Annotated in this window: 51 protein-coding genes (1 of these 51 running past the window's edge); 17 read left to right on the top strand and 34 right to left on the bottom strand. The window is 43.2% G+C overall.

The annotated features are described in order from the left end of the window. The 5 genes from JMY08_RS06215 to epmB form a co-directional block, all read right to left on the bottom strand. Positions 1-697 carry the 5' portion of an AAA family ATPase gene (locus JMY08_RS06215; RefSeq protein WP_201592448.1) on the bottom strand. 311 nt of this gene lie to the left of the window's left edge, so the window shows 697 of its 1,008 coding nt (coding positions 1-697); its start codon is at positions 695-697; its stop codon lies off the left edge, out of view. A 66-nt stretch (positions 698-763) separates the two neighbouring features. Beyond that, positions 764-1,225: a c-type cytochrome gene (locus JMY08_RS06210; RefSeq protein ID WP_194619237.1), complete on the bottom strand. Its 462-nt coding sequence runs from the start codon at positions 1,223-1,225 to the stop codon at positions 764-766. A gap of 200 nt (positions 1,226-1,425) precedes the next feature. Beyond that, positions 1,426-3,519, bottom strand: coding sequence for an EAL domain-containing protein (locus JMY08_RS06205; RefSeq protein WP_201592295.1), 2,094 nt, complete (start codon positions 3,517-3,519; stop codon positions 1,426-1,428). A 364-nt stretch (positions 3,520-3,883) separates the two neighbouring features. Beyond that, entirely contained in the window at positions 3,884-5,578 is a 1,695-nt protein-coding gene (locus tag JMY08_RS06200; RefSeq protein ID WP_201592293.1) for a hypothetical protein, read from the bottom strand. 153 nt (positions 5,579-5,731) lie between these two features. Beyond that, positions 5,732-6,739 (bottom strand): EF-P beta-lysylation protein EpmB, encoded by a 1,008-nt coding sequence (epmB, locus tag JMY08_RS06195; protein ID WP_201592291.1) that lies wholly within the window; start codon positions 6,737-6,739, stop codon positions 5,732-5,734. Between the two features lie 165 nt (positions 6,740-6,904). Between epmB and efp the strand changes: the two genes are divergently transcribed. Next, positions 6,905-7,477, top strand: coding sequence for an elongation factor P (gene efp / locus JMY08_RS06190; RefSeq protein ID WP_189579898.1), 573 nt, complete (start codon positions 6,905-6,907; stop codon positions 7,475-7,477). A 465-nt stretch (positions 7,478-7,942) separates the two neighbouring features. Here the strand turns inward: efp and JMY08_RS06185 are convergent, their stop codons facing one another. The 13 genes from JMY08_RS06185 to JMY08_RS06125 form a co-directional block, all read right to left on the bottom strand. Next, a complete protein-coding gene (locus tag JMY08_RS06185) occupies positions 7,943-9,760 on the bottom strand; it encodes a GAF domain-containing hybrid sensor histidine kinase/response regulator (protein WP_227679611.1) in 1,818 nt (605 codons plus the stop codon). Positions 9,761-9,781: 21 nt separating this feature from the next. Then, positions 9,782-10,651: a ThiF family adenylyltransferase gene (locus JMY08_RS06180; protein WP_227679610.1), complete on the bottom strand. Its 870-nt coding sequence runs from the start codon at positions 10,649-10,651 to the stop codon at positions 9,782-9,784. 87 nt (positions 10,652-10,738) lie between these two features. Next, on the bottom strand, positions 10,739-11,764 hold the full coding sequence (locus JMY08_RS06175) for a TatD family hydrolase (protein ID WP_201592287.1): 1,026 nt from the start codon (positions 11,762-11,764) through the stop codon (positions 10,739-10,741). 754 nt (positions 11,765-12,518) lie between these two features. Beyond that, positions 12,519-14,765: a type II secretion system secretin GspD gene (gene gspD / locus JMY08_RS06170; RefSeq protein ID WP_201592285.1), complete on the bottom strand. Its 2,247-nt coding sequence runs from the start codon at positions 14,763-14,765 to the stop codon at positions 12,519-12,521. A 140-nt stretch (positions 14,766-14,905) separates the two neighbouring features. Next, positions 14,906-15,796, bottom strand: coding sequence for a type II secretion system protein N (locus JMY08_RS06165; protein ID WP_189579882.1), 891 nt, complete (start codon positions 15,794-15,796; stop codon positions 14,906-14,908). Next, on the bottom strand, positions 15,797-16,612 hold the full coding sequence (gene gspN, locus JMY08_RS06160) for a type II secretion system protein N (RefSeq protein WP_201592272.1): 816 nt from the start codon (positions 16,610-16,612) through the stop codon (positions 15,797-15,799). A 206-nt stretch (positions 16,613-16,818) separates the two neighbouring features. Beyond that, positions 16,819-17,142, bottom strand: a complete 324-nt coding sequence (locus JMY08_RS06155) for an H-NS family nucleoid-associated regulatory protein (RefSeq protein ID WP_189579877.1) — start codon at positions 17,140-17,142, stop codon at positions 16,819-16,821. 695 nt (positions 17,143-17,837) lie between these two features. Continuing rightward, positions 17,838-18,275: a BLUF domain-containing protein gene (locus JMY08_RS06150; protein ID WP_201592265.1), complete on the bottom strand. Its 438-nt coding sequence runs from the start codon at positions 18,273-18,275 to the stop codon at positions 17,838-17,840. Between the two features lie 52 nt (positions 18,276-18,327). Then, entirely contained in the window at positions 18,328-18,846 is a 519-nt protein-coding gene (locus JMY08_RS06145) for a BLUF domain-containing protein (RefSeq protein WP_201592263.1), read from the bottom strand. Between the two features lie 75 nt (positions 18,847-18,921). Beyond that, positions 18,922-19,605: a hypothetical protein gene (locus JMY08_RS06140; RefSeq protein WP_201592262.1), complete on the bottom strand. Its 684-nt coding sequence runs from the start codon at positions 19,603-19,605 to the stop codon at positions 18,922-18,924. Positions 19,606-20,179: 574 nt separating this feature from the next. Then, positions 20,180-20,803 carry a single-stranded DNA-binding protein gene (ssb, locus tag JMY08_RS06135; RefSeq protein ID WP_201592261.1) on the bottom strand — a complete coding sequence of 208 codons (624 nt, stop codon included), beginning with the start codon at positions 20,801-20,803 and terminating at the stop codon, positions 20,180-20,182. A 312-nt stretch (positions 20,804-21,115) separates the two neighbouring features. Further along, a complete protein-coding gene (locus tag JMY08_RS06130; RefSeq protein ID WP_227679609.1) occupies positions 21,116-21,718 on the bottom strand; it encodes a DUF3833 domain-containing protein in 603 nt (200 codons plus the stop codon). 132 nt (positions 21,719-21,850) lie between these two features. Then, entirely contained in the window at positions 21,851-23,215 is a 1,365-nt protein-coding gene (locus JMY08_RS06125) for an MFS transporter (RefSeq protein ID WP_201592260.1), read from the bottom strand. Between the two features lie 658 nt (positions 23,216-23,873). On the opposite strand from JMY08_RS06125, the gene uvrA reads away from it, so the two are divergent. Further along, positions 23,874-26,768 carry an excinuclease ABC subunit UvrA gene (gene uvrA, locus JMY08_RS06120; RefSeq protein ID WP_201592259.1) on the top strand — a complete coding sequence of 965 codons (2,895 nt, stop codon included), beginning with the start codon at positions 23,874-23,876 and terminating at the stop codon, positions 26,766-26,768. Between the two features lie 153 nt (positions 26,769-26,921). Continuing rightward, positions 26,922-28,646 carry a DUF4209 domain-containing protein gene (locus tag JMY08_RS06115; RefSeq protein WP_201592251.1) on the top strand — a complete coding sequence of 575 codons (1,725 nt, stop codon included), beginning with the start codon at positions 26,922-26,924 and terminating at the stop codon, positions 28,644-28,646. Between the two features lie 94 nt (positions 28,647-28,740). Here JMY08_RS06115 and JMY08_RS06110 read toward each other — a convergent pair whose 3' ends face one another. Further along, positions 28,741-29,022 carry a DUF503 domain-containing protein gene (locus JMY08_RS06110; RefSeq protein ID WP_201592249.1) on the bottom strand — a complete coding sequence of 94 codons (282 nt, stop codon included), beginning with the start codon at positions 29,020-29,022 and terminating at the stop codon, positions 28,741-28,743. 181 nt (positions 29,023-29,203) lie between these two features. On the opposite strand from JMY08_RS06110, the gene JMY08_RS06105 reads away from it, so the two are divergent. The 3 genes from JMY08_RS06105 to gorA all read left to right on the top strand — a co-directional run bounded on the left by JMY08_RS06105 (position 29,204) and on the right by gorA (position 32,022). Further along, positions 29,204-30,019, top strand: coding sequence for a threonine/serine ThrE exporter family protein (locus JMY08_RS06105; RefSeq protein ID WP_189585326.1), 816 nt, complete (start codon positions 29,204-29,206; stop codon positions 30,017-30,019). A gap of 1 nt (position 30,020) precedes the next feature. Next, entirely contained in the window at positions 30,021-30,473 is a 453-nt protein-coding gene (locus tag JMY08_RS06100; RefSeq protein WP_194619273.1) for a threonine/serine exporter family protein, read from the top strand. 193 nt (positions 30,474-30,666) lie between these two features. Next, complete coding sequence (gene gorA / locus JMY08_RS06095; protein WP_194619275.1) at positions 30,667-32,022, top strand: glutathione-disulfide reductase; 1,356 nt, start codon at positions 30,667-30,669, stop codon at positions 32,020-32,022. Between the two features lie 73 nt (positions 32,023-32,095). Here gorA and JMY08_RS06090 read toward each other — a convergent pair whose 3' ends face one another. Continuing rightward, positions 32,096-32,557 (bottom strand): DUF2846 domain-containing protein, encoded by a 462-nt coding sequence (locus tag JMY08_RS06090; protein ID WP_201592248.1) that lies wholly within the window; start codon positions 32,555-32,557, stop codon positions 32,096-32,098. Between the two features lie 450 nt (positions 32,558-33,007). On the opposite strand from JMY08_RS06090, the gene JMY08_RS06085 reads away from it, so the two are divergent. Then, positions 33,008-33,220 (top strand): hypothetical protein, encoded by a 213-nt coding sequence (locus JMY08_RS06085; RefSeq protein WP_201592246.1) that lies wholly within the window; start codon positions 33,008-33,010, stop codon positions 33,218-33,220. A 40-nt stretch (positions 33,221-33,260) separates the two neighbouring features. On the opposite strand, the gene JMY08_RS06080 is transcribed toward JMY08_RS06085, so the two are convergent. Both JMY08_RS06080 and JMY08_RS06075 read right to left on the bottom strand, forming a co-directional pair. Next, entirely contained in the window at positions 33,261-33,884 is a 624-nt protein-coding gene (locus tag JMY08_RS06080; protein WP_201592244.1) for a GNAT family N-acetyltransferase, read from the bottom strand. 238 nt (positions 33,885-34,122) lie between these two features. Beyond that, complete coding sequence (locus tag JMY08_RS06075) at positions 34,123-35,760, bottom strand: FAD-dependent oxidoreductase (protein ID WP_201592236.1); 1,638 nt, start codon at positions 35,758-35,760, stop codon at positions 34,123-34,125. Between the two features lie 266 nt (positions 35,761-36,026). Here JMY08_RS06075 and truD point away from each other — a divergent pair, with 266 nt between their 5' ends. Beyond that, positions 36,027-37,280: a tRNA pseudouridine(13) synthase TruD gene (truD, locus tag JMY08_RS06070; RefSeq protein ID WP_201592234.1), complete on the top strand. Its 1,254-nt coding sequence runs from the start codon at positions 36,027-36,029 to the stop codon at positions 37,278-37,280. Between the two features lie 32 nt (positions 37,281-37,312). On the opposite strand, the gene JMY08_RS06065 is transcribed toward truD, so the two are convergent. Together JMY08_RS06065 and JMY08_RS06060 are read right to left on the bottom strand one after the other, a co-directional pair. Then, positions 37,313-38,767: a sensor domain-containing diguanylate cyclase gene (locus tag JMY08_RS06065; RefSeq protein WP_227679608.1), complete on the bottom strand. Its 1,455-nt coding sequence runs from the start codon at positions 38,765-38,767 to the stop codon at positions 37,313-37,315. Between the two features lie 346 nt (positions 38,768-39,113). Then, entirely contained in the window at positions 39,114-39,995 is an 882-nt protein-coding gene (locus tag JMY08_RS06060) for a PHP domain-containing protein (protein WP_201592232.1), read from the bottom strand. A 172-nt stretch (positions 39,996-40,167) separates the two neighbouring features. Here JMY08_RS06060 and ispZ point away from each other — a divergent pair, with 172 nt between their 5' ends. The 6 genes from ispZ to JMY08_RS06030 all read left to right on the top strand — a co-directional run bounded on the left by ispZ (position 40,168) and on the right by JMY08_RS06030 (position 44,897). After that, positions 40,168-40,719 (top strand): septation protein IspZ, encoded by a 552-nt coding sequence (gene ispZ, locus JMY08_RS06055; RefSeq protein WP_010201375.1) that lies wholly within the window; start codon positions 40,168-40,170, stop codon positions 40,717-40,719. A 187-nt stretch (positions 40,720-40,906) separates the two neighbouring features. Next, positions 40,907-41,236 carry a YciI family protein gene (locus JMY08_RS06050; RefSeq protein WP_201592230.1) on the top strand — a complete coding sequence of 110 codons (330 nt, stop codon included), beginning with the start codon at positions 40,907-40,909 and terminating at the stop codon, positions 41,234-41,236. A gap of 14 nt (positions 41,237-41,250) precedes the next feature. After that, entirely contained in the window at positions 41,251-41,670 is a 420-nt protein-coding gene (locus JMY08_RS06045) for a hypothetical protein (RefSeq protein ID WP_227500969.1), read from the top strand. Between the two features lie 251 nt (positions 41,671-41,921). Then, positions 41,922-44,018, top strand: coding sequence for a tRNA (5-methylaminomethyl-2-thiouridine)(34)-methyltransferase MnmD (mnmD, locus tag JMY08_RS06040; protein WP_201592228.1), 2,097 nt, complete (start codon positions 41,922-41,924; stop codon positions 44,016-44,018). Between the two features lie 32 nt (positions 44,019-44,050). Beyond that, the gene (locus tag JMY08_RS14195; RefSeq protein WP_413786686.1) at positions 44,051-44,152 is read left to right on the top strand and encodes a YjbQ family protein; all 102 of its coding nucleotides are present in this window, start codon (positions 44,051-44,053) and stop codon (positions 44,150-44,152) included. A 115-nt stretch (positions 44,153-44,267) separates the two neighbouring features. Continuing rightward, on the top strand, positions 44,268-44,897 hold the full coding sequence (locus JMY08_RS06030; protein WP_201592227.1) for a hypothetical protein: 630 nt from the start codon (positions 44,268-44,270) through the stop codon (positions 44,895-44,897). Positions 44,898-45,000: 103 nt separating this feature from the next. On the opposite strand, the gene JMY08_RS06025 is transcribed toward JMY08_RS06030, so the two are convergent. The 6 genes from JMY08_RS06025 to ffh all read right to left on the bottom strand — a co-directional run bounded on the left by JMY08_RS06025 (position 45,001) and on the right by ffh (position 51,030). After that, on the bottom strand, positions 45,001-45,684 hold the full coding sequence (locus JMY08_RS06025) for a DUF4112 domain-containing protein (protein WP_201592226.1): 684 nt from the start codon (positions 45,682-45,684) through the stop codon (positions 45,001-45,003). Continuing rightward, on the bottom strand, positions 45,677-46,615 hold the full coding sequence (gene ubiA, locus JMY08_RS06020; protein ID WP_201592225.1) for a 4-hydroxybenzoate octaprenyltransferase: 939 nt from the start codon (positions 46,613-46,615) through the stop codon (positions 45,677-45,679). The genes JMY08_RS06025 and ubiA overlap by 8 nt, the downstream gene beginning before the upstream one ends. A 99-nt stretch (positions 46,616-46,714) precedes the next feature. After that, positions 46,715-47,623 carry a class I SAM-dependent methyltransferase gene (locus JMY08_RS06015; RefSeq protein WP_201592224.1) on the bottom strand — a complete coding sequence of 303 codons (909 nt, stop codon included), beginning with the start codon at positions 47,621-47,623 and terminating at the stop codon, positions 46,715-46,717. Positions 47,624-47,674: 51 nt separating this feature from the next. Beyond that, positions 47,675-48,517 (bottom strand): undecaprenyl-diphosphate phosphatase, encoded by an 843-nt coding sequence (locus tag JMY08_RS06010; protein WP_201592223.1) that lies wholly within the window; start codon positions 48,515-48,517, stop codon positions 47,675-47,677. 89 nt (positions 48,518-48,606) lie between these two features. Then, positions 48,607-49,290 carry a tRNA (adenosine(37)-N6)-threonylcarbamoyltransferase complex dimerization subunit type 1 TsaB gene (gene tsaB, locus JMY08_RS06005; RefSeq protein WP_201592222.1) on the bottom strand — a complete coding sequence of 228 codons (684 nt, stop codon included), beginning with the start codon at positions 49,288-49,290 and terminating at the stop codon, positions 48,607-48,609. A 189-nt stretch (positions 49,291-49,479) separates the two neighbouring features. Then, on the bottom strand, positions 49,480-51,030 hold the full coding sequence (ffh, locus tag JMY08_RS06000; RefSeq protein WP_189585371.1) for a signal recognition particle protein: 1,551 nt from the start codon (positions 51,028-51,030) through the stop codon (positions 49,480-49,482). A 389-nt stretch (positions 51,031-51,419) separates the two neighbouring features. Here ffh and JMY08_RS05995 point away from each other — a divergent pair, with 389 nt between their 5' ends. Beyond that, on the top strand, positions 51,420-52,211 hold the full coding sequence (locus JMY08_RS05995; protein ID WP_010201396.1) for an inner membrane protein YpjD: 792 nt from the start codon (positions 51,420-51,422) through the stop codon (positions 52,209-52,211). Positions 52,212-52,329: 118 nt separating this feature from the next. On the opposite strand, the gene purU is transcribed toward JMY08_RS05995, so the two are convergent. Continuing rightward, on the bottom strand, positions 52,330-53,253 hold the full coding sequence (purU, locus tag JMY08_RS05990; RefSeq protein WP_227679607.1) for a formyltetrahydrofolate deformylase: 924 nt from the start codon (positions 53,251-53,253) through the stop codon (positions 52,330-52,332). 197 nt (positions 53,254-53,450) lie between these two features. Beyond that, on the bottom strand, positions 53,451-55,475 hold the full coding sequence (locus tag JMY08_RS05985; RefSeq protein WP_201592220.1) for an Ig-like domain-containing protein: 2,025 nt from the start codon (positions 55,473-55,475) through the stop codon (positions 53,451-53,453). 485 nt (positions 55,476-55,960) lie between these two features. Between JMY08_RS05985 and rpmB the strand changes: the two genes are divergently transcribed. Both rpmB and rpmG read left to right on the top strand, forming a co-directional pair. Next, the gene (gene rpmB / locus JMY08_RS05980; RefSeq protein ID WP_010201401.1) at positions 55,961-56,197 is read left to right on the top strand and encodes a 50S ribosomal protein L28; all 237 of its coding nucleotides are present in this window, start codon (positions 55,961-55,963) and stop codon (positions 56,195-56,197) included. A gap of 134 nt (positions 56,198-56,331) precedes the next feature. After that, positions 56,332-56,487, top strand: coding sequence for a 50S ribosomal protein L33 (gene rpmG, locus JMY08_RS05975; RefSeq protein ID WP_010201403.1), 156 nt, complete (start codon positions 56,332-56,334; stop codon positions 56,485-56,487). Between the two features lie 166 nt (positions 56,488-56,653). Here the strand turns inward: rpmG and JMY08_RS05970 are convergent, their stop codons facing one another. Then, positions 56,654-56,965 (bottom strand): hypothetical protein, encoded by a 312-nt coding sequence (locus JMY08_RS05970; RefSeq protein WP_010201404.1) that lies wholly within the window; start codon positions 56,963-56,965, stop codon positions 56,654-56,656. 193 nt (positions 56,966-57,158) lie between these two features. Beyond that, positions 57,159-57,470 (bottom strand): hypothetical protein, encoded by a 312-nt coding sequence (locus JMY08_RS05965; RefSeq protein WP_010201409.1) that lies wholly within the window; start codon positions 57,468-57,470, stop codon positions 57,159-57,161. Positions 57,471-57,671 lie beyond the last annotated feature (201 nt).

Here is a 57,671-nt window from a genome sequence, read left to right as displayed (position 1 = left end):
GCTGGGCTAATAACACAGCGTCCGTATCTAGCACGGCATCCAACTCTTTTAATAGCTCGCGGCGATCCTGACCTTTTAAGAGCTCACGCTCTGCCGCAGGTGATGGGTAACCGAGCGACAAACATAGTAAGAATCGATCTAGCTGCGATTCAGGGAGTGGATAGACACCTGCTTGCTGCAAAGGATTTTGGGTTGCAATCACAAAAAACGGCTGCGGCAAAGGATAGGTTTTCCCATCTTGGGTGACTTGCCGCTCTTCCATCGCTTCTAATAATGCGCTTTGCGTCTTGGGGCTGGAGCGATTGATTTCATCTGCAAGTAACAGCTGAGTAAAGATAGGCCCAGAACGAAACTCAAATTGCTGTTTACTTTGGTCATAGATACTCATGCCTAAAATATCTGCTGGCAGCATGTCGTTAGTAAACTGCACACGGCTAAAGCTCAAACCCAATAACTGTGCCAACCCTTGCGCCAAGGTCGTCTTGCCCATACCCGGTATATCTTGCAGTAATAAATGACCACCTGCCAATATACCACTTAGCGCCAACTTAACGGCTTGAGGTTTATCCAACACAATTTGGTTTAACTGTGCCATAAGCTGGGCGATTTTTTGCTGGTTATGGCGATAGTCGCTAGCACTAGGCGCAGATTGACTGAGTATCTCTGACGTTGGCGGGCGTGTAGAGGAAAGGGACATGTCGATGGCTGTATGGGTCATAGTAATTATTGGCTCGTTTTTTGGATAATGAGTATAAATCAGGAATTACTTTGCCTCATCTTCCACTAGGGGCGCGGCGGCACGAAGCGTTGACAGATAAGCGATCACATCCGCACGCTCTTTAGCATCAGGCATAGGGTTTGATAGCATTTTTGAATCTAGCATGGCTTTTTCCGCATCCGCAATATAAGGATCAAGCGTTTTTGCATCCCATATCCAACCTGATGTTTTTAGCCCATCACTATAGGTGTAATCTTCTAGCTCTGCGGCGGGCGCACCATATATATTCATCAACTGCGGGCCTTTTTTATTGAGACCGGCATTAAGCTGATGACACTGACCACAAGCCTCTTTATAAATTAGAGCACCATTGACAGCGTTACCTCCAGTATATAGTGGCAGCGTGACAGGCGCGCGATGATCAGGTGGTATACTTTCCCCGCAGGCGGTGAGCAGTAGAACAGCGGTAAAAATACCGCTCAATGATGACTTACTGATAATAGACATTTTTGACAATCTTTAGTTGAGGAGCACCAGCTATATAAGACGATATCGATAATAATGCAATGCAAAATCAGACAAAATCGGTCGGCACGCATAGATAGCTGTTTAAAAATATAGCATCATTTATCGGCATCTAAACCAATAAATAACGCTTAAGAAACGTCTAGGGTTATACCTGTATGGTTACACAAGATTAGGTGCTCTTATGTACCACTAGCCACTTTTATTGTACTGCTTGGCTCTTCCAAATAATACCCTTGCAGGTAACGCGCACCCACACTCCAAGCGACAGACATGGTTGCCGCCTCTTCAATGTAAGGCATCAACACATCGATTTTAACCGCGTTGGTACGCACGATAAGAGACTTAACGGCTTCTAAATTATCCGCAGAATCGATATCTTGCACGTAACTACGAGCCAAACGTACGATATCTGGCTGGACAACGCTGGCAATCTCAACAGACTTAGTAGACGAGCCAAAGTTAGTAATACCAAGCTGACAGCCCACTTGGTCAAGTGCTTCAAATTGAGATTTGGCAACCGTTAAATGATCAGCGATATCTTGTTCATTAAATTGTAGCGTCAATGCTCCTGCAGCACCGCCAACGGCATTAATCAGCTGACTGGCAACGTTTGGCAGCTTTTTATCAACTAGCGAAGCACTGGTCAATTGTATCAATAATCGTGCTTCAGGATGGATCTTACGGACGTCATTTATCTTTTTACAGGCATTAATCAGTACCCAACGATCTATTTTTTCTAGCAATTGATGCGCTTTAGCAACCGCCATAAATTGTTGAGGTGTCAACACGGTATTGTCAGCATCTGCCAATGGCAGCCGCAGATAGACTTCAAAAAAGTCACTACGGTCATTATTGATGTCATATATCGCCTGAAACGATAGCTCAAAGCGGTTATTGGCAATGGCATCGACTAAAGACTCAGCGAGCGCATGGTCATCACTATTGGCATGCTCACTCGGATCATATAAATGATAGGTGCCACCTTTATTGGAGGTCTCAGTCATAATCTGAGCAATGGCATCCATCGCTCGCTCTAATACAATCTTAGGCTCAGCGGTATTTTTTTCGATTTTGACAATACCAATACTAACGGTGGTGCTTGTCGTACGCTTATCGACTTCAATGAGCATCTCACTAATACGTGAGCCAATGTGCTCGGCGAGCTGTTCGAGCTCTGCGGCTGTCTGATTCTCTACTAGTATCGTAAATGCTGTATCGCTAAAGCGGCTTACATAACCCTCTGGCACCAGCTCGTCTAGGGTATAAGCTACCTGCTTGACCGTCGTATCGACACCCTGCAAACCCAAGCTACTTCTAATTTTACCAATGTTATCGAGCCGAACATACATTAGCCCTGCAGTCAGTACGCCATCTATTGCTTGCTGGTGTACCGTCATCAACTGCTCTTCAAAACCGTGGCGGTTGTTGATTCCTGTCAAGCTATCCTTACGCTCAGCTTCTGCCAAGCGCTTAGCAACCTCAGCACTATTACTGTTATTTTGTTGGATAATAATTTGAGTAACTGGCTCACTATCCAAGGTGGCTGCTGCCAGCTGTAGTTTTGCCTCAAAGGTACTGCCATCCTTACGTAGGCTTTCGAATTTGAACTCAACCTCTTCACGGCTACCCTTATCAAACTGTCGCAAAAACTGCTTAAAGGCTTTGACGTTGTCGCCACCTGCGATCAAATCAATAACGGGTACACCAATGATATCGTTCATTGATTCAAAACCAAATAGCTGAAGATAAGGGTCATTGGCAAAGATATGAATACCTTGGTCAAGATAGGCAACCGCACTTTTAGAGTTTTTGATTAAAATATTAGCGCGCTGCTCTGCCTCAGACAGTACATGATGCAGAGATTTTAGCTGGCGGCGGCTACGCAAATTATCATGCTGTAAGCAAATCGCCATCACCACTGCTGTCTCTTGGTCTGCCCTAAGCGCCTTAACCATCGTGCCATTCATCACAGAAGGCAAACCGTCCTCATTATGAGCAGTCGGAGCTGTCTCTGCACTCATCAGACAGATCATCGGCAGATCAATACTCTGCTCTTGCACGATTCCCACCATGTCGGTAAAGCTCATATCATAGGCTTGGCCAAAAACTAAAACATCCCACGGCTGGCGGAGTGATTTGAGCAACTCTTCCTTGTCATCCAAAAAGCCTAGATTGATGCTGTCATAATAAGAATCTAGCAAATCCACCAGACGCTCAGCATAGAGCTGATCGGCATCGATAACTAGTAGATTTAAGACGGACTGAGTACGCATAGGAGGCCTTTTGAATCTTATGATCGTATTTATTTTTATCGCTTAATTTCGATACCTTGCTGCTTTTTCTAACATCAAAATAGCACGGCAAATAAGCAAGCACTACAAGTATTAGGCTCAGCGGGTATTGAAAATACTGGTTTATTGATGCGGTCTAGGATGACTGACTTGGTAGGTAGGTATTTCTAGACCATAAAAATGTAAGTCGCAGTATCTCTCATTATAGACAATAATTTAACCGACTGCATATTAACTTAACTTGGACATGCTGAAGTATGGCAAATAGTAGACTTAGAGAGGCTGCCACCGCCGCCGATTTATATAGGATTGACTATATCACTATCCAAATAAATACTTGCGCAGACTACAGTTGTACCACTTCATACTGGCTAAACTCATCGGTCACCAATAAGGGATGTAATAAACGTAACAATTTCTGTTTATTATGCAAGCGCATGATCACTCTATCATTGGTCTGAAAATGAAAGGTCGGCACTATTAAGCTGCAAGTCGTCTGTAGCTGATCATCGCCAGCGACAATGAAGGCTGGCACAAAATGCTGACTGCGTGACTTCCTATCCTCTAGACGCAGCCCGCAAGTGATTAACTTGTGACCAAGGACTTGCCACTCTACCTCTGGATTATGAGTATCAAGATTGAGCCAGCGTGCAACCCCAATCGACCAGTCAGCGGTGGTCGTCTCAGAACGGCATAATAAAGAGAGACTCATTATTTGTAACGGTGGCGGAGTGGTAATGGTAGGACGAACATCAACATCAACAGGATTTACCATCAGCTGCAACGTGCGAAAAGGCGAAAGGACATTTTTGCTGTCAAAAGTTTCAAAGATTGATAAGTTACTGTCCACGGGTTTTTTTGGTACGGTATCATAGCGAGGTCGCTCCCCATCCGGCAGCTCTTTGGTGCCGATCAAGCTTATCAATCCTTGCGCATGACTAGCATGATAATGAATATCATTAAATCCAATCACCATTGTGGCATCTTGCTTAGCGCTATACTTATTCGGTACGGTTAATTGCGGCTGCATATAGCGATAGGTTATCGCCATTGCTATCTTATTCAGCAAACAGCACTCAACGCCTTCGCTACCCTCATTGATTAATGCTTGCTGGCGTGATTTTAGATGCTCTATCACTGATGCCAGCTCAATGAAGAGACAGTCGTACTGGCTCTCATAGGGATTGATGCTAGAGTGGGCGGTCAAGTAAGTAGGTGGATTCTCACTATGCAAATTGACAAAGACGCGTGTCTCAGTTTGCGGCTCTATGGTCGCAACGATTGGTTCAGCCCACTCCGGTAATAAGCGATGGACCAGCAAGATATTAGAACGACGCAATCCGCGCACATTGAGCAAGCTGTGCAAACATATTTGACAATACAATCGATGTATACTGTCCGCGCGGTTGGTAACGACATAAACACTTAAGTCAAGCGTTGCAGCATGGCGCTGACAGGCAAGATAATACAATCGATTGAGTGCAGCCCAGACATATGACGGTGGCTTTTGATAACAAATGGCCTCTTCCATCAATAGTTTTTGGTACGTTAACATCGTCTGGTAAATAACGATGGCTAACGTCATTGGCGCAGATTTTTCGCCCGTAAAACGGCGCTGCCAGCCGCTACTTGCCGGCGTTTTTTGATTGTCTAACAACGATATTTCGCGGCGTATCACACCGTCGCAGACCAGAATAACCAGATAATATAAAGATTTTACTTGAGCAACACAGTCCAACTGAGCATCACTCAGCGCTCCCGTCTCATGGACGTAAGACTGACGTAAAGCAGCAATCAGCCGATCGGCAGCATCAAGGACGATACGAATTAATTTGAAACGTTGCTGATCATCTACGTCAGCCACTCTCAACTCTGTGAGTACTTTTTCCAATTGCTCCGCTTGCTGCGCTTCTGTTTGCGATGGCAAAAGTGCCACCCACTTGCGCAAATGCTGCTCTTGACCGTTGGTCGAGTGGCTAGAAGCAGGCAGTAACGGCTCTGTCGAAGCCAGATGCTCTTGAAAATCCGATAAAGTTATCATTACTATCCTTAGTCATTACGCAGTGATAGCTGCACAAACTATTAGCAAGCGGGTAAGCGTTAGCTATCGATAGAAGGTCGTAATAACAGCTGCTTATGCACTTATTGGTCATTATTTGTCCATAAATAATATTGCCTCGTCATCATGCAACTTTTAAGCCCCATTGTAAATGTCAATCGGCACCTTAAACGGTCTATCTGGCAGCTCCCTGACCAGCTTAGGTACCAGATAACCGGGTAATGCTGCCAATAATGACCAATAAAGCGCGACTGCTGACCGCTCGTCGCTATCGAAATGTGCTGCGCCTGCCACTTTATCCAACACGTGCAAATAATAAGGCAATACGCCAGCGGCAAATAAGCGTTGGCTTAAAGCGATTTGAGCAGCAACGCTGTCATTAATGCCTTTTAGAAGTACGGCCTGATTTAATAAAGTCATGCCAGCTGCTCGCGCCCGCTGCAAATACTCTGCTGTGAGCACATCAATCTCATTAGCATGATTACAATGAATGACCATGACGATATGACAGCGACTTTGTGCCAGCCTCTCTAATAATGGCGCATCCAAACGTGCTGGAATCACTATTGGCAAACGAGTATGTAGCCGAATGGTGGTCAGTTGTGGGATGGCTTCCAAGGTATCTAACCAAGCAAACAACCGTCTATTGGTCACGTTTAAAGGGTCGCCGCCACTCAAGATCACCTCATTGATCTCAGGATGCGCAGTAATATAGTCGATGATGCTTTGTTTGGCATCGGCAGTGGGCATATTGGCACTGTAATCAAAATGCTGACGGAAACAGTAACGGCAATGAATCGCACAAGCACCTGTAATCGTTAACAGCACTCTTGATTGATATTTATGCAATAAGCCTTTGGTCGGGTTATGGTCGTTTTCGGCTAAAGGATCTGCCACGTAGCCAGTCACTGTGACTTGCTCTTGTTGGTCAGGTAGCACTTGCTTTAGCAAAGGGTCATTGCTATCGCCAACGGTCATTTTTGCGACAAAAGCACGTGGCACTCTTAGCTCAAAATGCTCAGGCACATAAACGTCAGCACGCAAGGATTCTAGTTTTAGGATACTAAGCAGCTCATCAATGCTGGTAATGCCTTCGGATAATTGCGTTTGCCAGTTTTTTTGTGTGATTAAATGGTTTATCATGACAACCTAGTACCTGTGCCTAAAAGGCGTCATTATACGCCCTTAGTGAGTACCCTATCAAAGCATACCAGTCATCCATGAATAGTTGGCGTGACGACAGCGCTTAGCACAGTTATCTCCACACCCAAATACTGATCATATATTCGCAACCTTTAGGAGTTTCTTGTGGCAAGTTTTTCTACTAATGAATTTAAAGCCGGTCTAAAAGTCATGCTCGATGGCAATCCTTGTGCCATTCTTGAAAACGAGTTTGTCAAACCTGGTAAAGGTCAAGCCTTTAACCGTGTCAAGTTGCGCAATCTTCGTAGTGGTAAAGTATTGGAGCAAACTTTCAAGTCAGGTGATAGCTTAGAGGCGGCTGATGTCATGGACACTGAAATGAACTATCTATACAACGATGGCGAGTTTTGGCATTTTATGCATCCTGAAAGCTTTGAGCAAATCCAAGCTGACAAAACAGCAATGGGCGACTCAGTACAATGGCTAAAAGAAAACAGCAATGCCGTATGTACCATCACTCTATTTAATGGAAGTCCATTGTCGATCACGCCACCCAACTTCGTTGAGTTACAAATCACGGAGACAGATCCTGGCGTACGTGGTGATACTTCAGGTGGTGGCGGCAAACCTGCTAAGTTAGAGACAGGCGCAGTTGTGCGTGTACCATTGTTTGTTCAGCAAGGTGAAGTCGTCCGTGTCGATACCCGTACTGGTGACTACCAAACTCGCGTCAACTAATCGCTCGACTTGATTTAGGGGATGTCCTCATTTCAAAAATGGCGATAAAAATGAGATAAATTGTCGTCAAACGAGGAAAATAGCGCAGATAATATCGAGATATTGATAAGCTATTTGGCAAAATTTAGCCATTTTTAGCGCATTTAGAGAATGCTCGATTGAATTGGGGACGCGCCCTAGTAACGCATAAAAAAAGCTTAACCATTATTAAATGGTTAAGCTTTTTTATTACTTGTCAGAAAGTCATCGAAAAAACATCATAAACAAGCACTAAAACGGTTTGAATAATCAGCACAATAAAGAATGCATTCGTGCGATTTAGTAGATCTATAGTCAAGGAATTTTAGAATCGCTACAAGGCGCCCAACCGCAGATAGTACACTGCGTACATCTAGGATGGGTAACACCGTAGCGGTTTAAAAGTGCTATGACTATATCTTGGCAAATTAAGTCTGCCTTACTCTCTTAATCAGCTGACGATTGCTTATGCATCAGCCAATATTGTACCAAGGCGTTTAGCTGCTCTTGTTTAAAGGGCTTTGTGCAATAATCCTGCATGCCCACATTGAGATATTTTTCGCGCTCGCCATCCATGGCATTAGCGGTCAAAGCGATAATCGGTGGCAGCACTTGAGGATCATAAAGTTCGTGTAACTTAATGGTTGCCTGTACGCCATCCATAATCGGCATATGATGATCCATCAAAATGAGGTCATAACGCTCAGGGTACAACGCAAAAGTCTCAATCGCTTGCTGCCCATCGGTGACATGCGTAACCGTATGACCACTATTATTCAGGGCTTTTTTGGCTATCGTCGCGTTGACACTGTCATCTTCAACTAACAATATATGACCAGAACGCTCCTGAGTGGGCACTATCATAGTAAAGTCGTTTGAATCTTGCCAGCTCTCGTACTGCTCCTCACCGATAGTAGGTAGCGGCAACAATACCGTGAAGGTAGTCCCGACACCGACCACACTATCTACATTAATGCACCCACCCATTAGATCCACCAGAGATTTACACACAGACAACCCAAGACCTGTACCACCATACAGACGATGGGTCGATTTATCAGCTTGATTGTAAGCATCAAATATCGCGTCAACTGATTCAGGTTTGATACCGACGCCTGTATCGGTGACCTGAATATATAAGGTCATGTTTTCTTGGGTATTGCTCTCTTCAATGATACTGTCACCACTAATGGTCTCATCAGTCAAAACATCATCAAATTCATCATTTCTAGACTTGTCATTTTTAGACTTGTCATTGATATAACAACAATTGGGCACGTGCTTAACATCGATACTCACTCGCCCACCTTCACGGGTGAATTTGATGGCATTATTGACAAGGTTGACCATGATTTGTTTGAGACGTACCGGATCCCCTTGCACATAAGGTGATAGCGATTCCATATAATGGTAGTCTAAAATCAAGCCGCGCTGTCGGGCTTTGATAGCAAAGAGACTGACTACTTCATTACATAAGGTAGACAAGTTCATCGGGATGGCATCAATGGTCATTTTGCCAGACTCAACTTTCGATAAATCCAAAATACCATTGATAATCGCTAGCAAATGCTCATTTGAGACTTTTATATTGTCCACATACTCTTGTTGTTCTTGGCTGAGCTTAGTCTCGCTAAGCATCTCTACCATGCCGATAATGCCATTCATCGGTGTCCGTATTTCATGGCTCATGTTGGCCAAAAAGTCCGATTTCATCTCATTAGCATGCTTGGCGACACGTTGTTTATCTTGTAGTTGTAAAGCATCGGCAGCCATCATCGCGAACTGGGCCAATAATTTTTCTTGCTTAGCATCAAAGCCATAATAAGGCTCTGTATCCATCAGACAGAAAGAGCCTAGACGATACGTCTTATTGTCTTCATGCATGATAATGGGCGCACCCGCATAAAATCGTAAATGCGTAGATTCTGTCACCAATGGATTCTGATCAAAGCGACTGTCTTTTGACAAATCTGCGACCACAAACACCCCATCCGACAGCAAGGTATAGTTACAGATAGCCACTTCACGCGCCGTCGTACATATATCAACAAGCCCATGTACAGATTTTAGATACTGAGTCTCTTCATCCATAAAGGTAATAGTGACAACTGGCATGTCAAAAAACAACTTAGCAAGTTCAGTCAGACGAGAAAAAGCAGGCTCATCATTATGGTTGAGCACCTGATATTTTTTGAGCTTACTAATACGATCTACTTCATCTGCGGCGACTGGGTAGCTGCGCTTAGGTGAGTTGGGTATCGTCAAGGTGGACTCCATTCATTAGAATCAGACGTTCGTCTGCTTTATCAACAATTGTAACGCTTCACTCACCATCAGCATTGCCACGACCGATGTCACTACTACTGCTGAACCATAACCGCCGCAATGTAAACCGCCCGTTTGACAGCTTTTATCGACGCGTGGTGGTTCTGTAGAATAGACGCATTTGATGCCAAATTTTTCTTTTAGAGCGCTATTAATGCCTTTTTCGTGACGTAATTTATTGCGAAGCTTGGCCAGTAGTGGATCTTGATAGCTATCGCGCAAATCACTTACCGTAATTTTACTAGGGTCTATCTTACCACCCGCACCGCCTGCACAGACCAATTTTAATTTATTGAAACGACAATGTAGGGCGATAGCAAGTTTGGCCTGCATATCATCGACACAATCTAGAATGACAATAGGATGACCTTGAGCAATGGCAGCCTTTGCTTCTTCACGGCTCGGCAGGAGTGCGGCAACATTATCGACTGTCAGGAAATCATCAATTAAGTTGATGGTGACCTTGGGGTTAATCTCACCAAGGCGTTGCCCCATCGCCGCAATTTTGCTTTGCCCAAAGGTACTGTCTAACGCTGGCAATTGCCGATTGACATTAGAAGCCACCAATACATCCAAATCAATCAGAGTAATAATGCCAACTGCGGTACGAGCCAAGGCTTCTGCTGCCCAAGAACCAACGCCCCCGACGCCAATCACATACACATGCGCTGCCGCAAAAGTATCAACGGCTGAGCGACCATAAAGAGTTTGCGTTCCTTGGAAACGCCGCTCATATTGCTCACTTGCGCGATCACTGTCGTCATGAGCGATAGAATGCTCAACGGTATTAGGCTCTACAAACGACTGGTCAAATAATTGTGCTTCATTCATAACAGATTAAACGCTCTTTTTAAAGGTGGTAACTCAAGTTGCTTTTATTTTATTCTCTATCACGTTACTTTTTACTGTTAGTAGCCGTTACCCTTTTGACGGTATAGGATACTGCCAGTCAGTACGTAGGGCATCGCAACTATTTTGCCATAGTTGCTCGGCAAGGCGATATGACGGTACATTGAGTAACTCACTCAGACTCAGCAGCACCCATGGTAAGTTGGCGGGAACGTTTATATTATGAGCGGAAGTATCATCCCCTTCATTGTCTGAATTTTGCCCAAGCGCTAACTGGCTATTGTTTGAATGCTGACACATAATGGGTGTCATATCTGGACAGTCAGTTTCAATCACCAAGCACTCAAGACCATAACTATCAACGGCTGCTTGAATCGCGCGACGCAGTTTTTTAGCATTTGGATTGGTGACTTGTCCAGTAATGCCGAGCTTAAATCCTAGTTTTACAAAAGCCTTTGCCTCTTGCTCACCACCACTAAAACTATGCGCGACCCCGCCCAAATTATGCGCATTATAATCATGTGCTTTCAATATGGCTAACGCTTCAGCATGAGCTTTTCGAATATGCAGCATCACCGGCAGCTGATGGGTCACTGCCATATCCAATTGTGCCTTAAAAAAATACTCTTGCTTGGCTAGAACATCAGGCTGTTTCATCTCATCTGTAAAAGTATCTAAGCCAATCTCACCGATTGCTAATGGGCGCTCGTCAGCGAGCATCTTTGCCATACTATCCAGATGTGCTTCTGTATGCTGCTTGATATAAAAAGGATGCAAACCCAGTGCAATATGAGCATCTAGAGACGAGTTGTTCTGGTTAGCAACCTTAATTATCGATGATTGCACTATAGCTGCTTGCGCTGTAATCGATTGAAAATCTTCATTAATTAGGCGTTTAGTCTCATACAGACGATCGAAATGCTCATATGAATAACCCACCAACATAAGGTGGCGCACCCCTTGCTCACACGCTTTTTCTACTTGTACCGCTCTATCATTATCAAAAATTGGCGCATCAAAATGCGTATGCGTGTCAATCAGTGGCAAAGCATACGATGAATGCGGCGCGATATATGGTGAGTCAAGAGCAGTCATTAACAGGTTCCAAACTTAATCGTTGTTAGGGCATGTCCTCAATCTGAACGAAAGTGCCTAAATAGGCAAAATCACCATGAGAAAAGTCCACACTTAGCATCTGAATGATCGTGATGCGTTTTGTTCGTTAATCTCGCTTTGTGGGTGACTGTCTGATTGTCGACTGTTACCTGTTTGGCGGCTGCTACGACGCGGTATTAGTAATAAAGCCGTACCAACTGCGCTTAACATAAGCCATTTTTTTTTGCTAATACGATGCGCCATCACCTCCACCCCTTTACAGCTTATTTATCTTTTAGAGTGCACTAACATATTATTTTATCAATATTCGGTGTATCTAAATTACTTAGTATACTGGGATATAGTAGTGGCTGTGTTTATCTGTGTTATGAATACGCAAGCTTATGTACGGTGTCATATTTTTAGGGTCTGTTGAACATTCAAATGTGGTACTGGCAGTGGCTATTTTTTAGACAATACGCAGTGAAATTTTTGACGCCTAGTCGTTCTAGGTTAGACAATTTCGCCATGTATTGGCAAAAAATAGTCCTGCCCCTGCTTGTATACTTGGGGCTGATACTAAAATCGCCCCAAACGTTGTTATAAACCTAGCTAAGGTCTGGACATTATCGTCAGTTTACGCCTGATTTGATAAAAGGTTTGATGCGATTTTAGCGATCAGCAGTCCTAATATTTGAATGCTCAACAGACCCTAATAAAACCGCACGAGACGATAGCCTGATTGAGCTTGCGTTTAACGCTTGAGAGGGTAAGTCGTGATACCACTACTTGGACTATCTACTTTAGTAAAACCTTGTGACGTAGCTTTTGGTGCTTGATTGCGCCTCGGCACGAGCGGATTGAGTGGCATCAATTCGTAATCTGCATCGACATTGCCATCCCAGCCTTCTGTCCCACTTAAGGGCAACTGCTTAATCGTTCCGTTTTTGTCAATGACCAGCTGTAGGACACGCATTTGGTTAAACTTGCGTTCAGTCACACTCGCCACTGCACCGCCATCGCGTAAAATGGTTGGTTGTAAAAATATGATCAAGTTGCTCTTTTGCGTGTTGTCATTGTCAGAACGGAACAATCGACCGATAAAAGGCACATTACCCAAACCAGGCACTTTTTGTTGGCGCGTCGTGGTGTTATCGCGCATCAAACCGCCTAGAGCGATGGTCTGTTGATCGTCGGCTAGAATAGTCGTGTTGATGAGGCTCTTATTGGTAATCAAACCACTGGCATTACCCGTACTACCTGGCACGACTGACGATACTTCTTGCGATACCTCCAAGCGTACTGTGCCATTATCACCAATATGCGGAATGACATTGAGATTAATACCAATATCTTGGCGATCAATCGTTTGAAATGGATTGTTTGAATTGTTGCCACTGGTGGTAAAAGAGCCAGTCACAAAAGGCACGTTTTGACCAACCAAAATACTCGCCTTCTCATTGTCCAATGTCAAAATTGACGGCATAGACAGTAGATTGGCACTAGTAGAAGAATCCAGTGCTTGTAAGATGGCACCATAAAACTCAGTATTACCCTGACTGTCTTTTCGACTGTCTCCAATCCCTATCAAAGCACCAGCGATAGAGCTGGCAGCAGCGCTGATACCTGCCGTACCAGTACCTGCTAAGGCGGCAGCCGCAAGGGTTGTCGCACTAGCACCAACATTGTTAAAGTTTACTACCCCATAACCACTGTTGGCATTACCCAGCGCCCACTGCACACCCAGTTGGGTCGCATCATCGCCCGATACTTCGACAATAGCGGCTTGAATCAATACTTGTGCGCGGCGACTGTCTAATTGGCTGACCGCGTCTTCAATCTCAAACATCAGCTCGGGTGCGGCATTAACGATCACAGCATTTTGCGTTTCATCAGCGATGATACTGAACGGCCGACCGCCCACTCCCGTACTCGTTCCACTTGCGCTGCTAGCAGGCACTACTGCTGTACTGCTATTACCAATGCTATCACTGGCTGCACCATTAATCGATGCACCTGTCGTACTTGCATCATTTAGCGAGGCGGCCTCTAATGTCGAGGTCGCGCCAGCGCTATTGATAGATTGATTGGCTAGCAAGCCACGTAGCATATCTGCAATATGACCAGCACTGGCATACTTCAATCGAAAAACCCGCAAACCACTCAGGCGTCTTGTAGGTGTGGTATCCAGCTGATTGACCATTTCTTGGACTTTGGCGATCATCTCAGGGCTGCCTTTGACCAGCAGCCTATCACTGGACGTATCGGCAATGACTTTCAGCTGATTATTGCCCCCTTGTGCTTGCCCACTACCGGCACTTGCCACCAAAGCACTGATCAACTCCATCATGCGCTCTGCATCGACATGTCGTAGCGGTATCACTTGCAAACTGTCATTGACGTTGCTGTCCAAATCACGGATGAGCGCGGTTAATTGATTCAAGCTATCCGCGCGATCCGACAATACTAGCGCATTAACACCAGGCACAGCAGCAGCATGGGCAGACTGTGGCATGAGTGGTCGTATGACTCCCAACACCTCTGCCGCTTGAGTATTGGTCAAATAAATGACCCGAGTTGCCAGTGCTTCACCGACACTATCACCGCGCAAATCGACGGCCACACCAGACTGCTTGGCGACGTTATCCGGCACCAGTTTAACAGTTGTACCTGAGTCAATCGCGGCAATACCATTGACTTGCATCACACTCAAAAACAGCTGATAAATCTCATCGCGAGACAAAGCTTTATTGGAGATGACCGTCACATTGCCATTGATACGTGGATCAAGGACAAAGTTTTGATCGGTAATGGTCGCCACTTCATTAATAAAGGCTTTAATATCAGCATCTTGCAAGTTGACTTTCCAACTCTCGGCACTAACTAGACCTGTACTGGCCGCCCATAGCGGTACTGCTAGGCAAAGAGGACGGCATAGGCGCATCAAGCGCTGTAAGGTATGGTGCAAAGGCGTGACTGAAAATTTATGAGAACGTACCATATTGATAATTACCTACAGTGATGTCGCTTAGTATGTACTGAATATTGTCAGCTGGCGTGTTGCTACCATAGCCCCAACCAGATGGTCATTATTTACTTAAAACGGCCTAATAAGAAAGAGCTTAATAAAACATTGCTTGCCTAAAATTGCTGGCGAATCGTAATCACTTGCTCGCCACGTTTGACTTCTATTTGCGCTTCGCCTGCTTGCTGTACTTGTTGCAGGATACCAGCATCTTGGCTAGGATTATTGCCCACACTTTGACCATTAACGGTCAAGACCTGATCACCCGGCTCTAGTCCTAGACGATTGCGTAGTTTTGAAGGCATCGCTGCCGTTACCTGATAGTTTTCGCCTGAGGCCATGACACCCATCCTGCTCAGATAACTGGCTGGATTTTCTTTCAGTGACGTGATGGCCTCATCAATAGCAGATTGCGGGCTGCTCTCAGGAGTCGTCTCTGCTGTGGACTCAGTATTGTCTTGTGCTGGCATTGGAGCACTGGGCAATGCGTTGCTGTTTGGCAAACGCTGATTGCTGACGGCACCTGCTAGCATATCGCTTTGGTCGAGTGCCATCGCCTCTGCCATTCTAATGACCGTTTGCTGATCACGGGCATCGGCGATGATAACGGCGTTCCAGTCGACAGCGATCAGAGTATAGTCACTGTCTTTTAGACTGTCACCGATGCGATAGTTTTTGACCTCGCCATTGACGTCTAATAAGGCGGACGACATGCTCTCTGGCACGGCTAGCAAAACCCCTTTTAAGCCAATATTAGGGGGTGGCTGTACCGCCGCAGCGACAGGATCGGGGTCGGCAAAAATGGCAAACAGACCACTGTAATCATCGCCAGATGTATTAGCGTTTTGTAGAGGAGCTAGCGGTAAAGCTGGTGCCAAAGGCGCAGCTAGCAACAACCACAATAGCCGTGCCGCCGTCCAGCACAGCCAAGCAATTGCTAATAGTAGCAGCCAACCAGCGCAGCGATTGAGAACATTGATGATGGGTTTTAAGGTAGCAGTAGACATCTAGCGCGTCCCCAAACCGGCTAACAATGGCTGGCGCACACTGACAACGGGCGTATCTTGCGGGGCTTGTCCTTTGTATTCAGGCATATTTTCTAATAAACGCTGGGTCAAGCTAACATCTAGCATATTATCGCCATCGACATACAGATCCCCTAAGCGCTTATCTTGATTATTTAATAAATTAACGTGCAGCAGATTTTTATCATTTTTTTGTTCCGTACTAAGCTCGGCACGCATCGCTGGCATAGTGATATAAAAAATCTTACCACCACTCGGATAACCTACTTCACCGCCGACCCAAGTCAACTGACCATCAGCTTCACTGAAACCAGAAGACTTTTTATTGGAATCATTATCCGAACCGGTCTGCCGTTTTAACGATACCGCATTGACTTGAATCGGTGTGTTGGGCAGCTGCCAATCGACCACACTGGCCAATGTTTCCGGCGCAATCTTGCCGCTCATATCATCAATCTGCCATGCGCTGGTGCCCAGCTTTATTTGACCGTTTAATCTGGTCTGCTCTGTCGTGATATCGACTTCTGCACCCAACTTACCCAAAAATAATTGCCACGGCTGCCACGACCAATTCGCCGCACCTGTCAGAGGCGTTGCTGACAAAGGCAGTTGCCAAATCGCTGAGCCTTGCCATAAGTTGCCCGACACGTGCTGCACATAAGGATTATTAGGTGCATATTTTTCAAGTAGCCACGACGCAGGCATTTGCAATAAGGCAAATAGCGCAAATAATATAAACCCAAATAGCCACCACAGCTTACGGGGACGCTTATGAGACGACGCAGAGACTTGGGCCACGGTTACACAACTCTTATATAAGGTAAAAACGTCATTATCATAACAAACAATAGCATACAGATGACAGAAAAAAAGCCAGTATCTTTTTACCAAAATATTGGCAATAAAGATACTGACTTCTGTCTACTAATGCACTTTTGACTCAATCGTTATGAAAGTCATAAGGACAAAGTAATGCCTAGCATTGCTATTCGAATCTTGACAGATTAAATAGCGAAATCTTCAATGTCACGACCTGCTGCTAGTGCATCAACCAACCATAGTGGCTTGCGACCGCGACCCGTCCACGTCTCTTCATTATTATCGGTGTTGCGATACTTGATATTACGCTTTTTCTCTAACGTCTCACCAGCCTTTAAAATCTCTTCGATGGTGCTATTACTCTCTTCGGCAATTTTTTCAAACTGCATGTAAGCATCATACAAACGCTGATGTTGCTTTTTAGCAATTAACTGTTGGGCGTTTTCAGTGATGGCACGTAGCTCATCGACGTTTAAACTGTCTAAATCAAGGGCAGTATTGTTGTTCATAATAAATCCAACTTTTATATAAGGGATATAAACCTAATAAATATAATACTATTTATTAAGCGCTAAAGAGTGCCAATTCACAAATAATAAGTAGTAATACGAAACTTAATAGTCAATTTCATTTATTGCTTATCAAAACGTTATTATTAGTGACGTTGATAAGCTATTACCAGTGGCATTAATAAGTAGGAACAATATAAACAAAAACAGTATTCATAACAATAGGGAATTAATGAACTTTGTAGTCAATATGCAACAATATCAATACAATAAGGCCGATTCTAACTATAAATCTATATATTTATTGAAATAATCAATGTAGTAACTTTATAGTGGTCAGACTATACCATATGAGATAATTAATAATGAACTTAGTTTAATACTGTATCTTTTATCTACCTAAAAAACCTTTATCTGGACCAATTTATGGATAAATCCGGTAAGTAATAATATTATAAAAAGCAGTAATTAAACAACATTAGTCAATCCACTCAATACAGGTAAGCGTATTAATGCTATAAACAATAAACCTTCAGATAGTCGCTTCTGTTCAAATCGAGGACACGACCTAGGGAGGCGAAAAAAATTTATATCAGCAGAACGCCATTTTTAATGTCCCTTTTTTATTTTGAACTGCTTAAGTGCCATATTACTTAAGTACCATACTGCTTATTATTCGATGTTAATTCAACAGACTAAGCCCGTTGTGCGCTAAGCTCAGTCATCAAATCAAGAGCGGATTCGGCACTTAATAAATACGGATTGAAATCAACTGTCGTAGAGTATTTTAGATAAATCGCGGCGTTAGATTCGGTTGGAGAAGCATAGTTCATTGACCATTTTGCCCATTTTCTATACTTGAGCTCGCGTGTTTCAATCACCTGTAAATCGTGATGACGCTGATCGGCAATGAGAGCGTACAATAAACGATTAATTTGTGCTCTAGGTCCTTCAACCGTTTGTAAAAAATAGTCTTTATTAAAGGTCAACATACCCGTGATGCCATTTGCCGCATTATTGGCTTGGGCTTGCTGCAAAATTTCATTAAAGTCTTTCGCTGATACGTCTGGGTTTGCACGGCTCACGTACGTCATACTCATTAAAATATGCGCATCTGAAGTTGATGATGTCATCTCTGGTCTCTTATGCAATGTGATAGGGTGTTGGCACCTTTATAAACGTCAATTAACTGATAGCAAACCAAGACTTCTTCTTGGTAGAAGCCTCTTTTTCTTCTTGCTCTTGAAGTTCTGACAATGTATCAATCAGCATCATGATTTGGTTGGCGCTCATCAGATAGGGATTGAACTGAGTGCTTGTCGAAAATTTAAGCGCCAGTCCTTTGTTCTCATCACTTGGGATAAGATATTTCATCGACCACTTATTCCAGTGGCGCTGCTCAATCTCGCGACATTCAATAATCTGTAAGGAAAAATGCCGCTCGTCTTTTACAAGCTTGCGTAATAGCTCATTAATGACAGGTCTCGCTCCTTCAATGCTTTGAAGAAAGTAATTGTGATTGAATACCAATGCACCTGTAATGCCATTATGCTCATTATTCTGTTGCGCTTGCGCTAGGATACGCGTGACCTCCCCATCAGGGTTGTCTTTGTTATAACGGCTAATATAGGTCAAACGTGTAATAATATGCTCGCCATGTAGCATATTTGACTGGTTCTTTTCTGACAGCTCAGCGACGTCCATAACGCACTCCGATAAATTATTTAGATTTTCTTGTAAGCAATAGCCAAATGCATCGCTACGATGAGTGAGTAAAATTTAGAGTTTGATTCTTTTGGAAAACTCACCCACACCCTGCGATAAACCACCACTGGTAGAGCGCTGGATCTTTTGTATGAGAGCCAATAATTGCGGGGCATCAGTACACTGCTCCAGATTTAGCAGGTAACCCCATACATCTTCAGATGGTGCATTTTTTTCGATATAAGTCGCCAATTCTGACTTTAATGTCTCAAAATTAACATCAGCGGCTTTGCGCTTAAAATAGCCAGTAAAAGAAGCTGCCTTTTTTGGCTTATCGTTAAAGGTAGCATCAAACTCAGCGGCACTATTGCTCTGCGATTGAATGGATTGAGGCTGAAGTGCTTTGCTGTCTTCGTTTGCTGGCGTCGTGGGCTGTATTTCAGCCACTTGCTGCTCAGTGACAGTACGTGGTGCCGCTGATTGCGAGGTTACATACGATTGACTTGCAACGCTGGCATTATCATCTGCTATCAACTCAATACACTGAAACTCTTGTAACAACTCAAACAGAGGTGCTATCCCGCCAAACTCAGCGAACATCTTACTGTTATCAAGCGAATCAAGATATTGTTGATAAGTCTTTTTGCCATCAATCATGATTAACAATGTTCTCGCCTCTCGCGGTAACACACCTAGACTTTGTGTCTTAATTTCTTCTCGACCCAAGTCGCTTTTTCGAAATACATCGCTATTATTCATCTGATAAACCTAACGCTGATACTTAAGCAAACACGACCACAATACGGTGCTGCTTAAATAATTTTTGATACTTTGGGCTATAAATCCACCCTACCTTGAACTTTTATAAATTCTTTCAAAACCATTTTTTTTAAAAGATTTAAGGTGTAATTTTTGCTAAATCATTGGCGACTTTTGATTATATCAATACATTTAATGAAGCGTTAGTATTAGCGAAATCTAATAGAATGAACGGTTGATATAGGATATAAGTGGTCATTTGAATAAGTTCTAGCGAAAAAAATATAAAAATAACCATGAATAATTTCGTTTATAGATATGGTTGATATGATAAACAAGCAGATAAATAGCTAACAGAAATTAGGAGTTTTTCTTATTCTATCGTATTTCAAATTCACTTTTTTATGCGGTATAACATTATCGAGAGCAATAAAGTAATTGCTAAAATTATAAGTATTTTCTTCATTAACTATTTACGCTTACTTTATTTTCTCCATAAAAAAAGAGCCTATTTATATAGGCTCTATCTAACTTAATCAACATTCTTTATTTACGTATTCCTCTAAGGTATATCCTAGAACGGAATATCATCATCGACAGGTCCATCTGGCATTGCTGTCGGCTTTGATTGTGCAGGCTTTTGAGCAGGTTGATTAAACTGATTCTGCTGAGCAGGTGCACCTTGATTATTGTTAAAGCTGTTTTGACCACTGCTAGATTGGTTATAACCACCTTGCTGAGCAGGCTGATTGTTTGCTTGCTGACCAAAATTGTTCTGGTTACTTTGACCACCTTGGTTGCCGTAGCCTTGATTTTGGCCACCTTGGTTATTATTACTGAAGCCGCCATTATCCTGACCACCCGTTGCGCCATCCAGCATTTGCATTTGCTCAGCGCGAATCTCAGTAATATAGCGGTCTTGACCATTGGGATCTTGATATTTTCGGGTACGCAAACTGCCTTCGATATAGACCTTACTGCCTTTACGCAGATACTGCGCAGCGATTTCGCCTAGACGATTAAAGAGTGAAATGCGATGCCATTCGGTGGCTTCTTTCTTTTCACCGCTTTGCTTGTCTGTCCACTGCTCTGACGTCGCAACCGAGATATTGGTCACGCTACCGCCGTTACTAAATTGACGTGCCTCAGGGTCTGCTCCAAGGTTACCGATGATGATAACTTTATTAACTCCGCGCATAGTTCCGTCCTCTTACTTATGAATAATTTAATTACGAGCTTTAATCGAGTCTTTAATATAAACCATTAATTCTATCAGTAATATGGCTTTACTTTAACTATTTTCTTTTAAAATATCTAGTCGCTGTATACAGCAAACGACATGCTACGTCGTGCATTGTTGAGGCTTTGTTTTTATCACTATTAAAAATCAACTTCCCTCTGTGCAATACTATCCATTATTTTGAAGTATCAACATCTTAGCGAGGATTACAAATAGAAAGGACTCCTTAGAGCCCTGAAGAACACCATAAAATATCAGTAATGCCAACGATTATTTATTATTACGATGCATACTGAGAGTGACGCTACCCAGCTCTACGCCAAACTTTTTCATGACTGAACGATTGAGCATGACATCGTCATTAATAAGATACATCCAATCATCAAAATTCACTTTGTAAGTCTTGTCCTCAACGGGCAACTCTAATACGTAATTCCAGTGCAAGGTATTGCCAACCACTTCCCCTGTCGCCTCGCCAATGACATCACCTGCCGTACCTTTCCAAATGCCATCCATTTGCTTGGTCAGTCGCCATATACGCTGTGATTTTGTGCCATCTGCCCAGTCAAACTTCTCATCCAATACAATGACGTTATCGCCTTCGTGAGTAGCATCAATATCGACGTAAAAGCGTTTTTTGACCTCGCCATTGCGACCTTGAAACATGCCCCAGCCATCAATCTGACCGGAGAAAAATTCATGCATATCGAGCGTCGGTGTGGTGTTTTGATAAGCCTGAATATTTTGGGTGGCGCAGCCAGAGGTCAAAAGCGTGGCAGATAGCCCAAAACCTATCGCCAGTTTGACCATTGCTCGGGGAGCAACGTCTTTACCCAAAAAAGCACCATTCAACAGCATTTTAAACTGACTCATATTAATTCCTTTTAAACAGAGATGAATTTTTAGTTTTCACTTATTAGGGTCTGTCTACGCGGTTATTGTTTACTCAGTTTTACCCATTTAGGCTTATTTCTATAACCTTTAGATTGTGGCATAGTTAATCTATTAAAGATCTAATGGACTTTGCGCCAAGCTCGATAGCTGCTGCCGTGAATCCTCTGTCAACTGGGTCTTATCCAGCTTTAAATAAGCCACTTGTTCTTTTGCCATGACCACGAGTTCATCAACGCCGTCTACTGCTAGCACTTGCCGCGACCAATCTTGTATGTTGATGTTTTTGGGAATAGTAACGGTCGTACTTGATAAATACGGTGGATCAGCAATTGGGATAATAAGCAGCAACGAAATGCCCATAATGATAGCCAATATCCCCCACGCCAGCAGATTAGGCTGACTCAATAACAAGCCACCCATTGCACCACCCACAAATGCACCAAAGAACTGACTGGAAGAATTCAGCCCCATAGCCGTGGCTTTATTGGCAACTGGTGCGCGCTTGGATATCCAAGAAGGAATCGTTGCTTCAAGCAGGTTAAAGCCCATAAAGTACAGCAGCAACCCTAAAATAATACCGACGCCGACCTGACTACCCAATGCTAGCACTGCTAAGGCGACGGTCATCAAGGCAATCGCACCCAAGAATACTTGGCGCATTTTGCGTTTCTTTTCGGCAATGATAATAAAAGGAATCGCGACGGCAAAGCCGATAAATAATAACGGCAAATAAACCAAACCCTGCTGACGTACGGATAGACCCATCACCTCATTGAGCTGATGCGGTAATATAACAAATATCGCCGTCATGGTCAGATGGAGGGCAAAGATACCGATATGTAAGCGGTTTAAATCGCCGATTTTTAGCACCGTCGCTAACTGCTGACCAATCGATTTATTATCTAAGTTATGCTTGAGCACTCGTAGCGGCGTCGGTACGAAAAAAAGCAGCAGCATCGCTAGAATAGCAAATCCTGAGGTCAACCAAAACAGCCCAGAGATACCAAGCGAACCAACCAATAGCGGACCGAAAGCAAAAGCAAGCATGATGGAAGTCGCAATGGTTAAACCCATCGTGGCCATCGCTTTGGTGCGCATCTCTTCGCGCGTCACATCAGCGAGTAGCGCCATCAATACCGCAGAGACCGCGCCACTACCTGCCAGCGCCCGACCGATAATGACTTCATAAATATCCGTGGCATTGGCGGCGATGATACCGCCAAGAGCAAATAGCACCAGACCCAAAAAGATAATCGGCTTACGTGGAAACTTATCAGCAGCAAGACTCATCGGTATCTGAAAGATTGCTTGCCCTAGCCCATAAATACCGACCGCTAAGCCAATTAGAAACGGTGTCGCATGCGCATAATTGTCGCCATACACAGAAAATACGGGCACAATCATAAACAAACCAATCATCCGCAAGGCAAATATACCACCGACCCCGAGAATTGCCCGTTTTTCTACGCTATTCATACTTGCCTCACTGGTTCGTCATTGCTGATTTATCACTACTGTGCTGCTTATACTATTGTGACTCTATCAAGGCTTTAGCTATAAATTAAGCCCACTAGTATAAGACATTCGCCATCAGGTTGCCGAGACTTTTGTCTTTTTACGCTTCCTTTGACCATTCCTGCACTTACCTGTAGGGGTGACACCATAATTTTGTTACCAAGTGCATCTGATGGGTCACCATACCTTGAATAATCCCTCCATCATGACAATAAAGCAAGGCAGCGCAGACATTGTTGCCTAAACAGCACTTATGACGCATGTCCTGATAAAAAGACATACCCTAAGCTGACACAGCTTGTACTGATACAGCTTGGATAAATTTATAACAAACCCTCCCTATTAGTTAACACTGATTTGATTTAGATTTGCTTATTAAAGTCAAAACAAAGCACAAAATAAAAACAGTCATTCATATTGTTCGATACAACGCTTAACTGTTATCAAACGATATGCATTTGAGAACTATCCACGCTTTTGTTTAACCCATGAACTCACCCTAAGTTACCCATATTCATTAGTTACTCATATTAGTTACTCATATTAGTTACCTATATTATTATTGAACGACGACCATCTTTTTTAAATACCATTTTAGCAAATAGGAAACCTATCACCGATGGCACATGACCATATCGCAATACGCGGCGCACGTACTCATAATTTAAAAAATGTCGACTTAGACATTCCACGAGATAAATTCGTGGTGATCACTGGCTTATCAGGTTCTGGTAAATCTTCATTGGCATTCGATACCTTGTATGCCGAAGGGCAACGTCGTTACGTCGAGAGCTTGTCGGCGTATGCGCGTCAGTTCCTCTCGCAAATGGAGAAGCCTGACGTCGATAGTATCGAGGGTCTATCCCCTGCGATTGCTATCGAGCAGAAATCAACCAACCATAACCCGCGCTCTACGGTCGGTACGATTACCGAAATTTATGACTATCTGCGCCTGCTGTATGCGCGTATTGGTACGCCGTTTTGCCCTGAGCATGGCGAGCCAATGGTCGCGCAGTCGGTGACTGAGATGGTTGATCAAGTCATGGCACTACCAGATGACACCAAAATCATGATTTTGGCACCCGTCATTCGTGAGCGTAAAGGCGAGCATACGGTATTGCTTGAGCAGCTGATTGGTCAAGGCTTTGTCCGTGTGCGCGTCGACGGTGATGTCTACGATACTGATGAGCTACCAACACTCGATAAAAAGAAAAAGCATACCATCGAAGTCGTCGTTGACCGCTTTAAAGTTCGTGATGACTTAGGTAACCGCGTTGCCGAAAGTTTAGAGACGGCACTACGTCTAGGACAAGGGTTGGTCACGCTCCACTTTATGGATGGCAATCCAAAAGAAGGCGGTGACGAAAATCAAGTCATGTCAGCTAAGCACTCTTGCCCTGTTTGTGATCGTGCCGTGTCTGAGCTTGAACCGCGCATGTTCAGTTTTAACAATCCGTATGGCGCTTGCCCAAGCTGTGATGGTCTCGGTAAACGTCAGTATTTCTCTGCTGAGAAACTGATTACCCATCATGAAAAGTCTCTTAACCAAGGCGCGATTAATGGTTGGGATAAGCGTCACGCTTATTACTTTGGTTTGCTCTCTACTGTCTGCAAGCACTTTAAAATTGACATGGATGCCCCGTGGCAAGATCTGCCAAACGCGCAGCAAGACCTTATTATGAATGGCTCTGGTAAAGAGAAGCTGACCTTTAACTTTACCGATGAGCGCGGTCGCAAGACTAACAAGACTGTACCGTTTGAAGGTGTACTGCCTTATCTGGAGCGTCGTTATGCTAAAACGCAAAGCAATCTAGTCCGTGACGAGCTAGCCAAATATTTGGCTGATACCACTTGTAACGTCTGTGATGGTGCGCGTCTCAATGAGATTTCACGCAATGTCCGTGTCGATGAGCATACTATTGCTGAAATCGTCAAAATGTCTATCGGTGATGCGGCTGACTATTATAAAACGCTAAAAATTGGCGGTCATAAAGGTGAAGTCGCGGAAAAAATCTTTAAAGAGATCAATGAGCGTCTAAACTTCCTCGTTAGTGTCGGACTTGATTATTTATCCCTTGCCCGCTCTGCTGAAACGCTATCGGGCGGTGAAGCGCAGCGTATTCGTTTGGCTAGCCAAATTGGCGCGGGTCTAATGGGCGTCATGTATGTACTTGATGAGCCATCAATCGGTCTGCATCAACGCGATAATGATCGTCTATTAAAAACCTTAACGCGCTTGCGTGATTTGGGCAATACGGTATTGGTCGTTGAACACGATGAAGACGCCATTCGCCAAGCGGATCACGTTATCGATATCGGTGTCGGTGCAGGCGTACATGGCGGTCATATCATCGCTCAAGGTACGGTCGATGACATCATGGCCAATAAAGAATCGCTGACTGGACAATATATGTCTGGCAAGAAAAGAATCGAGATTCCAGCGATTCGTCATAAAGCCAAAACGATAGAGGTTGAGGAAAAAGGTAAAGCCAAACCGAAAAAAGTACCGATGACCATTGAACTAAAAGGTGCGTCTGGTAACAACTTGCACGATGTTGATTTGTCTTTACCAATCGGTATCATGACCTGTATCACGGGTGTTTCAGGTTCTGGTAAATCAACCTTAATTAACCGTACTTTAATGCCACTTGCCGCGACTCAGTTAAACAATGCTTCAACGCTCATCGCGGATAAGCATGACAGCATCAGCGGACTTGAGCATTTGGATAAAATGGTCGATATCGATCAAAGCCCGATTGGTCGTACACCGCGCTCAAATCCAGCGACGTATACGGGCGTGTTTACCCCAGTACGTGAGATGTTTGCACAAACCCAAGAAGCACGTGCCCGTGGTTATAAAGCCGGTCGCTTTAGCTTCAACGTAAAAGGCGGACGCTGTGAGATGTGTCAAGGTGATGGTCTTATCAAAGTTGAGATGCATTTCTTACCGGATATGTATGTGCCGTGTGATACCTGTGAAGGCAAGCGCTATAACCGCGAGACCTTAGAGATTCACTATAAAGGCAAAACCATCGCCGACGTGCTCGATATGACGGTCGAAGATGCGACTGAGTTCTTCTCAGCCATTCCAGCGATTTATCGTCGCTTGCAAGCACTCATGGATGTTGGTCTGAGCTATATTCGCTTGGGTCAGTCTGCACCCACACTATCAGGCGGTGAAGCGCAGCGTGTCAAACTGGCGCGTGAGCTGGCCAAACGTGATACCGGACAGACGCTGTATATCTTAGATGAGCCAACCACTGGTTTGCATTTCCATGATATCGATAAGCTGCTTAATATCCTGCATGCACTACGTGATAAAGGTAATACCATCGTGGTCATCGAGCATAACTTGGATGTTATCAAAACAGCGGATTGGGTGATTGATCTTGGCCCTGAAGGCGGTAAAGGTGGTGGACTGATCATCGCTGAAGGTACGCCTGAGGAAGTGGCAGAAGTGAAAGGCTCGTATACTGGTGAGTTCTTAAAGCCAATGCTTAAGCAAGCCAGTTAATACTCAGAAGTAGTTATTAAAAGGTTATTCTTAATGGAATAGCCTTTTTTACTGCGTGTGTTTTAGTTGAAAGTATTTTGCAGTTAATTTAGTTTTAACTCATATCCGTTAGCCTTTAAACAATCAAAACTCTGCTAGAAAGGAAAGTATTTAATGGAAGTTAAAGAACAATTAAATAAAGATAATTGGAATTACGAGATAAAAGAAGATGATTATTACGGATATTTTTCACTTGCACAATATCTTTTAAAGTTAGCTAAGGCTGCTATTGAGAATAATAATATTGAGGAAGCCGAGTTATTTAGCTTTTTAGCTCAACTTTGCCATTTAGATTTTGATGCCAACTACCAAGATGACCCTTATAAGAACGTTCAAAATATTATAGAAGGCAAAACGCAACAACTTGCTGATATCGTCGATGAAATACATGAGCCTCTGTTAAAAAACAGAGTTGCTGATATCCTTTGGTTATATCATGAGCCTAAGGATATTAGATATGTTCAAATGGCGATTGACTCTGTTATTTCAATGAATTTAAATCAACAGTTCTCTAATACGGATATATTGGCTTGTTGGAAAAGAACATCAATATTAGCACTAAAAACCAAACAAAAAGTTAATGAAATTTGTACTAAGTTAACAGATGAAATAAATAGCAGTTCTGATGAGAAATATTTCAAAATAGGTGTGGCTCGGATTATTCTAGAAGTAGGACTAAATAAAAATAAAGAGCATGTTTTAGCTGAACAAATGCTTGGTATGGTTGAATCTACCAGTTCTGTTTCTAATAATGATATTGATTATTTAGATTTTGCTATTGACTCCTATACAAAAGCTTGTAAATTTAAAAATAAGTCAGAAGTAAACAGTAAAAAAGGGCATCATTTAGAGGCTCAAGCTGATAGCGTGATGCCCAGCTCTGGTTTTACCGCTAATATGCTGTACAAGGAAGCACTCAAAGCATTTCAAAGTATAGAGCAGCAGTTTCGGCAAGACCTAAATACTGATGATGATATTAAGAGAATTAGACAAAAAATTACTAAGGCAAATGTACGTGGATTAGACTCAATGGAAGTATCAGAAACCATCATTGATATTTCGCAAATTATGGAGCAAGCAGTGAATCATGTTTCAGGGAAGAAAAGTTCAACAGAAGCTCTAAGCTACTTTGTCGGTCTAACAGATGAGCCTCACTATCAAAAAATGAAAGAAACATATCATCCAAATTTAATGGACATAGTAGGTGGAATGAGAGCAGTGTCACCTACTGATGGACGTACAATAGCAGTAAACAATCAAATTGACTTTAATGACCCAGAAAGTATAGATAAATGCAAAAATAATCATGCAACGCTTTTATTTATGTCAAGTATTCAACTAATTGTCGAAAGTACAATATTACCCGCACTAGTACAAATAAACTCAGAACATCAAATAAATCAGGAGCTGTTGGAAACTTTATGTGAACACTCCCCTATCGTACCATTTAATCGTCAAAAATTAATGAGCCAAGCTCTATATGCTGGTTTCCAACAGGACTATTATGCTTCAACCCACATATTATGCCCTCAGTTTGAACATATGATTAGAGTAATGCTAAAAAATATAGGTATAAAGACAACATACATAGCTGACGACGGTATTGAAACAGAAAATGGATTAAGCTCATTGATGAAGTCTTCTGAGATAGTTGATCTATTAGGTGAAAACCTATGCTTTGAAATTAAAACGATTTTTACTGACTCGCGAGGTTTCAATTTACGTAATGATATTGCTCACGGTCTATTAGATGATGAATACGCCGTTACTGCTGGAAGTGTATATGCTTGGCATTTAACCCTGAGGTTAATTATTAAATCTTATATTGATAATAAATAAATTTTTAATCTTTATAAGAAGCGTTCAACACCTCACCATCGCATGTCAAAGGTGCAAGGTGCAAGGTGCACGGAACGCTTTTATAACTCAATCTTCAAATAAACTCTTTCTCAACATTCATCACCCGCGCATCTACCATCCGCTCTATCTTTACTTCTATTTGACTACACTGCGACTCGACCTCACGTTTAGACAGCCCGACGATCACAAACGTCCATTCGCTGGCATCATGCCGATCCCGCTCACCGCTTTCACATACCGCGACGCTTGGCGTATTGCCAAAACGCGCATGCAAGCCGCCCATCCGTTGGCGTTTTTCTTTTAACGAGCTACATCCGGGTAGCGCAAAAGTCAGAGTTAAGATAGCGATATGCATTTTATTCTCCTTGCGACAGTGGTTTACGCTTTATAATAGTAGCAAATAAGCACGGCAAGTTATGCTATCGTTACCTTGCCGTATTGATACCTCATAACCAATCACAATGCTCATACTTATACTTATACTTATACTTATACCATTCACAAATATCACAATAGCCAACATGCGTATCTAATCAATGACCTCTATCAGTTACGTACAGCAACAGCACATTACTCGACTATGCGTGCGCTGCGGATTACTCCTTATGCAGTATGGCGCTGAGTCTGCCGTGGTGGTTGACTTATGCAAACGCTTGGGGCTTGCGTTGGGGATGAACAGCGTAGAATGTTCGCTGAACTTTAATGCCATTACCCTGACCACCATCTGTGATGAGCGCTGTATCACCACCACCAGAGACACGATTAATCAAAGCATCAACGTCAATTTACTGGTACAAATCCAGCAAATTATCAATAAAACCGAAGCCGACACAAATAGCGACAAGCCAGATAACAATCAGCTGAAATCTGAGCTGACTGACCGCACCACTCTTGCCTTCGATGAGCTGGATAAAACCGTGTATCCAACGTGGCTAGTAGGCATATTTGTTGGCGCGTCTTGTGCGGCGTTTGCTTACCTGAATGGTGGCAGTTGGTCGATTACCGCAGTGACATTTATCGCTGGTATGGTAGCGATGTTCACCCGTATTTACCTGTCCAAGCAGCATTTCAATCCTTTTATCACCGTCATTGTGACGGCATTTATTGCTTCCTTAATTGGAGCGACGACCTATTATTTTGATATTGGTAATAATGCCGATATTGCCGTTGCCTCTAGTGTGCTCTTACTAGTACCAAGCTTTCCTTTGATCAACTCTTTCTCAGATATCTTAAAAGGCTATGTCAATATTGGGATTGGACGTGCGGTTTTTACTTATATGCTGACCCTATCAGCGTGCGTTGGCATCGTGATGGCACTGGTTTTACTTCGCATACAGCACTGGGGGTTTTAAGATGTGGTTCATTGAAACCGTTGCGCTGTCGTGTATTATTACCCTTGGTTGGACGCTGATGTTTAGCGTACCCAAACGCTATATCCTGCCTTGCTTGCTGATGACTGCGTTTGGCTTCGGACTAAAGACGGCTCTTGTTTATCAGCATGTGCATCTCGTGGTTGCTAGCTTTTTTGGGGCGATGCTTGCCAGCTTTTTAGGTGTATATTTTTCCAAGAAATACACCCTGCCGCCCAAAGCATTAATTTCGCCCAGTGTCATTTGTATGATGCCCGGTATCGCTGCTTATAAGGCGATGGTTAGCATGGTGCAGATTGGATATTTTGGTTTTTCAGATGAGTTATTTAGCCAAATGATGGTGTATTTGTTTGAGGCGTTATTTGTGACCTCGGGATTGGTATTAGGCTTATCCATTCCCGGACTGCTATTTTATAGACGTCGTGCCATTGTTTAAGTAGGTTTAGGCGGGTTCAAGTGAGTTTAGGCAGGTATAGACATTTAAATATTAGGCTGTTTCTAGTGAGATACTAACCACATCGAAGCGACTTAACATACCCTAACCCCAAAAAACTTGTAAGATGAATGATAAGACCCATTACGGTAGAGTCAAAGACAGCACCAATAACAACTTAATCAAGAGATTCATTATGACCAAACATTATGACTATATCGCCATAGGCGGCGGTAGCGGTGGCATTGCTTCAATCAACCGTGCGGCGAGCTATGGCAAAAAATGCGCCATTATCGAAGCCAACCAATTGGGCGGTACTTGTGTGAACTTGGGCTGTGTACCCAAAAAAGTGATGTGGTATGGTGCGCAAGTTGCCGAGGCTATTCATAAATATGCGCCAGATTATGGCTTTGATGTGGATGTTAAAGGTTTTGACTTCCAAAAATTGGTGCAGAGCCGTCAACAATATATCGAAAATATTCACCGCTCTTATGATAATAATTTGGCCAAAAACGGTGTAGAAGTCATCAAAGGCTTTGCCAAATTTGTCGATACCAATACTGTAGAAGTGAATGGCGAGTTGATTACCGCTGACCATATTTTGATTGCCACGGGCGGTCACCCGATTCAGCCAGATATCAAGGGCGCAGAATACGGCATCGATTCTGATGGTTTTTTTGCTTTGAACCATTTGCCAAAACGCGTAGCAATTGTGGGCGCAGGCTATATCGCTGTCGAGATCGCAGGCGTGTTAAACAGTTTGGGCGCTGAGGTGCATTTGTATGTACGCCAGCACTCGCCGCTACGCTCATTTGATCACAGTGTGGTAGAGGCATTACTCATAGAGATGGAGCAAGACGGTATTCAACTACATACCAATACCACACTCACGGAAGTCAATAAAAATGAAGATGGCAGCCTGACTTTATGTACTGAAAATGGCAGCTTAGACGCGACAGATTGTTTGATTTGGGCGATTGGTCGTGCGCCATCGACAGACAATATCAACCTGCAAGTGACGGGTGTAGAAACGAACGAAATCGGCAAAATCAAAGTCGATAAGTTCCAAAACACCAATGTTGCAAATATCTATGCGGTCGGCGATATTATCGAAGATAGTGTTGATTTGACCCCAGTGGCGATTGCCGCAGGTCGCCGCTTGTCAGAGCGCCTATTTAACAACAAGCCTAATGAGCATTTAGACTATACGTTGATACCGACCGTTATCTTTACCCATCCTGCTATTGGTACCATTGGCTTGTCTGAAATCGACGCGGTTGAGCGCTATGGTAAAGACAATATCAAATGCTATAACTCAACATTTACCTCTATGTATAGCGCGGTGACCCAGCATCGTCAGAAATGTATGATGAAACTGGTGTGCTTGGGCGATGATGAAAAAGTCATTGGTCTACACGGTCTTGGCTTTGGTGTTGATGAGATGATTCAAGGCTTTGCAGTCGCGATCAAAATGGGCGCGACTAAAGCTGACTTTGACAATACCGTTGCCATTCATCCAACTGGCTCAGAAGAGTTTGTGACGATGCGTTAGTTTGATAGATTGGAATATATTAAAAAAGGCTACCCTTAACGAGGTAGCCTTTCTTTATAGATAGTGACTTGCACTACTTGCTACAAGTCCCTTTTATTCCGAGTTTGAGGTCAGCGATTGCTTCCCTTCCTTCACTTTCAGGTACCAGTTTAACACCCGCACCACCAACAATTAAACCTGGCTTAATATATTGTTTTACAAAGTAGTTATTACCCGCTGTAGTATCAATCATTAAATCGTTAGGAGAAAATTCAGATTCGGTAGAAACTTTGTGCGGCATATTGCCTAGTACTTCATGATAGAAGAAAGTGCCTCGTGCAGTTTCACCAATACATTCATCATCTACCCACACATCTTTCTTTAAAGCCCCACCCACCACACTATTGCTACGATAAATATATAGACCAGCATTGTTGGCACTAGGTGCTTTCACTTGCTTGAGTACGTTAGATACTTCAACATTTTCAGTGGGTACAGAAGCACAACCGGCAAATAGTATTGATGTAATCGTTAGAAAAGCGATTTTTTTTAGCATGTTATCTCTCTAAGAATAAGGATAGCTTGGTTTAATATATTTCAATGACTTTATTATGAATAACTTATAAGAACATGTCTCAGTTTCAATAGTCGAAACCAACTCATCACTCGCTCGATAAACCTTAAAACTGGTTTTGCAAGTGTCTCAATTATCAGTAATAGCCATGTGATATCTATATGGCTATTACTGATAATTGAGATTTTCGTTGATTATTTATCACTAATCCCCTCGTTCTTAATGTATCTATAAAGTTACTCGAACTATATAGAATTATATCTTAGAATCCAACTTAATTTCTCGATATTTGCCTATTTTTATTCAATATCTTTTTTCTGTACTTGAATCACCTCTATTCGAATAGCTCTGGGAAATTTAAGCGAAGTCACGTTCATACTGACAGCACAATCCCGTTGCTGCTATGATGCAGGTAATAACGACTGTTGAGAGATGACTGTGTGGCAGGTGTATTTGTTTATATTACCGATTGGTCTGGGAATTATGACCTTAGCAGCGAGCTTGTTGTTTTTGTTTGCTTATCTCATGTCTGATGACAATGCCACGCGCTTGCCCGCTTTTAACTGGTTCAAGCGCTTAATTATCGTGGCATTTATACTGCTAAGTGTTGGGCTATTTATGACCTTTGGTCATTTTTGGGGTTAAGTGAGACAGTATAGTTTTCAATGTTTCTTCACTAAACTAGTTAGCTAACAATTTTTTCTAACTCTAATAGTTCTAAATCCTCACGCTTTGGCTCGCCATTATTGCCATCATTTGGAAACGGCATTTTATTACCATTTAACTGATAGCCGCGGCGCTGATAGTAAGCCAACAGCTCAGGACGATGGCTCAAGATAGACATGGTCAAACGCGCAGGGTTTTTATCAGCTGCTTGCCCATCTGACGATAAATGACGAGTAGCGAAAGTTTCTGCTGCTTGCAAAATCACATTGCCAACGCCCTGCCCTTGTAGCACAGGATGTACTGCAAACATGCCTATATAAGCTTTTTTATTTGAGTCATTATTGGTTTTGATATCGACCGCGATACAGCCGAGTAGCTCACCCGTTTCTTCTGCCTCACCTTCACCACTGGTTGTTTTTGGATACACAAACAGATAGTGTTTGGGATTTGCGATGGTATTAGCCAGCTCATCTGGCGTGATACGAATACCGCCGACCAAATCTGCCTCATTGGTCCAGCCTGCCGTTTCCCGATAACAGCAGTTTAATAACTGCTCCAGTGCGCCAATATCACTTGCTTCCGCCTGACGCAAAAATACCGAGTCTTTGCTCAAGTAATCTTTATTCATAGTGTTTTTATTCATATTATAATTTTTCCTTTTATTAGCTATAGTGGATTTACTTTAAAAAGAATACATTACTGCTGGGATGAATTTTTCGAAGCCTCTGGAGTGCAAAGCACACAGCAAGCGAGAGAAACTCATCCCAGCTGGATGTTTGTATTTGTCATATATTTTTTATATTGAACTGACTATGTGTATTAAAAAAGCTGACCCAAATTAATAGGCCAGCCTTAATAGTAATACGTATACATTTTGAGTGCTAGGGCGATAACGCCTGCGCTTGGTCGATAATATTAAATCCAGCATGAATCTGTGCACGCGTCGGCGCATGACCACGGCGGAGTAGCTCAGAGAAAGCAACCAGTTCTTTATCATGCCCTAAAGTGCTAGCCGCACTAGCACGTGTGTCTTCCCCGTCATCATCAAAGTAATATTCGATATAATCTAACGTATCTGGTGAACCAAACAAGATATTATTATCAGGTGTCGCGGCATGACCACTATAGCGTAGGCTCTTACCATATTGCATCGTCCAAAAGAAAGGAATGCGCTCTGCTAGTGAGTTGACATTAGGGTCGTTTAAGATAGTGGCAGCAGTGACCAAGCCATGCTGTAAGGCCACCCGCCAATGTTCGATACGCATGCGTCCCATTTGTCCAGAAGCTTTCGCGATATCGCCCAATGCATAAACCCCATCGCGTAGCTGCAAATGGTCATCCACTTGCACGCCATCTGGCGCGTTTACTTCTTCGAACAGTTCTGTACGTGGTGCTACACCAGTCCCTAAAATCACGATGTCTGCATCAACTTGCTCACCATTTGCTAGTTTAATACCGCCAACTTGCGAAAAATTGCTGTCACTAGTCTCATCCGCTTTTTTTACCTCAACGATTTCGGTCACACTGGCATCAAAGACAAACTGAATGCCTTTTTCCTCATGCAGCTTAATCAGCGCATTACTGACCGTTTCGGAGACAATATTTCCCATCACCCGATGATCTTGTCCGATGACCGTAATAGAAGCCGTCGTGCCTGCTTGCGCTAATGCGGAAGCGACCTCCATACCGATAAAGCCAGTACCGACAATCACCACACGCTGATCGTGACTGGCCGCTTTGATCAATTTGGCATCATCCATACTGCGCAGTGTATAAACGCCATCAAGCTCAGCCCCTTTAAAAGGAGGTATCTTTGGCTCAGCGCCTGTTGCGACCACTAAAAAATCAGCGGTTTTTGTATCGCTATGACCATTTTTATCTTTGATGACAATCGTACGGTCATTGGGTAATACTTCGCTGACGGTTTGATTTAAGCGCAAATTAATATCGTGTTTGCTCGCCCAATCTGCACCGCCCAGGAGCAGCTTTTCTTCAGGCATATTGCCCGCTAAAAATGCTTTGGACAATAATGGACGGTTATAAGGGGCTTTGTCATCGGCACTAATCAAGGTGATTTTGCCGCCATAGCCAGTGTTACGCAGTTGGTGCGCTGTCATAAAACCAGCCGCGCCACCGCCCACGATGAGGGTATGTGTATCCGTCAGTTTGTCATTTGCAATCTGTTTATCTATCTTAGCTGAGGTATTCACCGTCAAGCTGTCACCGTTATCGGTCACTTCATATTGAGTTAGGCCTTCTGTCGCTACTGGCTCTAGCAGTGTGCCATCGCGGCTATCAAACGTCGCGTGATGCCAAGGACAGACCACGCGATTGCCACAACGTAATCCTGTGCCTAAATCTGCGCCTGCGTGCGGGCATTTACCATCGAACGCCTGAAAATCATCGTCGTCGCGGGTAATTAAGATGATACTATCATCATCTTGCTTGTACGATTTCATGCCGCCACTGGCAATATCAGCCTTATTAATAGTCACTGTGTGAATCGTTGCATTGGTCATAAGTCTTCCTTAACAGTTATAATGGTTTCCTGAATCAAACGTGTTGAAAATAACTCTATCGCATCAGTCAGTCTCAACGAAAAACATTATTTTCTCTCTGTTTTTTTAATGCTGTTTTAAAACGCTATGCATTGATAGTAGCAAGACTCTTTCGCACACGCTGTTTTTTTGTATGTTTACTGCGTTGCAAAACGTAATCTTTAATGGTTAATCCATATCTTTAACGCTTCTTGTTAAAATTTATCCTCAAAATAAAAGACGATTTTATGACTTCTCCTAATGCCATCACAGATATTAATGCTAGCCCTAAATCCCCTCTTGAAAGCACTCAAGATAATGAGCAGTTTGATATAGCAAGCATCGATATTACCGCAGCGACAGATACTGCGCAGTTGCCCCAGCCTATTCAACCACCTGTACAGCAAGCAACCTATAAAGCCAACGCAACTGATTTTATCGTTAATGAGCTATTGCCGCTCGAATTCACAGGTGAAGGTGAGCACTTATGGCTGCATATCCAAAAATCAGGGATGAACACCGCATATCTGGCAAAGCTGCTGTCAGAGTGGGCAGAGATTCCTCTGCGCGATGTTGGCTATTCAGGCCTGAAAGATCGTCATGCATTGACAACGCAGTGGTTCAGCTTACGGATACCTAAAAAGCAGTTGCCAGCGGCTGAGTTTGCGCCGATAGATATCGGAGCCAATGAATCGGTCACTATCATCGACCAGCAATGGCACAATAAAAAGCTCAATCGCGGCACGCATCGTGCCAACCAATTTGTCATTACCTTGCGTGATATCCAATTTACTGATTTTGATACGATATCGCCAACACCTGAGCAATTAGTATTGGCAAAGCAAGGTGTCGAGCAGCATTTAGCAAACATCAGCACAACTGGCGTGCCCAACTATTTTGGTCCTCAGCGTTTTGGACGTAATGGCAATAATATTAGAGAAGCATTATCGCTGTTTGCGCGTCCACCGCAACAAAGCCGACCACAATCCAAAAAGAGCAAAAGTAAGCGCGTACCACGAGAGCAAAACAGCATGGAGTTGTCTGCTGCACGTAGTTTGATTTTCAATGAGATATTGGCAGCACGAGTGCGTGATGGCAGCTGGAATACTGGATTGGCAGGCGAAGTGTTTAACTTACAGGGTTCAGGGTCAATATTTACTAGCGAGGAGATAGACGATACGTTGCGTACACGCCTTGAGACGGGTGATATCCATCCCACTGCTGTGTTGTGGGGTGCAGGCAATGATAAAGTCAGCGGTGTGGCAGCAGATATCGAGAATGACCTGATTCAGCAAAATCCGCTATTAGGTCGCTTGGCAAATGGCTTAGAGCAGCGCGAGGTAAAAGCACAACGACGTGCGCTACGCCTACCTATTGAAGCACTATCTTGGGAATGGCAGGATAAAGGTGAGACGCAAATCTTGGTGCTGAACTTTACTTTAACGACAGGCAGCTTTGCCACCAGTGTCTTGGCAAGCTTAGTAAAGCAATTGATACACTAAAGCGTATGCGACTCTTTGACTATGGTAGCTAGTCATGTGCCATAGAGCACCTTAATATTATTATTTTCTGCCGCCAACATCTCGTTGGCACTCACCACTTGATTGCGACCACAGCCTTTGGCTTCGTATAAAGCTTTATCCGCCATACAAATTAAACGCTGGCAAATATCATGCGGTAGCTGCGCTGTGGGAGTTTGACGATTCGCTCGTTTACTGCTGTACGATTTGATGATCCGCGGTATTACAAGCGACTGCGACGCTTCTTTTTGGATGGGTGTTTTGCACGCTTGCTTTATGCAATTGCGCTCGTCATGCGTCAGCGTATATAGCCCTAAGCTGGCGGTCACATTGAAACTTATATTGTCATCGACAATGATGGTTTGCTTGGCAATGCTTAGCCGTAGTTGTTCAGCAATGATCATAGCCGTATCGTGATTCGTATCTGGCAATACAATCAAAAACTCTTCCCCGCCATAGCGACTAATGATGGTTTCATCAGTTAAAGACTGCAAGAGCGTCTGTGCGACCTCCACTAAAACTCGGTCTCCTATCTCATGACCATAATTGTCATTGACCTCTTTAAACCAATCCAAATCCAATAAAATAACGCTGATATCTTGATGGTCTTCTACTGACTTCAGCACTTGCTTCATTTGCGTCAAACCATAACGGCGGTTTTTTAGCTTGGTCAATTCGTCTTGATTGGCATGTAGCAGCACTTCTTTTTTGCTGTCATCCAATATCAATAGCAAGGTGCGAAACATATAAACGATAAAAATAGCTTTGGGCAGTGCCAAAAACACATGGGTTAATCGCCAAAAAAATGTTGAAGAGAGCTGTAATTCACTCATGCTGTCCCAGTCCAATGTCGCGCTTTCAAAAGCGGAGGCGGCAACGGCATTTTCGATAGCCATGACTTCGTTGTAATTCAAATAACTTGGAGTATCAAGCATGGGATAAATCACCGTTAGCTGACGCAAGCTAGGCAAATCAATACCAAGATAAGGCGATACGATAGCCAACAAAATCAGAAAAACTTGCAGCAAAAATACCCGCCAAGCATAACGACGCTTGATCAACACCATTCCTAGCATCGCACCACCAACCAGCGATACCCCTGCAAACAAACTGCTGTAGCCTATCATCACGATGATCACGGCAATATAAATGGTATAAGGCACAATGAACATTATTTGCCATTTATCCAAATCTTTACCGTTGTTTCCGCTACGAGATAAGCAGCCGATTAGCCACCAAATAAATAATCCTGTTACCGTCACCCCTAACCATAGTGGATATAACAGTTGAATATTGACATAATCATTGAGCGTATCTCGACACCACCAGACCATCAAGCACCATAGCCAATGGGAAAACACTTCTATCAACACAAATAAGGCCAGCAGCGACGCCCTATCGGCCGCCTGCCATTCAAAAATAACTCGGGAGAGTTTTTTATAGCCTAAATGAGATATCTTTACAGCCATAATTGGGCTACCGCAGATAATAAAAGTGATTGAGCTAAAACCAAACAAGAAAATAAAGGGGCTAACTTATAGTAAACCCAAATTGTCGCATTTAGTGTGGCAATCTTTCCTTTAACTATCAATCTGTTTAAGTGATTTATACGTCAATATCTGGCATCTTGTTTTATGGCATGGCTTTGCGTCATGGTGTTACTTGATAATTGCGAGTCAAATTTTAACGATTATTATCGTTCATGACTTAATATAATCAAAAGTTACCCTTTGAAAATATTAAATAACATTTAAGTATTATTAAATAAAGGTAGTTTAGCTTATCTATTGGGTCTGAGTGATAGCTTATTTTGGACTAAGCCAATGCCGTAAAAGACTGCCAAATGCCTTGTTGTTCTGGCTGCAATGTCGGCACATCCCCTATCCGTCGCCACGGCATATTACTACCATGAAAGTCGCTCCCTATCGAGGTAACGAGCTCGTGCTCTGCTATGCTGCGATCGACCATTCTACGAGTGCTAATCGGTTCACTATTTGCAGGCAGCTCACAAGCGTCACCGCCCAGCTGAGCAAACTCTTCGATAAGCTTACGCACTCGCGTCGCTGAGAGCTGATAACGCGTTGGATGCGCCAGTACTGCTTTGCCGCCGCACGCGTGAATCAGCTCAATCCCATGCTGCATAGTCAATGCTTCGATTGCCACATAAGCAGGTTTATTGTCTGCCAAGTATTTATCAAAGGCTTTTTGTACCGTTTTCACTTCGCCACGCTCAAACAATACTTGACCGATATGTGCACGCCCAACTGCTTGTGGATTACCACTCGCTTTGTCCAGTACGGCTTGCCACAGCTCATCATAGTTGATATCTAATAGCTCGCTGAGCTTTTCAGTGATTCGTTGACCACGCGTGGCGCGGCTATCCTGTAATTGCTGCAGCGTTGCATGCATTTTTTCGCGGTCAGTGAAATCCAGTCCCAGCACATGAATGATCTTGTTGGTGGATTTATTTTTACCGTAACCACCATTCAGCGTATGTTCACAACTGATTTCAACACCATTGATAAGCGTCATGCCACAGGCAGTGGCAGTGGCTCTCGCGTCATCGATACCCAATAATGTATCGTGGTCTGTCAATGCCAATACATCGACGCCAGCCGCATGGGCGCGTTGCACCACTTCCGCTGGCGCATAAGTGCCATCTGAGCAGGTACTGTGACAATGTAAGTCGATTTTCATATAAAGTGGCCTTAAGGTTTTGAATGTGATAACGCTTATGAGTATGGTATCAATAAAATGCCAAAAAATGGCTAAGGGATGTCATATAAAACGATTATCGTGTTGATTGCTTTTTTTTGGCGCAGTAGACGTGTAAACTACCCCATACGTTTCGTTGGACATGCCACACGCTATGAAAGCCCTATTAGACTTTGTTCCCTTGATCGCTTTTTTTATTGTCGCCCGTACCCAAGGTATTTTGGCGGCAGCAGGCGCTTTACTGATTGCCACTATTGTTGTCTACGCCATTCATTTTATCCGCCAAAAAGGCAAATTTGATAAGCAGCAATGGGTGGTTTTATTATTGACCATCGTATTTTGTGGCGGTACGCTTTTGCTACGCGATGACATTTACTTGCGTTGGAAATCACCGATTATTAATGGCATTTTTGCTTTGACACTGCTTGTCAGTGCCGCTATCAATAAGCCGTTGATGCAGCTAGCGATGAAAGAAGTCTTTACCTTGACGCTTAGCGGTTGGAAAAAACTAACCGTCGCTTGGGCGCTGTTTTTTGCCTTTATGGGTGTACTGCATTATATCACGGCATTTACCATGTCGGATGAGGCTTGGATCAACTTCAAAACTTATGGCTGGATTCCTATTATGTTGGTGTTCGTAGTCGCTCAGTTTGCGCTGCTAAAAAAACATATCAATCCAGCGCTGACCGATAAAACGGCTAAATAAGCGCTAAATAATTAGCCGCTAGGTAAGTAATTGCTAAATAATTAGCCGCTAGAATGATCCAACACTCACCACTCGGTATGCAAGTTTATTGTCTTATAATAACTCATTACTGCAAAATCCTAATATTGATAATGATTAATCAGTAATGATGATACGATTTATTATTACTATTCATTAAGGAATTATTATGTCTTTATTTGCCATTATTGGTCATGACGTTGCTAATAGTAGCGCACAACGGCAGACTACCCGCGCAGAGCACGTCGAGCGCCTGCAAGTATTAGATCGCGAACAACGGTTAATTATCGCCGGTCCGACACCTATTGAACATGGTAAAAGCGAGATGTCAGGCAGCTTAATCATTGCTGACTTTGACTCTCTTGAAGCAGCACAGACATGGGCGGACGCTGAGCCTTACTTGCGTGACGGTGTGTACAGTCATGTCGATATCAGACCCTTTATCCATACCTTACCCAAGCCCGATGACAGCGTATCAGACAAAGTAGCACAGTCGTGAATCAGTGCGCATCCTTGTCAAAAAGTCGCCACTATCAATGTAGCCTTGCTGCTGTCATGCTAATCGCGGCTATGTCAGCGCACGCTGCCCCCACCGTTACCAATACGAGTGCGAATACAGGTACGACTGATCCGTTAGCGGAACAAGCGGCTACCGCGCCAGTAACGACCCCAAATTCAAGCCTTGATATTAACAATACCTTGGCGGCACAGCTGCAACCCTCCAACAAGGCGCTAAATACCGCCAATCAAGAGTTACTCAGTCGTAATGCCCAACTCCAACGGCAGGTCAATGACTTGCAAACCCAAGCCAATGTCTTGGTCTATGAGAGTAAAGGTCAGCTGTTTTTATATGGCGCGTTCACGGTATTAATCAGTTTATTGGTGGGTATTTTTGTGTCTTGGTTGGTGTTTGTGCGCCGCGAACGTTGGTAATACCTGTTTTTATTGATTAAAATTATTTGATTGTCTGTCTATACTTAAAGGCACTTGGCTCAACGACACTTGGCTTAACGGCACTTGATGGAATTCAATTTTTCTGACTCTTCACATATACAGTCAACCTAAAATAATATCCACAACAAAAACCGAGTGTAAGCCATACATGAGTATGGTCAGCGAGGTTGACGCTGTAGTGATTTTATTTTGGTCAGGCTATAGCTAGCAACGCTCTTAAGAACTTCACCATGTCTAACGCTCAACTAAATAACGCTGAACAGCCAAACGTCATTAGCCCTGCCAAGATTCACTGGCAGATGGATGATACAGGTAATAAAGTGCCTGTATCGGGTGAGTTTGGTGATGTTTACTTTTCAAATGCTGATGGTTTAGCAGAGTCACGTCATGTGTTTTTAGCGCACAATCAACTGCCAGAGCGGCTAGCAAACCTTGCAGAAAAGCAGTGCTTTACGATCGCTGAACTGGGTTTTGGTACTGGGTTAAACCTCTTAGCAACTTGGCAGCTATGGCGACAGCTGCGGGATATATACCCTCAATTAGCGACTGCTCGCCTGCATTTTATAACGACTGAAAAACATCCAATCCCGCTTGTAGATTTAACGCAGATCCTTGCCCTATGGGGACAGCGTGCGCCTGAGCTTGCTGAATTCATTAAGCCATTACTAACAGCATACCCACCTCTCATCGCTGGCTGTCATCGTCTAAACTTCTTTGAGGACAATCTGACCGTCGATATATGGTTGGGTGATGCTGCTGAAAGCTTAACCAAATTAGCCTTAGATACGTCTATTAAGCCTGCGCCCTACGTCAATGCTTGGTTTTTAGATGGCTTTGCGCCTTCTTGCAATAGCACATTGTGGACAGATAGTATTTTTGCACAAATGCAGCGTTTATCGCGACCAACGACCACCGCTGCCACATATAGCTGTGCCGGTATCGTAAAACGGGGGCTGCAAGACTGTGGCTTTCAGATTAAAAAAGTGAAAGGCTTTGGTCGTAAGAATCAAATGCTAACGGCAATCATGCTGGATACTATAAATTTAAACGCTAATAATAGTAAAGACATCACCTTTTACAATCATGCTAGTACCGCAGCGCCCGCCACAGACAACAATAGCGAGTCTGTCAAACTTAATGATAATCTGCCCGCCCATACCATCGTTATTGGTGCTGGTGTCTCTGGGTTATTAATGGCTTGGTCGCTGGTCACTCGAGGTATTCAAGTCACCTTACTAGATAAATCAGCCCCCTTAGCAGGCGCTTCAGGTAACCCGCGTGCCTTACTCGCTCCCAAGATGACGCCCATTCATCATGTCGACGAACATCTGCATACCATAGGTTATCTTTATAGCAGCAGATTATATCGCTTGCTGAATGCAAAAGCTGAGCAAGAAAGTATAGCACCGATACTGGAGCCAACTGGCGCGCTCGATTTATTAATCAAAGCCAATATCGGTACAGAGCAAATCGCTGATTATCCTGATTACATGGCAATCACGCTATCCTGCGAACAGGCGCAAAACGCGAGCGGATTAAACGTACAGGATTTATCAGAGAATTTATATTTGCCACAATCTGGATTGGTCAATCCACAAGCATTAAAAAATACGATCTTGACACACCCGCTCATCGATTTTCAGCAGTTAGAAGTTAAAAGCATTAGCGAAACAGAAGAAAGTGTTTGTATCGAAGGCGATAATCAGGATAAGCAGACGATATCCATTAGCGCAGATAACGTGGTGATTTGCGCTGCTTTTGAGAGTCATGAGCTGGACAAGCGTATTTTTGATTGCCGTAAAATTCGCGGTCAGCTTTCTTGGTTTACGCCCACAGTCGCACAGCTAACAAGCCTACCCAAAATTCCGCTCAAATATAGTGGCTACTGTGCATTATTTACCGTGCAAACAGGTGATGAAACTTTAAATAATGTGATGGTGGGTGCGCCGTATTTATTACTAGGCGCGAGCTTTATACGTAATGATACAGCCACGGATATTCGCCAAGAAGAGCATCAGATTAGCCGCGATAAACTAGTGACTGCCATTCCTGAGATGGACTCGATCATTCCAACAGACCTCAGTTTGTGGCAAGGACGGGCGGGTATTCGCACTCAAACGCCTGATTATCATCCAATCGTTGGACAGTTAGATCAAAGCAAACGGATGTGGGTCATGAGTGCGATGGGTGCTAAAGGGTATGCCATTGCACCAATATGTGCTGAAGCGCTAACAGATATGATGTTAGGATCGTTTGCCGCCTTGTCAATGGCGATGCTTGCGCGCCTGTCACCAAATCGGACGCGTTTACAAACACCGTTGACTTAAAAAATCCAAATGATCTACCCGCTCATTAAAGCATTCTGTTTGGAGTCAGTTTGACTGTACCGCTGATAAATAGAGCGCTAAGACTAGGAACGTGGCAAGGCATTTATTTATGTGAGCATCGAGACTATCTTTAAAAATATAATGGCAATAGAAAAGTCATTATTACTGTGAATACTTAATAAATGGTAGATTGTTCCTTACCATTTACTGTGCTTAAATAAAGCTCTCTTTACGGATATTCCTCTCCTTATGAAAACCCATATATTTAATCCAACCAAACCTACCCTCTATTTTCAGGCTGTTTCTGCTATTTTTTTGAGTATCTCACTATTGACTGCCTGCCAAAAAGAGCCAGAACCTGAAGCAATCAATGACGCTACAGCTGCGGCTGAAACTTCAACGCAAACAACGCCAGTGACTACCAATATTAATGTTGATACGGCCGCTGATAATGGTGAGGATATCGCAAAGCCTGAAGTAAATTCAGAACAAGACGTGAGCTTAACTGAGCTAGAAAACGACCTTGGTGCAACTGAGCCTTCAGTAAATAATGCTGGCATAGCGCCCAGTCCTGAACAAGCCATTAAAGGCGCGCAAATCACTGATGTCCGTTATAAAAATGCGGCTGGCGAATCACTCTCTGTCGTTTTTGAGACCTCGGCAGCGGGCGTGCTCAACGCTATCGTCACCTTACCGAACAAACCAAAAATGACTTTAAGCGCGCCTGAAGGTCAAGGCAATAACCCAACTTATCGATCAAGCGACGGCAGTATTCAGCTGGTCAGCCATGCGGGTGGCGGCACTATTGATCTTATTCGAAATAATAAAGTCACTAGCTTCGATGCTGTCAGTGCTGAAGCAGAGGTCATCACTGAGTAAAATCTGAGACTGAATACTTATAAAAATTTGCCATCAAAAAGGCGGCGCACGTTAATATTAGATAGTAACGTGTGCCGCCTTTTTTGGTCTTGTTTACTTTCCTCTAGCCAAAACCAGTGGTCTTGCCAAACAGACTCACGAGCCAGCTAATCATTGCCCACAGTCCCCAGCCAATCACCACAATGACCATTACGCCGAGCATATCAGGGATATGTAAATACAACCAAGCAACAACTGGATTGCGCCAAAAAAAACCAAAGCGACTGCGCTGTTGCTTGTCTTCTAGTGATTGATGCAAAAACGGCCGATCCAGATGCATGGTTTCAGTGATGCCGTATTCGTCTTGTAGATGCTCATGCACGATACCTAAGGTTTTGCGACTGGGACGAATAAAGATATCGAGTAACGTCCCAATACCAGGCACGATGCCAACCACCATATCGATGAGTGCCAATCTGACAGCTGGCGTCATTTTGTGCGCAGGCACACCCAGTTGACGACCTAATATAAAGGCATAGCTGGTTAACGCCAATCCTGCCAAATCTCCTGCCAACGGAATGGTCGAAAGCGCCGCATCGGCACCCATTCCTTGCTTGGTAAAAGGCACACGTACGAGCGAATCCATCGTATTAGCAAACTTGGCCAATTTACGCTCGGTCGCGATAACTTGCTCACGTGTCAACCCATGCTCGGCCAGCTTTGCCTGATAATCGATGACAGGTGCATTAGTATTGGTATCAGATGATTTTTTCGTTTTTAATCTCGAAAATTTATTGAACTTATCCATTAAAAGTCGTCCATATACAAGCGATTGCTATGAGAGCAAAGACGTAACGTCCCACCCATATATTGGCTAAAAATGCCTGAAAGCAAGCCAAAGCATTGCGACTGGCACAAGCGCTGTTTTGTTTGGAAAACATCATCGCCACTAACGCGAGCCCAAATACTGGTGTTATGCCTAACGTTGTCGGTGCAAAATAATGCCACATGACCGCGCCCATGATCAATAAAAACAGCATTTGAAGTATTGAGATGATAATCACATCATAACGCCCAAATAATATGGCCGTTGATTTGACCCCAATCTGCAAATCATCCTCGCGGTCAGCCATAGCGTACTGAGTATCATAGGCCACTGTCCAGCACATATAGGCGATAAACAACAGCCAGCACCAAATATCAGGAGCACCTTGTACCGCCACGTAAGCCATTGGTATCGCCCAGCCAAAAGCCGCTGCCAAAAACACTTGTGGCAAATGGGTAAAACGCTTCATAAATGGGTAAATGAATGCCAGTATGATCGCACCAAGCGACCAATAGAACACTTCAACGGGCAGGAAAAATAGCAGACTGGTACTTAATAACACCAACACAAAAAAGGCAGCGATAGCCTCTTTACCTGATAGGCGACCATCAGCGAGCGGGCGTCCCTTGGTGCGGGTCACATGACCATCCACCTTACGATCGGCAAAATCATTAATCGCACAACCTGCTGCCCGCATAAAAATCGCACCGAGGGCAAAAAGCAAAAATATTTTAAGATTTGGCAGGCCTGCCGTCGCTCCGTTCTGCTGCGCCTGACCCATTGCCGCCAACAGTACACCCCATAGCGTCGGCCACAGTAACAGCTCAATACCCACAGGCTTATCAAAGCGCGTCAGCTGCATATAGGCATATAGCTTTTCTTTAAAACTCAAAGCGGAGTGAGTGTTAGTCATTGCAGTGTCATCTCTAAATATTCAGTATCTGAGCGTAATATCTCTACGCATGTCCATTAAGCTTATTAAATAAGTAGACTTGTCATCGTCAAAAACCCATCAAACAAAATAGCCATCAAAACGTACGGCTTCATTATGCCAGCTTTCACTTGCTGGCTGATGCGCAAGTTGTGGTGCAAGTTGTGGACGCTTAACAACCACACGGCCTTGTACTTGTGTGTTTCGCCCATTTTGACGGACGACTGCTTGCGCACTTTGTAGCAATTGCAGCTCTTCGTCTGCTGTGGGCGGGAGCGCTAATTGGTGTAGTGCTTGCATATGCTTGCCTACTTTAGCGCCTTTACCTGTCTTGCTATCTTGATAGCTATTCTCTGGAAACATAGGATCCAAATAAACCACATCGATCAGCTTACCATGGTCAGCTGCTGATACATTATTCAAGCTGTCAAAATAACTGAGCGCATCGGTATTGATAATCTGCAGACGGCTCATCAGCTTTTGCCAATTTGCTAGCCCACTCATACGCTGCTGTTCTACTAACAATAACAATGCCATCAAAGGCTGCTGCTCGAGCATAATGACCTGTGCACCCGTGCTGGCCAATATCAGGCTATCATGACCAAAACCAGCCGTCGCATCAATGACTATACTATCCGATGTGACTTTGGCCGCTTGCAATAATAGCTCAGACTTACGCCCTGCACTCACTACACGGCGTTGTAATTTATCCCATTCTGGCGCAACGCTCAATCCATCACTCAGCCATGAAAGCTTGTTTTTCTCATCTAACAAGAGAATAGATTGAGTTGATGTCTGGCTTAATTGCTGGCGACGTTTCTGATTGAGCTTATCAGTAAACAGCTCAACGTCTAAAATAATTGACAGTTGCTGTACCGCAATCAGCGCTTGTATGCGCTCGACTTGGGCTTGCTGAGACTCGCTAACGTAGAGAAGTTGGCAATGCATAAAGGTACTAGCTTCTTTAGACTCTTGGTGTAAAACGGTCATAACTGCTCCACCCTATTTACTGCTTCTAAGGCTAAAAAATATAGTGAAAATCTAGCCAGCCATTTGATAGCCAAAACCCCAAGCAGCGACCAAAACGATGACGCCAGTGATGATACGTAGCCATGCAAATATTTTGAAATCACGACGACTGACCCAAGCGACCAGCAGGCGAATACAAAGTAAAGCCACCACAAATGATACGATCGTACCTATGCCTAAAACCAACCAGTCTGCACTATTAGTCAACACATCGTGGTGCTTGAGCAAATCCAATAATGCCGCACCGATAATGACCGGAATACCTAAAAAGAAGGAAAACTCTGCGGAAGCCTTACGAGAGACACCCAACCATAGCGCGCCAATAATCGTCGCGCCTGAACGTGATGTCCCTGGTATCAATGCCAGACATTGCAGCAGACCAATCATCAATGCTGTTTTTAGACTAACGTCTTCTGCTTCTTGCGCAATAATCGCTTTAGGACGATTTTCTACATAGAATATCAGTAGGCCACCGATAATCAGCATAATCGCCACGACGATAGGATTAAATAAATAGGCTTTGATTTCGTCAGCGAAGGTAAAACCAACGATCATCACGGGAATAGTCGCAACAATTAAGCTCAATCCAAGCTGTCTTGGATTACTCATGCCTTCTGCTTTACCGGTCAGTAGACCCATGAGCGCTTGCCAGAGTCTGCCCCAGTAATCATAAATGACCGCTAAGATAGCACCAAGCTGCACCACTACCACAAACAAATCGACCTTTTCTTTGGTCCAAAAGCCCATCAAATCCGCTGATAAAATCAAGTAGCCAGTACTAGAGATGGGTAAAAATTCAGTGATACCTTCAACGATACCCATGATGACAGCTTGAATTAATAAAATGATATCCACGATGGCTTTCCTAGATACAGACCTATTGGTTAGTACAGTTTTTAGTGTGTTGTTATATTTTACATAGCGTTAAAAATAATAGGGATTGACTACGCTTTACCTTGCTCTTTAAGGGTTTTCCACGCTTGATTGCGAAGATACTTTGGTAGAGCTTGCGAGGCTTCTGTGCCACCTGTCGCCATAAACTGAGCAATACCAAGCTGCCCTATCACAGTAGCGTCAGGGTGGATATCTGCCTGAATTATCTGACCGTCATATAATGCTAATAGCGACGCACCATTACCAGCGATAGGAATATTAAGCACTGTCTGGCTGTCATAATCGAGCAGCTGCTCGGTATCTTCACCATTTTCTTGATTAACCGCCTGCATCAGATTATCTGTTGCAACATATTGCCCAAAATAAACTTGCTGCATACGCGCATCAAGGGCGCTATATACGTCGGTCACACCATATTTCTGATACGCTGCTTGCGCAATCGCTTGTAGGCTTGAGACACCCACACAAGGAATATCATGGGCGACAGACAACGCTTGTACCACTGCCGTATTAATCCGTATACCACTGAATGCACCAGGGCCACGGTTAAATATCAAGGCTTGCAAATCAGCAAGGTTCAGCTTAGCCTCTGACAAAGCGGCATCAATCATCGGCAGAATTTGTTGGGTTTGCTGGCGTTTACCCGTCTCCGTATGACTCGATAGCACTTGACCACTGGCATCTAAAATCGCGATCGAACACTGATCAAACACGGTATCCATTGCTAAAAACATCTTCACCTCAGCCTATTCGCTTAGCATTATAAAACAGCGCCTATCATAGCATTTAGGATAAGCAAATTTTATGACTTTCTGCGTTTTTCATACTTAATCCATCAGAATGTAGTAGACATAAAAAACCCCAAGGCTATTTTTGCCATGGGGCTGTCATTAAAACGGCTTATTGATCCGAGCAGATATTAATTAGAAACGCTTTTTAAAGTCCTTTGGTGCTTGATGTTGCATTTCTTGCATTTGCTTTTGCATCTCTTCAGTACTTGGCATGTTGTTTGGATCCAGACCCATCTGTTTGGCCATTTGTTGTGGGTTGACGTCTTTAGCGCCACCTTGTTGACCACCGCCACCAAATAAAGGACCGCCTCCGCCGCCACCAGCACCGCCGCCACCCATCAACCCTTGCATAGATTTCATCATTTTACTGATGCCTTCAGGCTTGGAGATCATTTTCATCATTTTTGCCATTTGCTTGTGCTGCTTGAGCAAACGATTGACGTCTTGAATCTCGCGGCCAGAACCAGCAGCGATACGGCGCTTACGGCTCGGATTAATCTTATCAGGGTTTTTACGCTCAAATGGTGTCATCGAATTAATCAACGCTTCCATTTCACGCACTTTCTCTTCTGGCTTGGCATCTTCAACCGCTTTTTGCATATCTGAGCCGCCCATACCTGGCATTTTATCTAAGAAACCTGCCATGCCGCCCATGCTTTTCATTTGTTGGAACTGAGTCAAAAGATCCTCAAGGTCGAAATCACCGCCCTTTTGCATCTTTTTCGCCATTTTTTCGGCTTTATCACGGTCGATTTTTTGCTCGACTTCTTCAACCAAACTCAGTACGTCACCCATACCAAGGATACGCTGAGCAATACGCTCAGGATGGAACAGCTCTAACGCGTCTAATTTTTCACCACGACCTAAGAACTTAATCGGCTTACCAGTAATGGCGCGTACAGAAAGCGCCGCACCGCCGCGAGCATCGCCGTCCGTCTTGGTTAAGATAACACCTGTCAATGGCAACGCATCGTTAAAGGCTTTGGCAGTATTGGCTGCATCTTGACCTGTCATCGCATCGACGACGAATAAGGTCTCAGATGGATTGACCGCTGCCGTTAACGCCTTAATCTCATCCATCATATTGTCGTCAATATGCAGACGACCAGCGGTATCAATAATTAGAATATCTTGATACTGAATCTTGGCTTCTTCGATAGCGCGTAGTGCGATATCAATGGGGTTTTCATCGGTACTTGAATTCACAAACTTAGCATTCACTTGACCAGCCACTTGCTCAAGCTGGGCAATGGCTGCCGGACGGTAGACGTCAGCAGAGACTAGCATCACCTTTTTCTTATGACGCTCTTGTAAAAATTTGGCCAATTTACCAGCGGTTGTGGTTTTACCTGCACCTTGCAAACCGGCTAGTAGATAAACCACTGGTGGCTTACCTGTCATTTCAAGCTGCTGATTGGCGCTGCCCATCATTTCCGTCAGCTCATCGTGGACGATTTTGACAAAGGCTTGCCCCGGTGCCAACTCTTTGAGCACTTCTGCGCCAAGCGCTTGCTCTTTGACGCGCTTTACAAAGTCACGGGTGACTGGTAGCGCCACGTCGGCTTCTAGCAGCGCCATGCGCACTTCACGCAGCGTGTCTTTGATATTGTCTTCAGTCAGTTGCCCAGTCCCTACGATATTGCGCAGGCTCGACGATAAGCGTTCTGTTAAGGTATCAAACATAAATAACTCTCAGTTAAAATAATTCGCAATTGAAATAATTGTTAGGTAAACCATGCCAATGGCTTATAAATAATATTAGGGTGTGTTTTTACGTTAATGGTCGCAATTCAAGCAAATAAAACAGTATATTATCAATACTATAGCATTAAGATGATTAAAAGCTTATAGACGTTTTGCAAAATAGTTGCTGGGTAAACTCATCAGTTACCGATACAAGATCTTATTTATCATGCCATCGCTCAGCATTTATGAGGAATAAATAAGATGACACTCAATTGGCTGCCATTTTATGATAAATTGGATGATTATTCTAATCATTCTGACACGATCACTTTAGCATTATATTGAGCGGCTATTTTACGCTCATAAAGAGATGAGGCTTTTTACCTGTGCACCTTGCATTCTTACTTGCTAGTATGGCTTATATCATCGTCAGCTTCCACATCGGCTGGGCGCTTATTCAGGATAAACCTATCCATAAAAGCATCAGTTTGGGCTTGCTATTGGTCGGCATGCTCGCACACGCGACGCTACTCTATCCGTACGTCGTCACCTTATACGGGCTAAATTTTAATTTATTTAATGTGTTTAGCCTGACCAGTCTGTTTTTCTTATTCTTTTATGTGCTGTTCTGTCTTTATCGCCCCATTCTTAGCCTCGGAATTTTGGCAGCACCGACTGCCCTGATAGGCATGACGATCGGCTATATCGGCCGCGCTCCTTATCAACCGCTCACGGATATTAGCGTTGGTCTTGAGGCGCATATCTTATTATCACTGGCCGCCTATTGTGTGCTGCTGATGGCAGCGCTGCAAGCGCTATTTTTGCGGCTACAAATCCGTGAACTTAAGCATCAAACTATCCATCGCTTTTGGGTCAATAAATTGCCATCACTGCAAAGTATGGAGAGTCTATTGTTCGATATGCTTTTGGTAGGATTCGTCCTACTAAGTATTGCTCTGGGCATCGGATTTATTTATGTAGAAGACTTGATGGCACAGCATATTGTGCATAAGACCGTGTTTAGCCTGCTGTCTTGGTTATTATTTGGCGCGCTACTATTCGGTAATTGGCGCGCTGGCTGGCGTGGTAAACGTGCGGCTAACATCACCATTTATGCCTTTATCCTGCTGGCTATTGGCTTTGTCGGCAGCAAATTTGTGTTAGAGATGCTTTTATAAACTTAGCTTTAAAACCGTAATGTGATTACAAGCGGAGCTGCCAATAGTATTATTTAATACTACTGGCGGCTTTTTATTAACTCTATTTTTAATGCTTTCTTTTAACTTTAAAACCGCTCTAATTAAAAACCACTGTCTTGTTACCAGTCACAATGACGCGATTTTGCACATGCCAGTTGACGGCACGTGCCAACACATTGCGCTCGATATCACGACCAATAGCCCGCAACTCTATCACACCTTGACGATGCGTCACACGGTGCACATCTTGCTCAATGATAGGCCCTTGATCCAATTCTGCAGTGACATAATGCGCAGTCGCACCGATAAGCTTGACGCCTTTATCATAAGCTTGACGATACGGGTCGGCACCGACGAAGGCTGGCAAGAACGAATGATGGATATTGATAATTTGCATCGGCCAACGCTTCACAAAATCAGACGACAATATCTGCATATAGCGCGCCAATACTAGCAAATCATTGCCTGCCATTAGCTCATGAATCTGCTCTTCTGCCTCTGTCTTATTGTCCTTGGTCACTGGCACATAGTGAAAGGGTATACCAAAGTTTTCTACCGCTTGGCGTAAATCTTCATGGTTGCTAACGACAGAGGTTATCTCGCAATCGAGCAATCCACGCTGATGGCGCCATAATAAATCCAGTAAAGCATGATCAAACTTGGAGACCAAAATACCGACTTTGGTTTGAATGGCATTATCGTGTAAGCGCCAAGTCATATTATGACGCTTGGCAACCGTATGCCCAAAGCTGGCTTCAAAATTATCAATGATGTCGCTTAACCCTGATAGCGCAAACTCTAAGCGCATAAAATACTGTCCGCCTTCATGAGCGGTTGAATACTGATCGAGAGTGATAATGTTGCCACCATAGCGATGGATAAACTCGGATACCGCTTGCACGATACCGGCTTGATCTTTACATTTAATCAAAAGAGTAGCGGTATCAATGGCAGGGTTAACAGAGGTATTGTTAGAAGATGAAGCTGTTATTGTGGTATCTGATGTCTTATTACTTAACATAGTGCGCCCAATCTAAAAAATTAATCAAAACTTACTACTGGTTTTAGAATCTATTCGTAGTATAAGAAAACCGCTATTTTAGTCGCTTTTACGATATTTTGCTGACTGAGTTGGTTGTTTTTAGTTATTAAGATTCATAACGTAAAAACCCCCAACGCGAGGTTAGGGGTTTGAAATATAATTAGTTATATTTAGGACTATCTAGAACTAGAGCAATTCTGATCAGTACCAAAAGGACTATTGGTATTTGGACGTAAAGGTATACTAATATCAATATCATCTACCAGAGCTGGAAAATCTATTACTCTAGATTGCTGTGATTCACTGCCATCCACTCGTGTATTTACAGTAACATTAGCTCTATACCAGTTCGCATATTGTTTTGGATAACGTATCGAAAAATCGACTCTTCCAGTATTATCTGTAATAAAGGTAAAGTTTTTACCATCACCAATCTCTTGACCATTTTCGGTAAGGATGGCTGCTACGTTAATAGGATCTAACTGCCCATTTTTATTAAAATCTTCACCTAAATCTAAAATACCATTATTATTTTGATCTTCATTTTCACAGATAACGCTATTTTGACTCCAAGAATTAGTTCCAGAGATACTTTCAAAAATACTGAAAAAACCTTTCAAATAGCTATCAGGATTTAGATTAATAGATACTTGTTGATTTATAGTAGGCTTTCCTGCACTGTTCAGAACACTTACTGAACCTTTTCTAAAGTAATATATTTCATTATCATCAGAAGATACTTTATCTGCAAAAGCAAAGCTGATATAAGTTGATTTTGTTTGAACCGTTATCTCTGAAGTTTTTTGGATTGGGTTAACTGCTTTTTCTTGACCATTCGGTAATTTAACTGACCGTACTTGAGCCTTGATATTTACGCCATTTGTACTGGTAGGATTCTCGCCAGCATTATAAATTACCGTAGCTAAACCACTATCGTCAGTATAAGCAACGCCTTGACCCAAGCTACCACCAGATGAATCTTTGATTGTAGTAAACTGGACGATAGCATTTTTCACGGGTGCATCGTCTTCATCCAAAACTCGAGCTATTACTTTGGTGGAACCACCAACACTCACAATAGAACTCTCAGTTTGCAAGAGCAATTTGCTTGGATTAATAGAAACAAAACTCAAAACTGTTTCTCTAGATTCACTACCATACTCCGCTCTTAGAACTGCGTTACCAGGCACACTTGAATCAATATAGAAATCCACTTTACCATTAGCAACAGTAAATCCGCGACGTGAGCTACCTTGACTATCACTTTCAGTAGCTAAAATCTCACCCTTATTAGTTGATATATATACAACATCTCCATTCTTAGCATTTGGAGCGCTTAATGTAATTTTCTGTTTAGCATCAACTTCAATGTCAGATGTTTCTGAAAAACTTATACTCGAACTACCTGCGGATACTACAGTTAATATGTCTGGAATACGTTGTTTAATTTTTGTTCCATCAATCTCAATACTAAAAAGGTAGTTGTTATTTGCGGCCTCTAGATTAGCCGCGTTTAAATCAAAAATGAAATTACCATTACCATCTAAACTACCTTTACCCGCTTCTTTGTCATTGCTATATAAAGTCACATTTGCATTAGCGATAGGCTGCGCTGAACCATCCAAGATCTGACCTGATACCCTAAAGTTCTCTCCTGAACTTACCGTATTTTTTGAAGAAATAACGTTACTTGCGCTAGTACCTGAAACTAAAATTGGAAGTGTTTGTTTAACGATACCATTTCTTGTATCAAGCATTACAGTTAACACACTCTCATGATCTAACTGAGAGTCAATGCCAGATGTACCTTGTATTAAATCTATCGTAATTAGACCTTGCTCATCTGTTGTTTGATTAGAAGTACCATTCAAAGACAAGCCATATAGCGCAGCATCAGCAATATTTATATTGACAGGACTATTACTGACAATACCGCCATTATTATCTGTGACCCTGATATTAAGAGTCGTCTTATCATCTCCTGTTAATAATTGAGTTTTCTCAGAAGATATATATATTCCGCTAGCGTCAGTAATAGAGCCATCTTCTCCACCACCCGTCCCAGGCTGCGTCACACCCAAATCAGGTTCTGGTGCGACCGTATCAGTACCACCGCCGCCACAGCCTGCTAGAGTTAAAGCCAATGTTAGCGCTGTAAATTGAAATAGTTTAGAGCTAAGTGGTAATGAGCTATATGACATGTTTTGAACTCCGCATGAGCAGTAATTTTTTCGAGCAAATAAGTAAAATAACATTACACAGAATCATAATAGATTGGCAATGATACATAGATTTACATTAAAGCCAGTTGTATTAACAGATTGTATTAATTTTATAACAGCAACTTTACTGACTTTTGTTATAACTTACAACTAAAAATTAACCTTTACCGTTAAATAATCAATCACATAGTTCGCTCAATTCAGGTATAATAGCTCGCGTTGAAGCAGACAATTATCATAAAAATATTTGAGTATTCATTACTTTTATGGTATAAATGTCGGCTTTAAAATTTTCTGAATTGGTTAGCCTGTTATTTGCCTTTAGATGACAGTCATATCAGCTCAACCTTCATATAGTTTTGTTTGGTGCAAAGCTGCCGCTTGCTGTGTCCATGCCGCAAATACGTGCAACTTGCCCAGACTGGTATGAGAAAAACTCATACCTCATAGATTAGGAGTTCGCCATGTCTAGAGTTTGCCAAGTGACTGGAAAGCGCCCTATGGTGGGTAATAATGTTTCGCACGCAAACAACAAAACCCGTCGTCGCTTTCTACCAAACCTTCATAACCATCGTTTTTGGGTAGAGTCTGAAAATCGTTTTGTACGTCTACGTGTGTCTACCAAAGGTATGCGCACCATTGACAAACTTGGTATCGATAAAGTGTTAGCAGATATGCGCGCACAAGGTCAAAAAGTATAAGTGACGACTGGTAGCTTAAGGACATCGATTATCTTTGTTACTTAAGCTGCTATTCTGCTATATTTATTGTAGCCACTTAATTCTTTAGATCCGTACCTATCGTTTGAAGACCCCTCATTTACAGGAAAGCTATCATGAGAGATAAAATTAAGTTAGTATCAACCGCTGGTACTGGGTATTACTACACCACTACCAAAAACAAGCGCACTATGCCTGGCAAAATGGAAATCAAAAAGTTTGATCCAAAAGTACGCCAGCATGTGATCTTTAAAGAAGCTAAAATCAAATAATTGCTGTTATTTGAACAAAAAAAGGGTATATCAATTGATATACCCTTTTTTATTGCTGACGTTTTGACTATTTGTGCTTAACTTACCTTACTAACTTGCTCGCTATTATTAATAGCCATGCAGAAACAGCCATGCAGAAACAGCCATGCAGAAACAGCCATGCAGATTAACTGTAGTGTGTTGGCTCTTTATCATAGACATGCGCATGCCATTGGCTCATCTGCTTTTGCATAATGACCTGAATCGCTGCATGAATCATGTGCTGACCGATCGCTTGCGTATCACTACCAAGCAACTCTTTTAGTTTTTCAGAAAAATCAATGGTCATCAGCGGCGCTTCATCTTGTTCAGCGTCACGCAATAACAATCGACCATCATCCGCCTCTACTAGCTCGAGTGTGGTCTCTTTGGCAAATCCTGCAAATTGATCGGTACTTTCGTTGTCTACTTCTATTTCATTATCAATGTCGTATGGCATTCACGTTATCCTTATTATCCCGTTTATCGCTGCAAAGAAACCCTAATAATTCATTTAATAAAGCTAGCATTTGACAGTAACGCGGGTAAAACTATCTTACTCATACAATGGACGCTTTGACCTTAGAATTCAAGGGTTGTCACGCAAGTCTTACATATCAATGCAACTTTCGCCTGCTGACACTGCAAACCAGTTAACGCCAATAGCGTAGTTTTGCGATGGTAAATAAGAAGGCCACAAACATGCCAAGGTAATACATGAGCTTTAACTCTAGCGTTGGATCTCGATATTTGAACGGTAAGGCAACGGTGGCGGTGGCAGTCGGAAATATCAACAGCATAAGCAGCCAGTTTTCGATGACATTTAGCCAGCCTTGAAAATCTGTACCATGACGCAGTGATGCCAGCCCTAACAGCAGACACGCGATAATTAAGCTGGTAAATAAGCCATTTGGTAAGTCTTTTGGATAAATAATGTTAGCAATCTTGGTCGGTATGATTCGCATGTAAAATTCCAGTCATGCTTATAGAGCATGACTTAATGATGAAAAAGTGTGTAAAAACTGCTTATAAAAAATATTGCCATATTAGGGTCTGTTGAACATTCAAATGTGGAACTGGCAGTGGCTGTTTTTTAGACAATACGCAGTGAAATTTTTGACGCCTAGTCATTCTAGGTTAGACAATTTCGCCATGTATTGGCAAAA

It is taken from the genome of Psychrobacter sp. Pi2-51, assembly GCF_904846665.1.
Classification (GTDB): Bacteria; Pseudomonadota; Gammaproteobacteria; order Pseudomonadales; family Moraxellaceae; genus Psychrobacter; species Psychrobacter glaciei.
This window is presented reverse-complemented; position numbering and strand designations above follow the sequence as displayed.

What these genes read in the sequence shown, in the direction of transcription:
- JMY08_RS06015 (WP_201592224.1), bottom strand. Translation starts at nt 47,623, where the DNA reads ATGACCGTTTTACACCAAGAGTCTAAAGAAGCTAGTACCTTTATGCAT.
- JMY08_RS06210 (WP_194619237.1), bottom strand. Translation starts at nt 1,225, where the DNA reads ATGTCTATTATCAGTAAGTCATCATTGAGCGGTATTTTTACCGCTGTT.
- JMY08_RS06050 (WP_201592230.1), top strand. Translation starts at nt 40,907, where the DNA reads ATGTCTTTATTTGCCATTATTGGTCATGACGTTGCTAATAGTAGCGCA.
- JMY08_RS06130 (WP_227679609.1), bottom strand. Translation starts at nt 21,718, where the DNA reads ATGAGTCAGTTTAAAATGCTGTTGAATGGTGCTTTTTTGGGTAAAGAC.
- ffh (WP_189585371.1), bottom strand. Translation starts at nt 51,030, where the DNA reads ATGTTTGATACCTTAACAGAACGCTTATCGTCGAGCCTGCGCAATATC.
- JMY08_RS06205 (WP_201592295.1), bottom strand. Translation starts at nt 3,519, where the DNA reads ATGCGTACTCAGTCCGTCTTAAATCTACTAGTTATCGATGCCGATCAG.
- JMY08_RS06145 (WP_201592263.1), bottom strand. Translation starts at nt 18,846, where the DNA reads ATGGACGTCGCTGAGCTGTCAGAAAAGAACCAGTCAAATATGCTACAT.
- JMY08_RS06025 (WP_201592226.1), bottom strand. Translation starts at nt 45,684, where the DNA reads ATGGATAAGTTCAATAAATTTTCGAGATTAAAAACGAAAAAATCATCT.
- ssb (WP_201592261.1), bottom strand. Translation starts at nt 20,803, where the DNA reads ATGCGCGGAGTTAATAAAGTTATCATCATCGGTAACCTTGGAGCAGAC.
- truD (WP_201592234.1), top strand. Translation starts at nt 36,027, where the DNA reads ATGACTTCTCCTAATGCCATCACAGATATTAATGCTAGCCCTAAATCC.
- JMY08_RS06105 (WP_189585326.1), top strand. Translation starts at nt 29,204, where the DNA reads ATGACCTCTATCAGTTACGTACAGCAACAGCACATTACTCGACTATGC.
- JMY08_RS06065 (WP_227679608.1), bottom strand. Translation starts at nt 38,767, where the DNA reads ATGGCTGTAAAGATATCTCATTTAGGCTATAAAAAACTCTCCCGAGTT.
- JMY08_RS06175 (WP_201592287.1), bottom strand. Translation starts at nt 11,764, where the DNA reads ATGACTGCTCTTGACTCACCATATATCGCGCCGCATTCATCGTATGCT.
- rpmB (WP_010201401.1), top strand. Translation starts at nt 55,961, where the DNA reads ATGTCTAGAGTTTGCCAAGTGACTGGAAAGCGCCCTATGGTGGGTAAT.
- gspD (WP_201592285.1), bottom strand. Translation starts at nt 14,765, where the DNA reads ATGGTACGTTCTCATAAATTTTCAGTCACGCCTTTGCACCATACCTTA.
- purU (WP_227679607.1), bottom strand. Translation starts at nt 53,253, where the DNA reads ATGTTAAGTAATAAGACATCAGATACCACAATAACAGCTTCATCTTCT.
- gorA (WP_194619275.1), top strand. Translation starts at nt 30,667, where the DNA reads ATGACCAAACATTATGACTATATCGCCATAGGCGGCGGTAGCGGTGGC.
- JMY08_RS06150 (WP_201592265.1), bottom strand. Translation starts at nt 18,275, where the DNA reads ATGACATCATCAACTTCAGATGCGCATATTTTAATGAGTATGACGTAC.
- JMY08_RS05985 (WP_201592220.1), bottom strand. Translation starts at nt 55,475, where the DNA reads ATGTCATATAGCTCATTACCACTTAGCTCTAAACTATTTCAATTTACA.
- JMY08_RS06085 (WP_201592246.1), top strand. Translation starts at nt 33,008, where the DNA reads ATGACTGTGTGGCAGGTGTATTTGTTTATATTACCGATTGGTCTGGGA.
- JMY08_RS06080 (WP_201592244.1), bottom strand. Translation starts at nt 33,884, where the DNA reads ATGAATAAAAACACTATGAATAAAGATTACTTGAGCAAAGACTCGGTA.
- JMY08_RS06125 (WP_201592260.1), bottom strand. Translation starts at nt 23,215, where the DNA reads ATGAATAGCGTAGAAAAACGGGCAATTCTCGGGGTCGGTGGTATATTT.
- JMY08_RS06090 (WP_201592248.1), bottom strand. Translation starts at nt 32,557, where the DNA reads ATGCTAAAAAAAATCGCTTTTCTAACGATTACATCAATACTATTTGCC.
- JMY08_RS06200 (WP_201592293.1), bottom strand. Translation starts at nt 5,578, where the DNA reads ATGATAACTTTATCGGATTTTCAAGAGCATCTGGCTTCGACAGAGCCG.
- rpmG (WP_010201403.1), top strand. Translation starts at nt 56,332, where the DNA reads ATGAGAGATAAAATTAAGTTAGTATCAACCGCTGGTACTGGGTATTAC.
- uvrA (WP_201592259.1), top strand. Translation starts at nt 23,874, where the DNA reads ATGGCACATGACCATATCGCAATACGCGGCGCACGTACTCATAATTTA.
- mnmD (WP_201592228.1), top strand. Translation starts at nt 41,922, where the DNA reads ATGTCTAACGCTCAACTAAATAACGCTGAACAGCCAAACGTCATTAGC.
- JMY08_RS06115 (WP_201592251.1), top strand. Translation starts at nt 26,922, where the DNA reads ATGGAAGTTAAAGAACAATTAAATAAAGATAATTGGAATTACGAGATA.
- epmB (WP_201592291.1), bottom strand. Translation starts at nt 6,739, where the DNA reads ATGATAAACCATTTAATCACACAAAAAAACTGGCAAACGCAATTATCC.
- JMY08_RS06180 (WP_227679610.1), bottom strand. Translation starts at nt 10,651, where the DNA reads ATGAATGAAGCACAATTATTTGACCAGTCGTTTGTAGAGCCTAATACC.
- JMY08_RS06155 (WP_189579877.1), bottom strand. Translation starts at nt 17,142, where the DNA reads ATGAACAACAATACTGCCCTTGATTTAGACAGTTTAAACGTCGATGAG.
- JMY08_RS06030 (WP_201592227.1), top strand. Translation starts at nt 44,268, where the DNA reads ATGAAAACCCATATATTTAATCCAACCAAACCTACCCTCTATTTTCAG.
- JMY08_RS05965 (WP_010201409.1), bottom strand. Translation starts at nt 57,470, where the DNA reads ATGCGAATCATACCGACCAAGATTGCTAACATTATTTATCCAAAAGAC.
- ubiA (WP_201592225.1), bottom strand. Translation starts at nt 46,615, where the DNA reads ATGACTAACACTCACTCCGCTTTGAGTTTTAAAGAAAAGCTATATGCC.
- JMY08_RS05970 (WP_010201404.1), bottom strand. Translation starts at nt 56,965, where the DNA reads ATGCCATACGACATTGATAATGAAATAGAAGTAGACAACGAAAGTACC.
- tsaB (WP_201592222.1), bottom strand. Translation starts at nt 49,290, where the DNA reads ATGTTTTTAGCAATGGATACCGTGTTTGATCAGTGTTCGATCGCGATT.
- JMY08_RS06060 (WP_201592232.1), bottom strand. Translation starts at nt 39,995, where the DNA reads ATGAAAATCGACTTACATTGTCACAGTACCTGCTCAGATGGCACTTAT.
- JMY08_RS06110 (WP_201592249.1), bottom strand. Translation starts at nt 29,022, where the DNA reads ATGCATATCGCTATCTTAACTCTGACTTTTGCGCTACCCGGATGTAGC.
- JMY08_RS06140 (WP_201592262.1), bottom strand. Translation starts at nt 19,605, where the DNA reads ATGAATAATAGCGATGTATTTCGAAAAAGCGACTTGGGTCGAGAAGAA.
- JMY08_RS06165 (WP_189579882.1), bottom strand. Translation starts at nt 15,796, where the DNA reads ATGTCTACTGCTACCTTAAAACCCATCATCAATGTTCTCAATCGCTGC.
- JMY08_RS06075 (WP_201592236.1), bottom strand. Translation starts at nt 35,760, where the DNA reads ATGACCAATGCAACGATTCACACAGTGACTATTAATAAGGCTGATATT.
- ispZ (WP_010201375.1), top strand. Translation starts at nt 40,168, where the DNA reads ATGAAAGCCCTATTAGACTTTGTTCCCTTGATCGCTTTTTTTATTGTC.
- JMY08_RS06100 (WP_194619273.1), top strand. Translation starts at nt 30,021, where the DNA reads ATGTGGTTCATTGAAACCGTTGCGCTGTCGTGTATTATTACCCTTGGT.